At 65.4% G+C, this 56,462-nt stretch carries 53 protein-coding genes and 1 tRNA gene (2 of these 54 only partly in view); 32 read left to right on the top strand and 22 right to left on the bottom strand.

Going from position 1 to position 56,462, the window contains the following annotated elements; all coding sequences use genetic code 11:
• On the bottom strand, positions 1-622 hold the 5' portion of the coding sequence (locus IVB50_RS14530) for an SDR family oxidoreductase (protein WP_247296164.1). Its footprint begins 212 nt before the window's first position; the window shows 622 of its 834 coding nt (coding positions 1-622); the start codon lies at positions 620-622; the stop codon falls past the left edge of the window.
• Positions 623-752: 130 nt separating this feature from the next.
• Here IVB50_RS14530 and IVB50_RS14525 point away from each other — a divergent pair, with 130 nt between their 5' ends.
• The 4 genes from IVB50_RS14525 (at position 753) to IVB50_RS14510 (ending at position 4,234) form a co-directional block, all read left to right on the top strand.
• A complete protein-coding gene (locus IVB50_RS14525; RefSeq protein WP_018453620.1) occupies positions 753-1,127 on the top strand; it encodes a response regulator in 375 nt (124 codons plus the stop codon).
• Between the two features lie 56 nt (positions 1,128-1,183).
• Complete coding sequence (locus IVB50_RS14520) at positions 1,184-1,795, top strand: LysE family translocator (protein WP_247296161.1); 612 nt, start codon at positions 1,184-1,186, stop codon at positions 1,793-1,795.
• Positions 1,796-2,361: 566 nt separating this feature from the next.
• Positions 2,362-3,573, top strand: coding sequence for a GGDEF domain-containing protein (locus tag IVB50_RS14515; RefSeq protein ID WP_247296158.1), 1,212 nt, complete (start codon positions 2,362-2,364; stop codon positions 3,571-3,573).
• Between the two features lie 34 nt (positions 3,574-3,607).
• Positions 3,608-4,234, top strand: a complete 627-nt coding sequence (locus IVB50_RS14510) for a peptidoglycan recognition family protein (protein ID WP_247296157.1) — start codon at positions 3,608-3,610, stop codon at positions 4,232-4,234.
• Positions 4,235-4,238: 4 nt separating this feature from the next.
• On the opposite strand, the gene IVB50_RS14505 is transcribed toward IVB50_RS14510, so the two are convergent.
• The 3 genes from IVB50_RS14505 to IVB50_RS14495 all read right to left on the bottom strand — a co-directional run bounded on the left by IVB50_RS14505 (position 4,239) and on the right by IVB50_RS14495 (position 7,001).
• Positions 4,239-4,580, bottom strand: a complete 342-nt coding sequence (locus tag IVB50_RS14505) for a hypothetical protein (protein ID WP_027520274.1) — start codon at positions 4,578-4,580, stop codon at positions 4,239-4,241.
• Between the two features lie 296 nt (positions 4,581-4,876).
• Positions 4,877-5,776 (bottom strand): RNA polymerase sigma factor RpoH, encoded by a 900-nt coding sequence (gene rpoH, locus IVB50_RS14500; RefSeq protein ID WP_007596598.1) that lies wholly within the window; start codon positions 5,774-5,776, stop codon positions 4,877-4,879.
• A 217-nt stretch (positions 5,777-5,993) separates the two neighbouring features.
• The gene (locus IVB50_RS14495) at positions 5,994-7,001 is read right to left on the bottom strand and encodes an RluA family pseudouridine synthase (protein ID WP_247296155.1); all 1,008 of its coding nucleotides are present in this window, start codon (positions 6,999-7,001) and stop codon (positions 5,994-5,996) included.
• Here IVB50_RS14495 and IVB50_RS14490 point away from each other — a divergent pair.
• The 3 genes from IVB50_RS14490 to IVB50_RS14480 all read left to right on the top strand — a co-directional run bounded on the left by IVB50_RS14490 (position 7,000) and on the right by IVB50_RS14480 (position 8,202).
• Positions 7,000-7,344, top strand: a complete 345-nt coding sequence (locus tag IVB50_RS14490) for a hypothetical protein (protein WP_247296153.1) — start codon at positions 7,000-7,002, stop codon at positions 7,342-7,344. The genes IVB50_RS14495 and IVB50_RS14490 overlap by 2 nt on opposite strands.
• A 187-nt stretch (positions 7,345-7,531) precedes the next feature.
• A tRNA-Glu gene (locus tag IVB50_RS14485) sits at positions 7,532-7,606 on the top strand.
• A 62-nt stretch (positions 7,607-7,668) separates the two neighbouring features.
• Positions 7,669-8,202, top strand: a complete 534-nt coding sequence (locus IVB50_RS14480; protein ID WP_247296150.1) for a 2'-5' RNA ligase family protein — start codon at positions 7,669-7,671, stop codon at positions 8,200-8,202.
• Positions 8,203-8,264: 62 nt separating this feature from the next.
• Here the strand turns inward: IVB50_RS14480 and IVB50_RS14475 are convergent, their stop codons facing one another.
• A complete protein-coding gene (locus IVB50_RS14475; RefSeq protein ID WP_085384409.1) occupies positions 8,265-9,218 on the bottom strand; it encodes an alpha/beta hydrolase in 954 nt (317 codons plus the stop codon).
• A 1,009-nt stretch (positions 9,219-10,227) separates the two neighbouring features.
• Here IVB50_RS14475 and IVB50_RS14470 point away from each other — a divergent pair.
• Together IVB50_RS14470 and IVB50_RS14465 are read left to right on the top strand one after the other, a co-directional pair.
• Positions 10,228-11,718: an amidohydrolase family protein gene (locus tag IVB50_RS14470; protein ID WP_247296148.1), complete on the top strand. Its 1,491-nt coding sequence runs from the start codon at positions 10,228-10,230 to the stop codon at positions 11,716-11,718.
• Positions 11,719-11,721: 3 nt separating this feature from the next.
• Positions 11,722-12,687: a GTP-binding protein gene (locus IVB50_RS14465; protein ID WP_247296146.1), complete on the top strand. Its 966-nt coding sequence runs from the start codon at positions 11,722-11,724 to the stop codon at positions 12,685-12,687.
• 10 nt (positions 12,688-12,697) lie between these two features.
• On the opposite strand, the gene IVB50_RS14460 is transcribed toward IVB50_RS14465, so the two are convergent.
• Positions 12,698-13,075, bottom strand: a complete 378-nt coding sequence (locus IVB50_RS14460; RefSeq protein ID WP_247296144.1) for a tautomerase family protein — start codon at positions 13,073-13,075, stop codon at positions 12,698-12,700.
• A gap of 110 nt (positions 13,076-13,185) precedes the next feature.
• Between IVB50_RS14460 and IVB50_RS14455 the strand changes: the two genes are divergently transcribed.
• Positions 13,186-13,785, top strand: coding sequence for a TetR/AcrR family transcriptional regulator (locus IVB50_RS14455; RefSeq protein ID WP_247296142.1), 600 nt, complete (start codon positions 13,186-13,188; stop codon positions 13,783-13,785).
• A 3-nt stretch (positions 13,786-13,788) separates the two neighbouring features.
• On the opposite strand, the gene IVB50_RS14450 is transcribed toward IVB50_RS14455, so the two are convergent.
• Together IVB50_RS14450 and IVB50_RS14445 are read right to left on the bottom strand one after the other, a co-directional pair.
• Positions 13,789-14,262, bottom strand: a complete 474-nt coding sequence (locus IVB50_RS14450) for a hypothetical protein (protein ID WP_247296140.1) — start codon at positions 14,260-14,262, stop codon at positions 13,789-13,791.
• 12 nt (positions 14,263-14,274) lie between these two features.
• Positions 14,275-14,625: a hypothetical protein gene (locus IVB50_RS14445; RefSeq protein WP_247296138.1), complete on the bottom strand. Its 351-nt coding sequence runs from the start codon at positions 14,623-14,625 to the stop codon at positions 14,275-14,277.
• Between the two features lie 440 nt (positions 14,626-15,065).
• On the opposite strand from IVB50_RS14445, the gene IVB50_RS14440 reads away from it, so the two are divergent.
• From IVB50_RS14440 to IVB50_RS14425, 4 genes are all read left to right on the top strand, one after another.
• Positions 15,066-16,748 (top strand): cache domain-containing protein, encoded by a 1,683-nt coding sequence (locus IVB50_RS14440; protein WP_018453637.1) that lies wholly within the window; start codon positions 15,066-15,068, stop codon positions 16,746-16,748.
• A 12-nt stretch (positions 16,749-16,760) separates the two neighbouring features.
• Positions 16,761-17,426, top strand: coding sequence for an aspartate/glutamate racemase family protein (locus tag IVB50_RS14435; RefSeq protein WP_247296136.1), 666 nt, complete (start codon positions 16,761-16,763; stop codon positions 17,424-17,426).
• Between the two features lie 126 nt (positions 17,427-17,552).
• Positions 17,553-20,858, top strand: a complete 3,306-nt coding sequence (locus IVB50_RS14430; protein ID WP_247296135.1) for a carboxyl transferase domain-containing protein — start codon at positions 17,553-17,555, stop codon at positions 20,856-20,858.
• 109 nt (positions 20,859-20,967) lie between these two features.
• On the top strand, positions 20,968-22,845 hold the full coding sequence (locus IVB50_RS14425; protein WP_247296133.1) for a sigma-54-dependent Fis family transcriptional regulator: 1,878 nt from the start codon (positions 20,968-20,970) through the stop codon (positions 22,843-22,845).
• Positions 22,846-23,035: 190 nt separating this feature from the next.
• Here the strand turns inward: IVB50_RS14425 and IVB50_RS14420 are convergent, their stop codons facing one another.
• Together IVB50_RS14420 and IVB50_RS14415 are read right to left on the bottom strand one after the other, a co-directional pair.
• Positions 23,036-23,605, bottom strand: a complete 570-nt coding sequence (locus IVB50_RS14420; protein ID WP_204512308.1) for a flavin reductase family protein — start codon at positions 23,603-23,605, stop codon at positions 23,036-23,038.
• 57 nt (positions 23,606-23,662) lie between these two features.
• Complete coding sequence (locus IVB50_RS14415) at positions 23,663-24,760, bottom strand: LLM class flavin-dependent oxidoreductase (RefSeq protein ID WP_018453642.1); 1,098 nt, start codon at positions 24,758-24,760, stop codon at positions 23,663-23,665.
• 239 nt (positions 24,761-24,999) lie between these two features.
• Here IVB50_RS14415 and IVB50_RS14410 point away from each other — a divergent pair, with 239 nt between their 5' ends.
• From IVB50_RS14410 to poxB, 3 genes are all read left to right on the top strand, one after another.
• Positions 25,000-25,914 (top strand): 2-dehydro-3-deoxygalactonokinase, encoded by a 915-nt coding sequence (locus IVB50_RS14410; protein ID WP_018453643.1) that lies wholly within the window; start codon positions 25,000-25,002, stop codon positions 25,912-25,914.
• A gap of 13 nt (positions 25,915-25,927) precedes the next feature.
• Positions 25,928-26,560 (top strand): 2-dehydro-3-deoxy-6-phosphogalactonate aldolase, encoded by a 633-nt coding sequence (locus IVB50_RS14405; protein ID WP_204512306.1) that lies wholly within the window; start codon positions 25,928-25,930, stop codon positions 26,558-26,560.
• Positions 26,561-26,640: 80 nt separating this feature from the next.
• The gene (poxB, locus tag IVB50_RS14400; RefSeq protein ID WP_204512305.1) at positions 26,641-28,377 is read left to right on the top strand and encodes a ubiquinone-dependent pyruvate dehydrogenase; all 1,737 of its coding nucleotides are present in this window, start codon (positions 26,641-26,643) and stop codon (positions 28,375-28,377) included.
• Here the strand turns inward: poxB and IVB50_RS14395 are convergent.
• Positions 28,374-28,739, bottom strand: a complete 366-nt coding sequence (locus IVB50_RS14395) for a hypothetical protein (protein ID WP_166517536.1) — start codon at positions 28,737-28,739, stop codon at positions 28,374-28,376. The two genes, poxB and IVB50_RS14395, sit on opposite strands and share 4 nt — an antisense overlap.
• Before the next feature lie 69 nt (positions 28,740-28,808).
• Complete coding sequence (locus IVB50_RS14390) at positions 28,809-29,717, bottom strand: PaaI family thioesterase (protein ID WP_204512304.1); 909 nt, start codon at positions 29,715-29,717, stop codon at positions 28,809-28,811.
• Positions 29,718-29,865: 148 nt separating this feature from the next.
• Here IVB50_RS14390 and IVB50_RS14385 point away from each other — a divergent pair, with 148 nt between their 5' ends.
• Positions 29,866-30,186: a hypothetical protein gene (locus IVB50_RS14385; RefSeq protein WP_204512303.1), complete on the top strand. Its 321-nt coding sequence runs from the start codon at positions 29,866-29,868 to the stop codon at positions 30,184-30,186.
• 38 nt (positions 30,187-30,224) lie between these two features.
• Here the strand turns inward: IVB50_RS14385 and IVB50_RS14380 are convergent, their stop codons facing one another.
• A complete protein-coding gene (locus tag IVB50_RS14380; RefSeq protein WP_247296130.1) occupies positions 30,225-31,694 on the bottom strand; it encodes an amidase in 1,470 nt (489 codons plus the stop codon).
• Positions 31,695-31,818: 124 nt separating this feature from the next.
• Positions 31,819-32,931 (bottom strand): ring-opening amidohydrolase, encoded by a 1,113-nt coding sequence (locus tag IVB50_RS14375; protein ID WP_247296127.1) that lies wholly within the window; start codon positions 32,929-32,931, stop codon positions 31,819-31,821.
• Between the two features lie 298 nt (positions 32,932-33,229).
• Between IVB50_RS14375 and IVB50_RS14370 the strand changes: the two genes are divergently transcribed.
• The 4 genes from IVB50_RS14370 to IVB50_RS14355 all read left to right on the top strand — a co-directional run bounded on the left by IVB50_RS14370 (position 33,230) and on the right by IVB50_RS14355 (position 38,074).
• Entirely contained in the window at positions 33,230-35,566 is a 2,337-nt protein-coding gene (locus tag IVB50_RS14370) for a Tex family protein (protein WP_247296124.1), read from the top strand.
• 190 nt (positions 35,567-35,756) lie between these two features.
• Entirely contained in the window at positions 35,757-36,224 is a 468-nt protein-coding gene (locus IVB50_RS14365; RefSeq protein ID WP_085349581.1) for a hypothetical protein, read from the top strand.
• Positions 36,225-36,321: 97 nt separating this feature from the next.
• Positions 36,322-37,014 carry a response regulator transcription factor gene (locus IVB50_RS14360; protein WP_018453654.1) on the top strand — a complete coding sequence of 231 codons (693 nt, stop codon included), beginning with the start codon at positions 36,322-36,324 and terminating at the stop codon, positions 37,012-37,014.
• Complete coding sequence (locus tag IVB50_RS14355; RefSeq protein ID WP_018453655.1) at positions 37,001-38,074, top strand: HAMP domain-containing sensor histidine kinase; 1,074 nt, start codon at positions 37,001-37,003, stop codon at positions 38,072-38,074. The genes IVB50_RS14360 and IVB50_RS14355 overlap by 14 nt, the downstream gene beginning before the upstream one ends.
• Here IVB50_RS14355 and IVB50_RS14350 read toward each other — a convergent pair.
• Together IVB50_RS14350 and IVB50_RS14345 are read right to left on the bottom strand one after the other, a co-directional pair.
• Positions 38,071-38,442, bottom strand: coding sequence for a helix-turn-helix transcriptional regulator (locus IVB50_RS14350; protein WP_007614569.1), 372 nt, complete (start codon positions 38,440-38,442; stop codon positions 38,071-38,073). The two genes, IVB50_RS14355 and IVB50_RS14350, sit on opposite strands and share 4 nt — an antisense overlap.
• The gene (locus IVB50_RS14345) at positions 38,439-39,305 is read right to left on the bottom strand and encodes a S1C family serine protease (protein ID WP_018453657.1); all 867 of its coding nucleotides are present in this window, start codon (positions 39,303-39,305) and stop codon (positions 38,439-38,441) included. The genes IVB50_RS14350 and IVB50_RS14345 overlap by 4 nt, the downstream gene beginning before the upstream one ends.
• A gap of 201 nt (positions 39,306-39,506) precedes the next feature.
• On the opposite strand from IVB50_RS14345, the gene IVB50_RS14340 reads away from it, so the two are divergent.
• From IVB50_RS14340 to IVB50_RS14325, 4 genes are all read left to right on the top strand, one after another.
• The gene (locus IVB50_RS14340; RefSeq protein ID WP_085349580.1) at positions 39,507-40,472 is read left to right on the top strand and encodes a VOC family protein; all 966 of its coding nucleotides are present in this window, start codon (positions 39,507-39,509) and stop codon (positions 40,470-40,472) included.
• Between the two features lie 63 nt (positions 40,473-40,535).
• Positions 40,536-41,411 carry a dihydrodipicolinate synthase family protein gene (locus tag IVB50_RS14335; protein ID WP_018453659.1) on the top strand — a complete coding sequence of 292 codons (876 nt, stop codon included), beginning with the start codon at positions 40,536-40,538 and terminating at the stop codon, positions 41,409-41,411.
• A 168-nt stretch (positions 41,412-41,579) separates the two neighbouring features.
• Positions 41,580-42,665, top strand: a complete 1,086-nt coding sequence (locus tag IVB50_RS14330; protein ID WP_247296122.1) for a trypsin-like peptidase domain-containing protein — start codon at positions 41,580-41,582, stop codon at positions 42,663-42,665.
• Positions 42,666-42,789: 124 nt separating this feature from the next.
• Entirely contained in the window at positions 42,790-45,114 is a 2,325-nt protein-coding gene (locus IVB50_RS14325) for a xanthine dehydrogenase family protein molybdopterin-binding subunit (protein ID WP_085349579.1), read from the top strand.
• Between the two features lie 107 nt (positions 45,115-45,221).
• Here IVB50_RS14325 and IVB50_RS14320 read toward each other — a convergent pair whose 3' ends face one another.
• The 3 genes from IVB50_RS14320 to IVB50_RS14310 are packed head-to-tail and all read right to left on the bottom strand — an operon-like array spanning position 45,222 to position 48,441.
• On the bottom strand, positions 45,222-46,418 hold the full coding sequence (locus tag IVB50_RS14320) for an acyl-CoA dehydrogenase family protein (protein ID WP_247296119.1): 1,197 nt from the start codon (positions 46,416-46,418) through the stop codon (positions 45,222-45,224).
• A gap of 15 nt (positions 46,419-46,433) precedes the next feature.
• Complete coding sequence (locus tag IVB50_RS14315; protein ID WP_085360485.1) at positions 46,434-47,582, bottom strand: acyl-CoA dehydrogenase; 1,149 nt, start codon at positions 47,580-47,582, stop codon at positions 46,434-46,436.
• A 4-nt stretch (positions 47,583-47,586) separates the two neighbouring features.
• On the bottom strand, positions 47,587-48,441 hold the full coding sequence (locus tag IVB50_RS14310; RefSeq protein ID WP_204512297.1) for an enoyl-CoA hydratase: 855 nt from the start codon (positions 48,439-48,441) through the stop codon (positions 47,587-47,589).
• A gap of 184 nt (positions 48,442-48,625) precedes the next feature.
• On the opposite strand from IVB50_RS14310, the gene IVB50_RS14305 reads away from it, so the two are divergent.
• The 6 genes from IVB50_RS14305 (at position 48,626) to IVB50_RS14280 (ending at position 53,853) form a co-directional block, all read left to right on the top strand.
• Positions 48,626-49,234: a LemA family protein gene (locus tag IVB50_RS14305; protein WP_018453665.1), complete on the top strand. Its 609-nt coding sequence runs from the start codon at positions 48,626-48,628 to the stop codon at positions 49,232-49,234.
• Positions 49,235-49,366: 132 nt separating this feature from the next.
• Positions 49,367-50,275 (top strand): YgcG family protein, encoded by a 909-nt coding sequence (locus IVB50_RS14300; RefSeq protein ID WP_085349575.1) that lies wholly within the window; start codon positions 49,367-49,369, stop codon positions 50,273-50,275.
• Between the two features lie 3 nt (positions 50,276-50,278).
• A complete protein-coding gene (locus tag IVB50_RS14295) occupies positions 50,279-50,776 on the top strand; it encodes a TPM domain-containing protein (protein ID WP_018453667.1) in 498 nt (165 codons plus the stop codon).
• Between the two features lie 269 nt (positions 50,777-51,045).
• Complete coding sequence (locus tag IVB50_RS14290) at positions 51,046-52,020, top strand: hypothetical protein (protein ID WP_018453668.1); 975 nt, start codon at positions 51,046-51,048, stop codon at positions 52,018-52,020.
• Positions 52,021-52,113: 93 nt separating this feature from the next.
• Positions 52,114-53,661 (top strand): hypothetical protein, encoded by a 1,548-nt coding sequence (locus IVB50_RS14285; RefSeq protein WP_247296117.1) that lies wholly within the window; start codon positions 52,114-52,116, stop codon positions 53,659-53,661.
• 27 nt (positions 53,662-53,688) lie between these two features.
• The gene (locus IVB50_RS14280; RefSeq protein WP_007596528.1) at positions 53,689-53,853 is read left to right on the top strand and encodes a hypothetical protein; all 165 of its coding nucleotides are present in this window, start codon (positions 53,689-53,691) and stop codon (positions 53,851-53,853) included.
• A gap of 8 nt (positions 53,854-53,861) precedes the next feature.
• On the opposite strand, the gene IVB50_RS14275 is transcribed toward IVB50_RS14280, so the two are convergent.
• From IVB50_RS14275 to putA, 3 genes are all read right to left on the bottom strand, one after another.
• Positions 53,862-54,509, bottom strand: coding sequence for a glutathione S-transferase family protein (locus tag IVB50_RS14275; protein WP_018453670.1), 648 nt, complete (start codon positions 54,507-54,509; stop codon positions 53,862-53,864).
• Between the two features lie 192 nt (positions 54,510-54,701).
• Positions 54,702-55,907 (bottom strand): CoA transferase, encoded by a 1,206-nt coding sequence (locus IVB50_RS14270; RefSeq protein ID WP_018453671.1) that lies wholly within the window; start codon positions 55,905-55,907, stop codon positions 54,702-54,704.
• 113 nt (positions 55,908-56,020) lie between these two features.
• Positions 56,021-56,462: the final stretch of a bifunctional proline dehydrogenase/L-glutamate gamma-semialdehyde dehydrogenase PutA gene (gene putA / locus IVB50_RS14265; protein ID WP_018453672.1), read on the bottom strand. It continues 2,558 nt past the right edge of the window; only the last 442 of its 3,000 coding nucleotides appear in the window; its start codon lies beyond the right edge, outside the window; the stop codon is at positions 56,021-56,023.

Genomic DNA, 56,462 nt, shown 5'->3' with positions numbered 1-56,462 from the left:
GGCGTGCGTTGTCGGTGACGCCGACCCCGGTGCGCGAGTTGCGGGCGATGGCGGTGGCGACGCCGCCAGGATGCACGACCGACAGCCTGACAGGGCTGCCCGCCATGGCCAGCTCGTGCCGCACGCTCTCGGAAAAGCCGCGCACCGCGAATTTCGCCGCGGCATAGGCCGACTGTCCCGGCGGGGCGATGATGCCGAAGATCGAGGACAAATTGACGATGTGTGCCTCGCCCAGCGTCTTCAGATGCGGCAGGAAGGCGCGCGTGCCGTGCACCACGCCCCAGAAATTGATGTCGAACAGCCAGTCCATCTGCGCCTGGTCGATCTCCTCGAACGATCCCATCAGTGCAACGCCGGCATTGTTGACGACGATGCCAAGTGCGGGATGCGCGGTGGCCGCCTCACGCGCGAATTGCGCGATGTCGTCGGGCTTGCTGACATCGACGCGATGCAGGCTGAGCTTGCTTGCGGCGCCGATCTCGGCCGCGAGCGTCTTCAGCCCGGGCTCGTCGCGATCGGCGAGCGCGAGATCGCAGCCGCGCCGTGCAAGCTCGATCGCCAGTGCGCGGCCGATGCCGCTTGCCGCTCCGGTGAAGGCGGCGGCGCCGCGGATTGCAGTCATGATGATTCCCCCGTCGAGCCACTTGAGCGGAACTATGATTTACATTTTTTCATATTGGAACCGAACCGCATGGCGGTTCCCACCTTAACCTACGTTACTTGATGAAGACAGGCAGCATTGGGAGCCGCCGATGGGACAAGCAAAGCCGTTTCGAGCCACCGCACTGATCGTGGAAGACGACCTCATGCAGAGGGAGATGCTCAGTCTTCTTCTCGAAGAAAGCGGCTACGACGTCATTCAATGCGAGAGCGCCGAGGCGGCCGAGCTTGTGCTGGAGAAGAGCGCCGGCGCGCTCTGCCTGATGATGACCGACGTTCAGCTTGCCGGCCGCATGAACGGCGTCGAGCTCGCGCATGTCGCCAAGGACCGCAACCCGAAGCTCGACGTCGTCGTCACCTCCGGCCGGCCCTTGATGCAGGCCTTGCCGAACGGCGCGAAGTTCTGGGCCAAGCCATGGGCGCCGCTCGACGTGCTCCGCGAGGCCGAGATCGCGCAGCTGTCCTGAGGGTCGATCCGGCAGGCCGGCTTTCGTGGTCCGCGGCGCGGTGATAAGGTCGGTCCATGACCTTGTCCTTCCTGCTCACCTCGCTGATCGTCGTCGCCTCGCCCGGCACCGGCGTGCTCTACACGCTGGCGGCCGCGCTGACCCGCGGCTCGCGCGCGAGCATCGCCGCTGCCTTCGGCTGCACCCTCGGAATCGTGCCGCACATGACGGCCGCGATGCTGGGGCTCGCCGCCGTGCTCCACACCAGCGCGCTCGCCTTCGCCGCGCTGAAATGGTGCGGTGTCGCCTATCTGCTCTACATGTCCTGGCAGGCGCTGCGCGAGACCGGGGCGCTGGCAGTCGACGGCGAGATCCGCGAGCGTTCGGTCGGTCGGGTGATCGTGACCGGCTTCCTGATCAACATCCTCAATCCGAAGCTGTCGATCTTCTTCCTGGCTTTCCTGCCGCAGTTCATCGCCGCGGACGAAGCCCATGTGCTGGCGCGAATGCTGCAATTGAGCGGCGCCTTCATGGCGATGACGTTTGCGGTGTTCGTGGTCTACGGCCTCTGTGCGGCATCGGTGCGCGAGCGCGTCATCTCCCGCCCGCGTGTCATGGCCTGGCTGCGCCGGAGTTTTGCCGCCGGCTTCGCCGCGCTCGGCGCCAAGCTGGCGTTCGCGGAGCGATAGCTTCTCCAGCCAACAAAAAAGCGGGCCTTGCGCCCGCCATCTTCCAACTCAGAACTCCCACCCGACGCCCGGGCGGAGCGTGCTCCACCCGGGCAAAGAATAAGAAGCCTCGCTACTTCTTCTTCGCTGCCTTCTTGGCCTTCTTCTTCGTCGCCTTCTTCGCCTTCTTCGCTTTCTTAGCCATAGGATCCTCTTCAGGGTTAATGGTGAAACGCGACACGAGGGATGCTCGGCGGAGGGCCAGCCTCGCAACATCCTCGATGACAAGCTCAGCAGATTCGCGCGCTTCTGCCCCGCGCTGTCACATCCGTGTCATCGCGTTATCCACAGCTCAGATGCATTTTCGGGTGATTTTAGCTCACGAATCCGCATCGCCGGCATGCCTAACGATCCGACAATGCGCCAGCCGTTCATGAATCCAAAACCAAAGTCATGCTTTCGCGGATCGCAGTGAGACTCCGTTAAGCGCGGCGGCGGCATTGTCCCCCCAAAGAAAACGGGGACGGGATCATGGACGGTCAGCTGGCAGGGACGGAGGGCGCGACGCTGCGCGCGCCGCGTGCGCCATGCTGAACGTGCCGACACTCTGGACCGTGTTCGTCGTCAACTTCCTGGCGCTCGGCCTGATCTGGGCCTACGTGATGCGCACCTATCCGAAATTCGCGGCCGCGCGGTTCTGGATGGCATCGTCCTTTATCGGCGCGACCGGCGCGATGACGGCCCTGCTGCGCCTGTTCGTCGCGTCTCCGTTGCCGCTCCTGCTTGGCGCTGCCGGCGTCATCGCGGCGAGCTGCCTTGCCGCCATGGGCATTCAACGCTTCTATCACCGGCCCGTCTCATGGCGCGTCATGATCGCAACAGCAGGCTTAAGCCTCGCCGGCGTCGTGTTCTTCGTGGTCGGCTTCGACAACATGCAGCTGCGCATGCTCTGCTACACGCTCGGTCAGGCCGTGCCGCTGGTGCTGGCGCTGCGTCTGTTGCTGTCGCCGCCGGAAGGCCGCGTCAGTCCGGGCGCCCGGCTGTCCGGCATCGTCATCCTCGCCATTATCGCGATCCTCGTCGTCCGCACGGTGGGCAATCTGCTCGGCGGCGATTTCTCGGCAAGCGCCGGCGGCCAGGCTCATGGCGTCATGGTGCTGGGTCTCCTGTTCCTGTCCATGACGCTCAATTTCGGCTTCCTGCTGATGGCGATGGACAGCTTGCGCAACGAGGTCGCCGACCTCGCGCTACTCGACGATCTCACCGGCGTCGCCAACCGGCGGCATTTGTTGCAGCGGCTGAGCGAAGAATGCGCCCGCTCGGAGCGCAGCAGCGAGCCGTTCTCGCTGCTGGTCATCGATCTCGACGGCTTCAAGACCATCAACGACACCCATGGCCATGCCGCGGGCGATGCCTGCCTCCAGCACTTCACCCTGATGGCGCAGACGCGCTTGAGGCCCGGCGACATGCTCGCCCGCACCGGCGGCGACGAATTCTGCGTCGTGCTGCCCTCGTCGACCTTGCGCGAGGCGGCTGCGATCGCCCGCCGCGTGCTCGAGGTCTGCCGCCAGGATGCCGTCACCTGCACCGGCGTCGACATTCCGATCGCGATCTCGATCGGGGTAGCGCAGTGGGACCGCGGCGTCGGCCAGTTTCCGGACCGCCTGATCGCGCATGCCGACCACGCGCTCTATGCGGCCAAGAAGAACGGCAAGAACGACTTTGCCGTCCACGATCCGGCGCCGCCGCTCATGCCTGACCCGATCGGTCCAGGCGAGGCCTTGCGCAAATTCGCGTAAGGGCGTGCTAACGTCAGGTCCGCATTGGACCCGCATGATGATCTCTCGCCTGCTCGCGGCCGTTCTCGCCGCTCTCACTCTGATCGCACCTGCCGCTGCGACCGACGCCGAGCTCGCAAAGCTCGCGCGCGCCTCCGGCACGCCCGACATTCCCGGCCTGAAGATGGTGTGGCTGGCGCCATGGGGTGACGTCGGCAACGCAAAACCGTGGCGCAACATCATCGTGCACCAGACCGAGGGACCGGCCGGCTCGGCGCGGGGCGGTGCCGAGGTGCAAGCGAAGAACCCCACGCGTCGCGGCGTCACATTGTGGGTCGAGACCGACGGCACCGTCTATTGGGCGGTCGCGGAAAACCTGGTGCCGACCCACGGCGATGGTGCCAACCGCAACGACAACAAGTACATCGACAACAAGCCGACCTATCGCCAGGTGGTGCGCGACAATTCGATCGGCGTCGAGTTCGCCGGCAACTATCCCGACGTCACGACGGGCCCGACCGCGGCGCAGGTCGCGGCGTGGAAGATCCTCGTCCAGATCCTGCGCGCGCGCTACGGCATCCCGCTCGACCGCGTCTATGCGCACAACTGGATCGACTACAAGGACGCCCGCTATTGCGAAGGCTGCTGGCTCGCGACGCTGGCGCGGGTTTGGGGGGAGTGACGAGCTACACCGGTTGCGACATCCAGCCGAACAGCCGCCGGATCAAGCCCGGCCGCCGCGGCAGTTCCGGCGGGTCATCCGCCGCCAGCACGCGTTTGAAGAAGTAGTCCAGGAACACCATGTCGTTCGGCTCGGTGACGGTGAATGTCTCGTCGCCGAAGTAGACGCTGTAGTTGAAGAAGAACGGACCCATCAGCGGGATCGTCGCGGTCGAGGCGTAGTCCTTCGAGATCACGAACTCCGACGGCTCGAGCCCGTGGTCGCGCATCGCCTGCTCGACCAGCGGCAGCTTCCGCATGAACTGGGCGGAGAAACCGCCGACGGTGGATTGCAGGATGATCGACACGGTGCGTGTCCGTTCTCTTGATGCTGTCGGCCCGATGCTTTTGGTCGGTCGACCGGCAGCGCGGGTTCAAGGCAGAGCCACAACCCCGCTGTCATCGCCCGGTTTAGCCGGGCGATCCAGTATTCCGGAGGCCTGCATTGGAGACCTCGCTCTTGCAACAAGCGCCGCGGCGTACTGGATGCCCCGCCTTCGCGTGGCATGACGGCGAGAGTTGCGTCCAAACAAAAAAGCCGGCGTTGCCGCCGGCTTTCTGTCACTTGTCGATCCGCCAAACTCTGGCGCTAAAAACCTCGCGCTTAGAGCGCGGCTTCCAGCGCGGCCTGTTCGGCCTTTGCGATCGTGCCCTTGACCGCGGACTGCACCTTCTCGAAGGCGCGGACCTCGATCTGGCGGACGCGCTCGCGCGACACGCCGAACTCGGCAGCCAGGTCTTCCAGCGTCATCGGCTCATCGGCGAGGCGGCGCGCCTCGAAGATGCGGCGTTCGCGCGGGTTGAGCACGCCCATGGCGCCGTTCAGGGCGTCACGGCGGTGATCATACTCCTCGTGCTCCGCCAGCATGGCTTCCTGGTTGGGCGAATTGTCGACCAGCCAGTCCTGCCATTCGCCGGCTTCGCCGTCGTCGCGGATCGGAGCGTTGAGCGACGCGTCGCCACCGAGGCGGCGGTTCATGTCGACCACGTCCTGAGCCGTGACGCCGAGACGCTTGGCAATGATGGCCACCTGGTCGGGGCGGAGATCGCCTTCGTCCAGTGCGGAAATCTTGCTCTTCGCCTTGCGCAGGTTGAAGAACAGCTTCTTCTGGTTCGCGGTGGTGCCCATCTTCACGAGCGACCACGAACGCAGGATGTACTCTTGAATCGAGGCCTTGATCCACCACATCGCGTAGGTTGCGAGACGGAAGCCCTTCTCGGGCTCGAACCGCTTCACCGCCTGCATCAGGCCGACATTGCCTTCTGAGACGACCTCGGAGATCGGCAGGCCGTAGCCGCGATAGCCCATGGCGATCTTGGCCACGAGACGGAGATGGCTGGTGACGAGTTGGTGCGCGGCGTCGCGATCATCGTGCTCGCGCCAACGCTTGGCGAGCATGTATTCCTGCTGGGGTTCCAGCATCGGAAACTTGCGGATTTCGCCGAGGTAACGGGAAAGGCCGGATTCGCCATTAAGGACCGGCAGGGTAGCTGTACGGGCCATAGTGCGCCCTCCAAACAGGTTCAGGCCCCCGATAGCGGCGGGCCAGGCAGACGACCGCTTGGTTAAAGCCGATCGGTGCTGCGATGTTCCGCGTTGGTCTTCAACGCAAGCGCAATATACTCCATCGGAAGGCAAAAAGGGAAGGATTGCTGACGTCACGTCCCCGTGTGGCAGCTATAACTTTTTGTAATGTAAAGCATTTCTGAAGCGGCCTGCGTCATAGCGCCGCCTTGAGGGCCCCCTGAAGGAGAAGCAAATCCTCCGGCAGAGGCGTCTCCCAGTGAAGTAATTCTCCAGTCCTCGGGTGCTCCAATACCAGCAGGTAGGCGTGCAGCGCCTGCCGCCCCAGCGCGGCGAGGGCGGCCTGCGACTCGGGGCCCAGCTGGTTCGCCTTGGTCTTGAAATGCGGGCCGTAGACGGCGTCGCCCATCAGGGGGTGGCCGATATGGGCGAGGTGGACGCGGATCTGATGGGTGCGTCCGGTCTCGAGTTCGCAGGCGAGCAGCGTCGCGATCGGCTTGCCGTCGCGTCCGGCAAAACTCTCCAGAAGCTCCCAATGCGTCACGGCCTCGCGGCCGCCCTGGCGCACCGCCATTTTCTCGCGCGCATGCGGGTGACGGTCGATCGGCGCGTCCACGGTGCCGCGATGGCGGCCCGGCAGCCCCCAGGCGAAGGCCATGTAGCCGCGCCGCATCGGCCCGGTACGGCCGTGATCGGCGAATTGCGCGGTGAGCGAGGCATGCGCGAGGTCGTTCTTGGCGACCACCATCAACCCGGTGGTGTCCTTGTCCAGCCGGTGCACGATGCCGGGCCGGCGCACCCCGCCGATGCCGGAGAGCGAGCCGCCGCAATGGGCGATCAGCGCATTGACCAGCGTACCGGTCTCGTGGCCCGCCGCGGGATGCACCACCAGCCCCTTCGGCTTGTTGAGGACGACGATGTCGTCGTCCTCGAACACGATCTCGAGGGCGATATCCTCGCCTTTCGGCTCCGGCGCGGCCGCTTCCGGCACGTCGATTGTGATCGTATCGCCGGAGGCGACGTGATAAGCGGGGTCCCGGATCGCGGCGTCCCTGAGGCTCACCGCGCCCCCCAGAATCAGGGCTTTCAGCCTCGATCGCGATAGCTCGGCAAGGTGCAGCGCCAGCACGCGGTCGAGCCGGGTCGAGCCCTCGGAGCCTTCGACGACAACCTCCAACCTTTGCGCAGAGCCAGAATTTTCCATGACGACGTCTGATACCGTTGTTCCCGAACCGAGCCCCGAGCAGGCCGCGCTGTTCGCGCGGGTGCGGCGGATGATGCTGGTCGCGGGGTTGACCACGGCGCTGGCAATCTGCGCCGTGCTGATCGCGGTGGGCTACCGCCTTTTCAAGTCCGAGGGAAGGGCGCCCGAGCCGGCAGGCGACGTCACCGCGACTCTCCCGAAGGGCGCCAAAATCGTCTCGAGCGGCGTCGCCGGCGACCGGCTCGTGATCACGCTCGACATCGGCGGCGTCACCGAGATCCGCACCTTCGATGCCCACACGTTGAAGCCGGCTGGAAAGCTGAAATTCGCCAATGAGCCGTGAGTACGGCCTCGGAACTCGCCGCCATCGTCTTCCTGGCGAAGGCCAGGACCCATAACACCGGCTGGTGTGGTTGCGGGGACTGGTGGGTCCTGGCATTCGCCAGGACGACAGCGGAGAGCGAGCATCCGAAACCCCTCGATCCCCGCTTGCCGCCGGCAAAATTCGAGGCTATGTCCTCTCCCTCAACGCTCCCTTCGTCTAGCGGTTAGGACGCGGCCCTCTCAAGGCTGAAACAGGGGTTCGATTCCCCTAGGGAGCGCCATTGTCTTGAAGCCAGCCTTTCCCCTGATCTCGATTTGATTGTTCCGCCCCTTGGGTGCGCCTGTGGCATTGGCGATCAATATCCGGTCTGACAACGATTCAGCAGGCGAGATCGTGCGGCTGTGGCATCAGGTTGCCGTCTTCGAGGCCGAGCCCTCGATGCGTGCCCTTGGCTACCGGCCTCATTTTACGTTTGCCATCTACGATTCCCCGGCGGCTCACGAGAAGGCTGCGTGCGATGCAATGCTGGCAGCTAGTTCTGGCGAGAGGCAACTGCGGATCAGGTTCAAACGAATTCGCTGGTTCGAAGCTTCTCCGCTTGTCCTCTGGGCGGAGCCGGAGGCCAACGAATCCGTGGCTCGCATCCACGGCATCATCAGCGCGGCAATCGATCCAGCGCATTGTCGTCCTCACTACCGGCCCGGCGCTTGGACGCCCCATTGCACGCTCGGCACTGCTATTGCCGATGAACGCCGCGATGATGCGATGGACTTCGCGCACGCGTTTGACCGCAACATTGAAGTGTTGTTCGACGTGGTGGATTGCGTCGCCTTTCCGCCTGTGCGGATCATCGCCGAGCGAAAATTGCCATTGTAGTTGGTTGTCGCTTCGGTGTCATTGATCGCGACGCATCAAACTCATGCCGCGCAGGCGCTCTCCTAAGCGATCGTGCCGTCGATCGAGCGGCGGATCACCCGCTGCACTTCGGCATTCGACAGAAAAAGATCGTGGTTGATGATGCCCCAGCCTTCCGCTGACGCATCGACCACGCGTACGCCGAGGCGCGCGATGACGGCTTTTTCGGCGGCGCCGACCCTGGTCATTCCACCTGCGATCTGTCCCGACAACGCCAGTGCGCGATCGTTCGTCGCGGCGATCACGGTGATTTTGCCCGCAAGCGGACCGATGCGCTGGATCGCTGACGAGAACACGTCCATGTCGATATCGGGCGCGGCAAACACCACGGCGCCGATCTTGCTCGTCACTGTGTCGCCGTATCGCGCATAGAGCTGACGCAGGCTTTCGAGCGACAGCATGGTTCCCATGCTGTGCGCAACGATGTTCACGCGGCCGGTGCCTGGCGCCGACACGAGTGTGGAGAGCACGCGCTCGAACTCGTCGCGGGACCACATCGCACTGTCGCGGTCATAGGCATAGTCGAACAGTCCTGCCTTGGAGGGCCAGGAGAACACCATGGTCCGGCCGCGGAACTTGATCCCATCGGAGAGATGGGCGCCATCCAGCACCGCCGTCTCGAACGTCTGCTTGAAGCCGTGCACATAGATCAGCACGTCTCCTCCGCCGGCCTGCGCAACGAGATCGCCAACGTCGGCCGACACCGGTTCGACCCGGTCAAGGCGCCAATCGCCAAGTCCAACCGAGGCCAGAGAAAGGCGGCTCTCGTCCGGCGCCCCCAGCTTCGCCCGCGCGATTGTCATGGTCGTCGCGCGCTCCGGCCCGAACCAGGGCTTCGTGCGACCGCCGTTCACCGGCTTGCGCGTGGTGGTGACGAGCAATGTGGGGTCAAGGGATAACGATGACGCGTCGAAACGCGCCCCGGTCGCACCCAAGCCGGCGCATCCGCCAAGCGCGAGGGCGGTCCCCGCCGACATAAATCCGCCGAGGAGAGCGCGGCGCGAAATAGAATGACGAGGGTCGCGTTGCAGGAGACGTCGAGCGATCACACAAAACCTTTGGGAACTTTGCCCACCGTAGCGCCCCGCTACATCTCTGAATGATAATGGGGGCGAGAAGACGGCGGAGCTGCTCTGCGGTCCATTGCATGGTCGTGCAGTCCGTCGTCTCCGCCGGTTGGGCGAAACAGCCGCAAACGCAAGTCAATCCCTCTCCGCAAAAATATTCCAGTTTACCGAAATTCGGAAATATCGTATGTGTCGGCCATCCCAGCCCACAAAAGGGGCGGTCGTACGTCGTCACGAACGCGGGCTGGGAGTTGCGGTGGACGCGGGCGGCGTTAAAGGCGGGCTTGTTGCGTGCAGGGCGAGATGAACCTCGTGAGCACGGCACGAACCGCATCGACGGACGGCGCCCAGACCTCGCGAAGCCTCTGGCGAAGCAGGCATGTCCTGCGAAGCCTCTTGGCGAAGCAGGGTCAGCCTGCGTACGGCGAAACCGTGTGGTCCTGGCCGTCGTTGCTACGGTCAAGCCTTTGCGAAGGCGTCAGCGCGTCAACCGGCGCGGTGCCGTGCATTTCGCGGGGGTGACGGAGACAAAAAGGAACTCGTCTCCGGGGAGAGCGCGGCATAGGCCGTCAAACCATCGCGCAGGGAAGGCCTGGTCTCGGCTGCCCTGTGTCTCCCCTATGCATTGCGTGTGCAATCAGTTCGCATGGGGGTTTTTATGGGTGCCAGCCGGCGCCCGGTCTTCCCTGCGCCCTTTCTTTTCGAGGGGGTGAAGCGAGAAGCATAGCTCGGGCAAAACATGCCGCGAGGCTGCGAGCGCGTATCCGCAACCCGCATGCAAACTGACCTCCCTTTCGAGCCTCCCTTTCGAGCCTCCCTTTCGAGCCTTCCTTGCGAGCATGATGCGTCAGCATCGGTGGAGGTGGTCGTCCCTCCCGGAATCTGCCTTGATGCGAATTCAGCGCGGAGGAATTTTGATATGAGCGGCTTGGTGATCTCTGGCGGCCGGGTGGTGGATCCCGCCAGCGGAATGGACGCGGTTGGTGATGTGGCGGTCGTGGACGGCAGGATCGCCGCGATTGGCGCCTCGCTCGGAAGCGCCGAGCGGACGATCGACGCGACCGGGCTCGTGGTCGCCCCCGGCTTCATCGACCTTCATGCGCATGGCCAGTCGCTCCCCGCGGATCGGATGCAGGCGTTCGACGGCGTCACGACCACGCTCGATCTCGAAGCGGGCGTGCTGCCGGTCGGATCCTGGTATGAGCGCCAGGCGCGGAAGGGGCGCGTGCTGAACTACGGCGCGGCCACCAATTGGGCTTTCGCGCGTATCGGCGCGATGACGGGCTCCAATGCGGAGAGCTCGCTGGAGGCGTTCGGCAACGCCATGCGCGATCGCCGCTGGATGGACAATGTGGCCAGCGATGCGGAGGTTGCCGGCATTCTCGAGCGCCTTTCGCGCGGTCTGAACGAGGGCGGCATCGGCATCGGGATCTTGAACGCCTATGCGCCGGGCGCCGGCGTGCAGGAGCTGACCGCGGTCTGCCAGCTCGCGGCCGCGCAGGACGTGCCGACCTTCACCCATGTCGCCTACATGTCGCGCATCGATCCCGAGAGCGCGGCGGAAGCCTATATCCGCCTGATCGGCTATGCCGGAGCCACCGGCGCGCACATGCACATCTGCCATTTCAACTCGTCGAGCAAGACCGACGTCGAGCGCTGCCGCGTGCTGATCGCGAAAGCGCAGGCGCAGGGCCTGCCCATCACGGTCGAGGCCTATCCCTACGGCACCGGCTCGACCGTGCTGGCGGCCGCCTTCTTCAGCGACCCCGAATTCGTCGAGCGCAACGGCACCGGTTACGATTCCGTGCAGCGGGTCACCGACGGCCATCGCTTCAGCGATCGCGAGGAGCTCCTGAAGGCGCAGGCGGAAGAGCCGTCCTCGCTGGTGCTGTGGCACATCCTCGACACCGAGAACAATGCGCATCACCGCGACCTCCTCGACATGTCGGTGCTCTATCCCGGCGGCGCGATCGCCTCCGACGCGATGCCGTGGACGACGTCGGACGGCAAGACCTACACCGGCGATGCCTGGCCGCTGCCGAATGACGCCACCTCGCATCCGCGCTCGGCGGGCTGCTTCACGAAATTCATCCGCGAATGGGTGCGCGAGCGCAAGACCGTGTCGCTGCTCGAAGGCGTGCGCAAATGCGCGCTGATCCCGGCGGAGATCCTGTCGCAGAGCACGCCCGCGATGCGCGCAAAAGGTCGGCTCGCGAAGGATGCCGATGCCGACATCGTCGTGTTCGACTACGAGAAGCTCTCGGACCGCGCGACCTTCACGGCGATGAACCGTCCCTCCGAAGGCGTGCGGCATCTGATCGTCAGCGGCCAGCCGTTAATCACAGATGGTGTGCTGGACGTCGCGGTGCGGCCCGGCCGTCCCGTGCGCCGTCCCGTCGTCGGGAGCTGAGACATGCCGGTCCCCATTCTCCTGGTGACGGGCTTTCTGGGGGCCGGCAAGACCACTGTCGTGAACCATCTGCTGGCGCATGCGGAGGGGCGGCGGATCGCCGCTGTGGTCAACGATTTCGGTGCGATCAACATCGATGCCGAGCTGATCGCCGGCGCGAGCGACGGCGTGGTCAGCCTCGCCAATGGCTGCATCTGCTGCTCGCTCGAAGGCGACCTGCTGCGCACGCTTGCGACGCTGCTGCGGCGTGATCCGAAGCCGGAATACATCGTCATCGAGACCAGCGGCGTCGCCGATCCCGCCGAGATCGTCCGCAATTTGATGGATCCCGTGATCCTGCGCGAAGCGCCGTTGGAAACGGTGCTCTGCGTGATGGACACGGCGACACCGCCGGCCGCTCTCGACGACGCGCTGCACCGCTCGCAGCTGCGCGTCGCCGACATCGTGGCGCTGAGCAAGCTGGATCTGGCGGATGAGGGTGCGGGCGGGCGTATCCGCGAGGCCATCCGCGCACAGCGCGTTCCTGCCGTGGTGGTCGACGCGCAGCACGGCGAGATTCCGTCCGCGCTGCTGTTTCCCGCGACCGTCGATCGTGCGCCCGCGCCGCGCAAACCCGGACCGAAACGTCCGGCAGAGCAACGCTTCGAAACCCTGAGCTGGACCTCGGACCAGCCACTTTCGCTCGCCCGCTTGCAGCAGGCCATCGGCCGCCTCGCGCCAAAACTCGCGCGGGCAAAAGGCCTGTTGGAGACCGTCGAGCAGCCCGGGCGCCAGATGGTGTTTCAATTCGCGGCCGGCCGCGCCACGCTCGCCCCTGCAGATGCCGCGCTCGCCGTTAGCGATGCCGCGCTCGCCGTTGGCGATGCCCCGGCTCTGCCGTGCGCGCGGATTGTTTTCATCGTCGAGCTAGGCGTGCTCTCGAAGGCGGAGCTCGACGGGATCATGGAGACCTGCGTTGCGGATCGGTGAAGCTGCCGCTTCAGGCGAATTGCGCGATGCCATTTCCAACGGACCAGTTCTCCGCGGGCGCATCGAGGACGTTGACGAACACGTCCTCGGGGCGGAGGCCCGGGTTTTCGCCGAGCAGGTCCGCGATCCGCCGGTACAGGGCCTTCTTCTGCTCGGGGGTGCGCGAGGCGAACACGGTGATCTGGATCAGCACGGCATCGTCGCTGCGCGTGACGCTGTAGGCATTGCCGCAGCGGAAGTTCGCGGGCGAATGCTCGCTGATGGTCATGAACTCGTCGCCTTCAGGGACGTTCAGGGCCTCACGCATGGCGCGGTAGAGGCCGCCGAGGATTGCCTTCCGGTAAGCTTCCGGCTTTCCGGCGCGCATCGAGATGTGGAGGAGAGGCATCGCGAAATCCTCATTGACGAAAGGGCGCATCGGCCCCAGTTTGTTTTTGACGCGGCGTCAAGAAATCATGTTTTTGACATCGTGTCAAATATGCTTGATAGGGGCAAAGCTTGAGGCCGCGCGAGTTCGACCACGACGATGTCCTGCGTATCGCCTTCGACCAGTTCTGGCGCAAGGGCGTGCGCGGCACCTCGCTGTCGGACATCGCGCGCGACGCCGGTGTCCAGCGCGGCAGCCTCTACAACGCCTTCGGCACCAAGGAGGCGCTGTTCCTGCAGGCCTATGAGCGCTATGCGGCCGATTATCTCCTTGCGCTGCAAAAGGCGCTCGGCGCGGGCTCATTGCGAAAGCGCCTCACCGCGTTCTTCGACCTGACCATCAGCAACTTCCGCGCCGGCACGCCGCCGCGCGGATGCCCGACGACGCGCGGGCTGATGGAGCTCGGCGCGGCCGAAGGCGAGGGGCTGGACGAGGAGGCGCGGCAGGCCTTCGCGAACCTCATCTCGCGCATCACCGTTCTGGTTCAGGAGACGTTGTCGGCAGGTGCGGCGCGCGGTGAATTCAACGGCAATTCCGCGGCCGCGGCGCTGCACATCATCACGGTGACGCGCGGCCTCGCCGTGCTCGAACGTGCCTTCGGCGACGAGGCGCAGCTGCGCAAGATCGCGTCCCACACCATCGATCTCGTGCTCGGCAGGAAGGGCGGCTAGGTGTCAGCAGACCGCGAGCGCGTTGACCGCCCGCGTCGTCACGGTCTCGTTCTCGTTGCCGACGAACTGGCAGACGACAGTTTGGAGCTCGCCCGGCTGCTTGCCGCGTGCCACCGCCAGCAGTCGCATCAATTCCGCCTCGTCCTTCGACAGGCGTCGGCACGACGGCGGCATGAAGCACAATTGGCAGGGCCGGCCGCTGCGCAGGATTCTGACGAGCGCGGCAACGCGTGCGACCAGCAGCGGGCTGTCGGTGATGCCAGGCGCCTCGTCGGCAAAGCGATAGGCCGCCTCCCAGCAATCGGACGCGCCGGTCGTATAGGCGGCAGCGATGAACCGGAACAGCGAGAGCGTGACGCGGCCAAAATCATCGTAGCTCTCGACGTCAGGCCGCGTCGCAAGCGCGGCCTGAAGCGGACAGAGCCGCGCCTCGCCGGCTTCCGTGGCAGGCACAGAGCCGCAACTATCCTGCATCATGCGCGATCCCGGTCAGTGCAACGTGGGGCTTCCGACCAGCCAGCTCTTCATCGCCATCGTCTGGTCATGGTCCAAAGACGGAACGTGCCGGTCGGGCAGGATGAGACCCGCCATGCGGAAGATCGTTGCAAGCCCCCGCACGGGTGCGAGAGCCCAATCGGCGCCGACTGGCGGCAGCCAGCATTCGAACTGCTCGCGCGCGATATCGTCGCGCTCTTTCTGCGCGGCCGCGATCGCCCGTAACATGCTGTGCTCGCTGTCGGACATGCGGCGGCAGGTCGGGCAGTGCACCGCGATGGCCGTATGCGCCGTGCAGGCAAAGATCTCGATGATGGATTCCAGCGAAGGCACGGCGTCGCCCACGCCAAAATGGTCGTCACTTGCTGGATGTCGGCCGCGGTCGGAACGGCGCTTCCGCTGCGCGCCTTGGCCCGAAATCCCCAAATGAAGAGCCGCTCCGCTGCGCTCAGCGCCGGAAGGTCGAGAGACCCTGTCGATGTCGATTGGTGCATTGAGCCTCTGGCCTCCGGCTGCGCCCATGCCCCGGCTGGCGCCGATGATCTGCGCCGATCGTTCCGTCAGAGCCCCCTGCAAGTCAACGCTCGGAGGGGCGATGTCGAGGTCTTCTAGTTTTGAAGAGTTCGCATCTCGGATGCAGCCAGCCTCGCGAGCCTGCGAGCCGTCTGCGGCATGCCGGTAGGATGCATGGAGTTTTGCGGGGTGGGGGAACCCGAATGCTTAAAGCTTTGCTAAGGGGCGCGGGATAAACTGGCATATCAGCCTTCCAAATCTTGCGAGCACCAATGTTTTTCTCCCGCATCAGTTTCAAGCTGGTCCTGATTGTCGGCATCAGCCTCCTTGGCATGATCGCGCTGGCGCCGATCGCGCTTTCGACCTTGCGCGCGCAGATGATCGCCGATCGTCAGGCCAAGACGCAGCACTTGGTCGACGTCGGCTACGGCATCCTGGCGCACTACCAGAAGCTCGAGAGCGAAGGAAAACTCCCGCGCGAGCAGGCCCAGGCCGGCGCGATCGCGGAGATCAAGAGCCTGCGCTACGACAAGGTCGAGTATTTCTGGCTGAACGACATGACCCCCAAGATGGTCATGCATCCGATCAAGCCCGAACTCGACGGCAAGGATCTCTCCGGGATGAAGGATCCGTCCGGCAACGCGCTGTTCGTCGGCTTCGTCGACGTCGTCAAAAAGCAGGGCGCGGGCTTCTACAGCTACCTCTGGCCGAAGCCCGGCTTCGACCAGCCGGTCGGGAAAATCTCCTATGTGAAGGGCTTTGCGCCCTGGGGCTGGATCATCGGCACCGGGATCTATCTCGACGACGTCGACGCCGTTTTCCGCCAGAATGCGATGACCTTCGCCCTGGTGTGCCTGGTCGTGTTCGTGCTCGTGCTCGGCGCCTCCTTCGTGATCGGCCGCAGCGTGACCCGGCCGCTGGCGAAGATCACGGCACTGACCGACCGCCTCGCCGCCGGCGACAGCGCGTTCGACGTGCCCCATACCGATCGTCGCGACGAGATCGGCGGGCTCGCCAAGGCGCTCGCCGTGTTCAAGGACAATGCGTCGGCGGTCGGCCGCATGCACGCCGAACAGCAGGAGACGAAGCAGAAGGCCGACGAGGAGAAGCGCAAGACGATGACCGACCTCGCCGGCAAGTTCGAAGCGAACGTTCAAGCCGTCGTCCGCGACGTGTTCAAGGAGGCGCGCGCGATGCAGCAGGCCGCGCAGGGCATGTCCGAGACCGCCGACAAGGCGACCGACCGTGCGAGCCTCGTCGCCACCGCCTGCCAGCAGGCCTCGAGCAACGTGCAGACGGTGGCCTCCGCCGCCGGGCAGCTGTCGTCCTCGATCGCCGAGATCAGCCAGCGCGTCGCGCAGGCTGCAAGCGTGGCCGACAAGGCCGCCGCCGACGGTCAACGCACCAACGACACCGTGCAGGGACTTGCTGCAGCCGCGCACAAGATCGGCGAGGTCATCGACCTCATCAACCAGATCGCCTCGCAGACCAATCTGCTCGCGCTCAACGCCACCATCGAGGCGGCGCGCGCCGGCGAGGCCGGCAAGGGTTTTGCAGTGGTGGCAAGCGAAGTGAAGTCGCTGGCGAGCCAGACCGCGAAGGCGACCGACGAGATCGGCGCGCAGATATCGGCGATCCAGGCCGAGACCAACCAGGTGGTCGGCAACATCGACAGCATTCGCAAGACCATCATGGAGGTCAACGAAATTTCCTCGTCGATCGCCGCAGCCGTCGAGGAGCAGGGCGCCGCGACGGCGGCGATCGCGCACAGCGTACGGGAGGCCGCCTCCGGCACCGACCAGGTTTCGCAGAACATCTCGGGTGTGACCGACGCGACGGCGGAGACCGGCCAGGCCGCCGGCCTCGTGCTGCAATCGAGCGGCCGGCTGTCGCAGAAGCTGCAATCGCTGGAAGACGAGGTCAGTGCTTTCGTTGCGGGGGTACGGGCGGCCTAGTATAGCAGGAGAATGAGCGCGCGCATTCTCCTGATCAATCCGAACAGTTCTGTGGCGACCACTGAGATGATGGTCGCCATCGCGAGGTCGGCCGCCGTGGACGGCTTCGACATCGACGGCGCGACCGCAACGCGCGCGCCGCAAATGATCGTGACGCCGGATGCGCTGGATGCAGCTTCCATCGAAGTTCTGGAGATCGCGCAGTCGAACCGGCATGCATGCGACGGCATCATCGTCGCGGCGTTCGGCGATCCCGGGTTGGCCGGGATCAAAGCCGCGGTTAAACGGCCCGCGGTCGGTATCGGTCAGTCCTCCATGCTGGCAGCCGCCGAGAACGGCCGTCGCTTCGGCGTGGCGACCACGACGCCGCTGCTGGAATCGAAGATCGACGCCGTGCCGGACGCGCTGGGGTTGCGATCGCGTTATACCGGCGCCCGCTTCGCCAAAGGCGATCCGCAAGACCTGATGGGCGATCCGGCGCGATTGCGTGCGGCGCTTGCCGGCGCGGTCGAGGCCTGCATCGCACAGGATGGCGCGGAGGCGGTCATCATCGGTGGCGGCCCGCTGGGCGAAGCTGCGTGCGAGCTTCAGCCGATGTTCACCGTGCCGATCATCGCGCCGATCCCGTCTGCCGTGGCGCGGATTATTCGCCTCATCACGGCGCGCGCGACCGATTGAAATTCCGGCCCGCGGGAACGGTCGTCGGGACCGCGTTCTTGCCCTTGACGGCCTCGGTTAAAGTGACGAAGCAGAACCATGGGACCTGCCGACCCGCGCTTGGGCACGCGGGCATGGAGACGCTGCATGTCGTTCAAGAAGCTCCTGATCGCCAATCGCGGCGAGATCGCCATCCGCATCGCGCGCGCCGCAGCCGATTCCGGCATCGCGACGGTCGCGATCCATCCCGCGGACGATGCGATGTCGCTGCATGTGCGGGTTGCCGACGAGGCCGTCGAAATCCCCGGTCGCGGCGCGCGGGCCTATCTCGACATCGAGGCCGTGGTCAAGGCGGCGAAGAGCGCAGGCTGCGACGCCGTGCATCCCGGCTACGGCTTCCTCAGCGAGAACGCTGCGTTCGCGAAGGCCTGCGCCGATGCAGGCATCGCCTTCGTCGGGCCCCGGGCCGCGGCGCTCGAGTTGTTCGGCGACAAGGTGGCGGCACGGCAACTGGCAAAGCGCTGCGGCGTCCCGATCATCGCCGGCACCAGCGGGCCGTCCTCGCTGGAGGACATCGCGGCGTTCTTCACCTCGCTCGGCAGCAACGCGGCAATCGTGATCAAGGCAATGGCCGGCGGCGGCGGGCGCGGCATGCGCGTGGTCGAGCGCGCTGCCGATCTCGCGGAGGCCTATGCGCGCTGCCAGTCCGAGGCCAAGGCCGCGTTCGGCTTCGACGGCGTCTATGCCGAGCGGTTGATCCGGCAGGCGCGCCATATCGAGGTGCAGATCATCGGCGATCGCGACGGCGCGATCTCCCACCTCTGGGAGCGCGAATGCACCATTCAGCGCCGACACCAGAAGCTGATCGAGGTGGCGCCGAGCCCGTCGCTCAGCGACGGCTTGCGTGGCCGTATCATCGCGGCGGCGAAGCAACTCGCCGTGGCCGCGTCGTACGACAATCTCGGCACGTTCGAGTTCCTGGTCGACGGTGCCGCCGAAGACAGTTTTGCCTTCATCGAGGCCAACCCGCGGCTTCAGGTCGAGCACACCGTGACGGAAGAGGTGCTCGGCCTCGATCTCGTCCGCGCCCAGCTCGCGGTCGCCGCCGGTGCCTCGCTTGCCTCGCTCGGCCTGGCGCAAGGCTCGATCCCGAAACCGCGCGGCTATGCCATGCAGCTCCGCGTCAACATGGAGACACTGGACGAGCTAGGCGCGACGCACCCGACCGGCGGCGTGCTCGCCGTGTTCGAACCGCCGTCGGGCCCCGGCGTCCGCGTCGATAGTTTCGGTTATGCCGGCTACAAGACCAGCGCCGCCTTCGACTCGCTGCTGGCAAAGGTCATCGTGCATACGCCCGGTGAAGCCTGGCACGACGTGGTCGCCAAGGCTTCGCGCGCCTTGCGCGAGTTTCGGATCGACGGCGTCATCACCAACATCGCCTTCCTCCAGGCGGTGCTGGCGCATCCCGACTTCAGGTCCAACCGCATCGCGACCGACTTCATCGATTGCAACATGGGCAAGCTCGTCGAAGCCGCGGATGGCGCGGCCAAACCACTTTATTTTGCAGCGACGGAGCGAAACGGCGGTCCCGGCACCGAGGCGCATACGGCACAGACCGTGCCCGAAGGCACAGTGATGGTCGCGGCACCCTTGCAGGGGACCATTGTCACTATTCAGGTGAAGGAAGGCGAGGTCGTGCGCCCGGGCCAGCAGCTCGCCGTGATCGAATCCATGAAAATGGAACATCTGGTCATGGCCGAGCAGGGCGGCCGCGTCACGAAGCTACTCGCCGGCGACGGTATCACGCTGATGCATGGCGAGCCGATCATGTATCTGGAGCCGCTCGACGTTGCGGCGGACGCGTCGGCAACGGAAACCGATGTCGATCTCGACCACATCCGTCCTGATCTCGCCGAACTGATCGCCCGCCAGGCCAACACGCTCGACGAAAATCGCCCTGCCTCCGTCGAGCGCCGCCGCAACACCAATCAGCGCACCGCGCGCGAGAATGTCGCGCAGCTCGTCGACGACGACTCGTTCATGGAGTACGGCAGCCTTGCGATTGCGGCGCAGCGGCGCCGGCGCAAGCTCGACGATCTCGTCAAGAACACGCCGGCCGACGGCCTCGTCATGGGCGTCGCGACCGTGAACGCCGAGAAGTTCGGTCCCGAAGGCGGGCGCTGCATCGTCGTGGCCTACGACTACACCGTGCTCGCGGGCACGCAAGGCCACATGAACCACAAGAAGATCGACCGCATGCTGACGCTCGCGGAAGACTGGCGCGTGCCGCTGGTGTTCTATGCCGAGGGCGGCGGCGGCCGCCCCGGCGATACCGACCGGCTCGGCATGACCGGGCTTGATGGTCCGTCCTTCGTGCAGTTCGCAAGGCTCTCGGGTCTGGTGCCGGTTATCGGCATCGTCTCCGGCTATTGCTTCGCCGGTAATGCCGCGATGCTCGGCTGCTGCGATGTCATCATCGCAACCAAAAACGCCTCGATCGGCATGGGGGGCCCCGCGATGATCGAAGGCGGCGGGCTCGGTGTCTATCACCCGGCCGAGGTCGGTCCTGTTACGTTCCAGTCGCCGAACGGCGTGATCGACATCCTCGTCGAGGACGAAGAAGAGGCAACATCCGTTGCGCAAAAATACCTATCCTATTTCCAGGGTGCGGTGACGGACTGGCAGGCCGCCGACCAGCGCCTGCTGCGCCGCGCGATCCCCGAGAACCGCCTGCGCGTCTACGACATCCGCAGCGTGATCGACCTCGTCGCGGATAAGGAGTCCGTGCTGGAGCTGCGCCGCGACTACGGTGTCGGCATGATCACGGCGTTGATCCGTGTCGAGGGCAAGCCGTTCGGCCTGATCGCCAACAATCCGCGGCATCTCGGCGGTGCGATCGACGCCGATGCCGGCGACAAGGCCGCGCGCTTCCTCCAGCTCTGCGACGCCTTCGATCTGCCGATCGTCTCGCTGTGCGACACGCCCGGCTTCATGGTCGGTCCGGAAGCCGAGAAGACGGCAATCGTGCGCCACGTCTCGCGCATGTTCGTGACAGGCGCGAGCCTGACTGTGCCGTTGTTCGGCATCGTGCTGCGCAAGGGCTATGGGCTGGGTGCACAGTCGATGATTGGCGGTGGCTTCCACGCCTCATTCTTCACCGCGGCCTGGCCGACCGGCGAGTTCGGCGGCATGGGCCTGGAGGGTTACGTCCGCCTCGGCTTCCGCAAGGAGATGGAGGCGATCGCCGACCCCGTCGAGCGCGAGACTTACTATCGCAACAAGGTCGCCGAGCTCTATGCCAACGGCAAGGCGGTCTCGATCGCCTCCGTGTTCGAGATCGACAACGTCATCGACCCCGCCGAGACCAGGCGCTGGATCATGGCGGGCCTGCGCTCGGTGCCGAAGCCGCCGGCGCGGACTGGGAAGAAGCGGCCCTGTATTGATACGTGGTGAGGGCGGTGCAGCAATTCTGATTGCGCTTCGCCGCGTTCCCGGTTCCCGATTGACATCCCCGCCTGCGGTGCCAGACTTTGCACAATAATGCAGGGTGGAGACGTCCGCGATGGCCAGCCTTTCGGCCTCGAACCATGTCGCCCGTGTCTTGTCCGTCGCCAATCAGGTTATAGACCGCTTGGCCGACGTCGATGCCTCTTCGCGCATTGCCAATTCCTGGCGGCGCTGCCTGGTCAGCCACAAGCTCGATCCCGGCCGTCAGGGGCCGCCGCAGACGCTCACCGAAGCCGAGATCCGTCACGTCGCCGAACCCATGGAGGAGACGATCCGGCTTGCAACACCGGAGCTCGACGACCTCGCCCGGGTACTGCGCGGTGCCGGTTATTGCGTCAACCTGGCAGACGTGAACGCAACCATGCTGTTCAGCCGCCTGCCCGGCGAGGCCGACGCACGACTATTCATGGACTGGAAGATCTACACAGGCTCGAATTTTTCCGAGGCCTCCGAAGGCACCAATGGGCTCGGCACCGCGCTCGCCGAGCAGAAGCCGATCCTGGTGCATCGCGACGAGCATTTTCGCGCGCAGTGGCACATGTTTTCCTGCGCCGTGACGCCGCTGTTTGACCAGGCGGGACGGCTCGCAGGCGCCGTGAACATCACCTCCTGCCGCGAGGACCTCGAACGCACCGCGCATCAGCTTGCGCTCGCGGTGACGATGGAGGCAACGCGGCGCATGGAGGGCGCGATCTTCCGCAGTCATTTCCGCAACGCCTGGATCGCGACCGTGCCGGGCGACGGCGGCGGCGGCCTGCTCGCCTATGACGACGATCGCCGCATCGTCGGCGCCTGCCGTTCGGCGCGCGCACTGCTGGGTCTCACCGACGGCTTGATCGCAGCCGGCATCGATCTGTCGCGCTATGTCAAATTCGACCATCCCGCCGCGCGCGACGCAGACGATCTCGTCGAACTGCGCCGGGCCGATGGCAGTTCACTAGGGCACGGCCATGTCGCGCCGCCGCTGCGGGCGAGGGCCTCGACCCGTCCGCTCGCGCCGCGCCGCGATGCACCGGTCGATCGCTTCGATGCGCTGCAGCGGCTCGCCGGACGCGATCCCAGCCTGATCAGGAGCGTGAAGCGACTTAGAAGCATCGGCGATCGCAATCTGCCGGTGCTGCTGCATGGCGAGACCGGCGTCGGCAAGGATGTGTTCGCCCGTGCCATTCACGCAGCCGGCAATCGCGCGCGCCACAACTATGTCGCGCTGAACTGCGCGGCGATGCCGGAAAGCCTGATCGATGCCGAGCTGTTCGGCTACGAGGCCGGCGCCTTCACCGGCGCACGCCGCGACGGCTCGAAGGGCCTGATCGTGCAGGCAGACGGCGGCACGCTGTTCCTCGACGAGATCGGCGACATGCCGATCGCGCTGCAGACGCGGCTGCTACGGGTGCTGGAGAACCGCGAAGTCTGGCCGCTCGGCGCGCTGAAGCCCGTGCCGGTCGACATTCGCCTGATCAGCGCCACCCATCGCGATCTCGGCCGCATGGCCGAGGAGGGCGCCTTCCGCACCGACCTATATTTCCGTCTGCGCGGCATGGAGGTGCGGCTGCCGGCCTTGCGCGAGCGCGCCGACCGCGACGACGTCATCCGCCAGATCGCTCACGAGGAGGCGCCGAATTGCTCGCTCTCGGACGAGGCCTGGGCGCGGCTCGCGGCCTATCCCTATCCCGGCAACATGCGCCAGCTTCGGCATGTGCTGCGGCTCGCCGGCTGCACGGCGGAGGACGACGTCATCACCGATGCCGACCTCGATCTGCCGCCGTTTGGTGGAAGGGCGGAGCCGGATCTCGCAGCGGCGGAGCGCGCGGCGATCGTCGAAGCCTTGCGCAAACACGGCGGCCGCGTGACGGAAACAGCGCGCGCGCTGAAGCTGAGCCGCGCCACGCTGTATCGCAAGATCAAGCAGTTGAAGATCGAGACGACGCAGTAGCGATCTTTCTTCCCTCTCCCCTTGCGGGAGAGGGCGGCTCGCCGCGAACGCGGCGAGACGGGCGAGGGGTATCTCTCCGCACTTGACTCTCTTGCTTCTGAGTCCGCGGAGAGATACCCCTCATCCGGCGCTTCGCGCCACCTTCTCCCGCAAGGGGAGACGGGAGCGGCAGCGAGCCTGCCGCCGCTCTCTACGAAAAATCGCTCCAGCTCAGATGTCGCGAGTCGAGGTCGCCGACTGTCACGGTGCCGCGGATTTCGCGCGGGGCGTGGAAGCTGCTGCGCAGATACACGAGCGGCGCCGCCCCGTCGGAATGCGATGCGCCGCGCACCTCGCCGACGAAGATCGAATGCGTCTTGGTCTCGAATTCCTGCGCCAGCACGCAGTCGAATGCGGCGACCGCATCGCTCAGCACCGGCGCGCCGGTCACCCCACGCGTCCACTCCCCGAACGCAAAACGGTCGTCGCCATTGACGCCCTTCTGGCCACTGAAGGTAAGCGCCAGGAGGGCGTGGTCCTCGTGCAGGAAGTTGATCGCGAACGCGCCTTCCTCGCGGATGCGCGCGTGCGCACTGGCGTTGCGGTTGACGCACACGATCAGGGATGGTGGCGAGTCCGACAGTGAGCAGGCCGAGGTCACCGTCAGCCCCGTGCGCTTGCCGTGCTCGGCGCCGACCGTCACCAGCGCGACCGCGCCGGCGCACTGGCGCATCGCCTGCTTGAAATTCTTAGCGTCGAAAGCACTGGCGTCCACCGTCACGCGGAAATCTCCGAAATGGATGTGGGTGCGGCACGATCGCGCCGCACCCGCGTCGGGTCAAGCCGCCTTCTTCGCGGAGCCGAGATGCTTCAGGCGCGGCATCACCTCGTTCTTCAGCAGCGACAGCGAGTGATGCCAGGCTTCAGCCTTGTGCTTGTAGTCGAAGCCGAACACCAGCAGCACGCCGAAGCCGCCGACCTCCTCGTAGATCTTCTCGATTTTCTCGGCGACGGTCGCTGGCGAGCCGACGATCCAGTTCCGCTTGGCGCAATATTCGACGGTGACGTCGCTATCGGGCACGTCGGGCGCGTGCTTCAGATAGTCCTTGAAGCCGAAATGGCCGAGCAGCGGCAGGAAGTACTCGCCCATCATCCGGCCCATCATGTCGCCGGTCGAGAGCCGCCACGCTTCCTCGTCGGTATCGGCGACGAACACCTCGCGCACCAGCCGCCAATCGGCCCGGTCCGGCTTGCGCCCGGTCTTGGCGGCACCGGCTACAACCGAATCCCAATGACTGCCGACATAGGCCGGGTTCAGGTTGAGGCTCATTGGAATGAAGCCGCGCTCGCCGGCGAGCTTCAGCGTGTCCGAGTTCTTCGAGAGCCCAGCGACGCCGATCGGCGGGTGCGGCGTCTGCAACGGCTTGATGTGGGGTTTCAAGAAGTCGAACATCGTGTCCGGCTTGGTCACCGTCCAGAATTTGCCCTTGTAGGTCCAGGGCGCGGGATCGCTCCACATCTTCAGAATGATCTCCAGCGCCTCGCGCGTCATGTCGCGGTTCTGTCCGCTCATGCCGTCGACATTGAACATGGCCCAGTCGCTCGGCAGGCCGCTCGCCGCGACGCCGAAATTGAGCCGACCTCCCGAGAGGTGATCGAGCATGGCGACGCGGTTGGCGAGCTCGGCCGGGTGGTGATAGGGCAGCAGGAAGCCGCCCGGCCCGATACGGATATTCTTGGTCTGCATCAGCGCCTGCGCGATCAGCAGATCGGGCGTGGGATTGGGTTCCCAGGGCGCGGTATGGTGCTCGCCGACCCAGGCCTCCTGATAGCCGAGCTCGTCGAGCCAGCGCATGACCTGCAGGTCCCAGTCGTTCCCTTCCTTCAGGCCGCACTCCGGCGGGTGCGAAGGCATCGTGAAATAGCCGATCTCCATGGGTTTCCTCATCTGATGTTGACGCGTCTTATTGCGCGGTTCACGGACGTGAGCAGGGTTGCTTGAGCAAGCGGTGTGCCACCGCTCCGCAAGCGGTGTGCCAGCGCTACAGCGGCTCAGTCCCGCGAGAAAACGCTGGTTTGCGGCGGCAATAGCCGATATCCCGTGGCGAATTTGCGGGCCGTCGTCTCATTGTCGCGAGACGGCGTCTTGCCGGTGAGACGAGGACGAGAACCGAGATGACCGAACCCGCTTACGTCGCGGTGGACTGGGGCACCAGCAGCTTCCGGCTCTGGTTGATCGATCGTACCGGCGTAGTGCTGGCCGAACGCCGCAGCGGCGAGGGCATGCTGGCGGCGGCAAAGACCGGCTTCGCGGCCGTGCTGCAATCCCATCTTGCCGCCGTCGAAGCACCAGCTCATCTGCCGGTTCTGGTCTGCGGCATGGCCGGCGCCAAGACGGGCTGGGTCGAAGCCGGATATGTCGATACACCCGCGCCGCTCGCGGCCGTCCTGGAGCAGGCCGCGCACGTGCCGGGCGAAGCACGCGATATCCGCATCCTGCCGGGTATCGCGCAGCGCGATACAAGAGCGCCGGACGTGATGCGCGGCGAGGAGACACAGCTGCTCGGCGCGCTTGGTCTCGATGCCGCAGGTGAGGCGCTGGTCTGCATGCCCGGCACGCATTCGAAATGGGTACGCCTGAAGGACGATACGATCGCGCATTTCTCCACCTTCATGACCGGCGAGCTCTTCAGCGTTGTGTCGCGCGAGACGATCTTGTCGCTTGCGGTCGCAGGCGCCGAAGACGCCGAGGACGTCGCGAGCTTCAAGGCGGCGGTGAGAGCTGCGTATGAGGCGCCGTCGTTCGCGGCCAATTTTCTGTTCGGCGCGCGCTCGCGTCAGCTTCTGTTCGGGAGCACACCGGCCGCGGCGCGCGAAACGCTGTCGGGCACTTTGATCGGCATCGAGCTGGCCGCCGGGCTCTCCGGCGCCGTGCCGAAAGCAGGCATTACGTTGATTGCCTCGGGGCGGCTCGCGATGCTGTACACGTTGGCTTTCGATGCGTTGTCGGTCACCGTGAACCCCGTCGATGCCGATGAAGCGGTCCGCCGCGGTCTGTCGATGGCGGCTGCCGCGATCTGGACGAAATGAGAGGACTGTTGAAATGAGCGTTCCCTTTCCGGCGATGAAGCGGCCACTGCTTGCGATCCTGCGCGGCGTGAAGCCCGAGGAAACGCAGGCCATCGTCGGCGTGCTGATCGAGGCCGGCATGACCGCGATCGAGATCCCGCTAAACTCGCCCGATCCGTTCCGCTCCATCGCCACCGCCGTCAAGCTCGCGCCGGCCGGCGTGCTGATCGGCGCCGGCACGGTGCTGACCACAGCGGATGTCGATCGGCTCAACGATGTCGGCGGCAAGCTGATGGTCTCGCCGAATGTCGATACGCAGGTGCTCACGCGTGCGCACCAATACGCCATGGTCACGTTGCCGGGCGTGTTTTCGCCGACCGAGGCGCTGCTGGCCGCGCGCTCCGGCGCCTCTGGCCTGAAGTTCTTTCCGGCAAGCGTGCTCGGCGCGTCCGGCATCGCCGCGATCCGCGCCGTGCTGCCGGCCGGCGTGATGATCGCCGCCGTCGGCGGCGTCTCCGACCAGAATTTCGCGGAGTACATCGAGGGTGGCGTGACGGCGTTCGGGCTGGGCTCCAACCTCTACAAGCCCGGCATGACGGTAACGGACGTTGCCGCTCGCGCAAAATTGACGATCGCGGCCTACGATCGGGCGATTGCGAAAGACTGAAGCGGCAATAAACAAGCCGTGATGTCGTCACGGTCGCACGTTATCCTATCTTGCTGCACCAGCGAGATCAGGAGACCGACATGGCGATCAACAATGTAGCCGATCTGTTCGTGGCAACGCTCGAACAGGCTGGCGTCAAGCGCATCTACGGCATCGTCGGCGACAGTCTGAATGCGCTGACCGAAGCGCTGCGGCGGCGCGGCACGATCGAATGGATCCATGTCCGGCACGAGGAGGTCGCGGCCTTCGCCGCCGCCGGGGAAGCGGAAATGACGGGCAGCCTTGCGGTGTGCGCGGGCTCGTGTGGTCCCGGCAATCTGCATCTGATCAACGGCCTGTTCGACGCCCATCGCAGCCGCGTTCCCGTGCTGGCGATCGCCGCGCAAATTCCGACCGCCGAGATCGGCAGCGGCTATTTCCAGGAGACGCATCCGCAAAACCTGTTCCGCGAGTGCAGCCATTATTGCGAGCTGGTCTCCGATCCGAGTCAGCTTCCCTACGTGCTGGAAAACGCGATCCGCGCGGCGGTCGGCATGCGCGGCGTCGCCGTTGTCGCCATGCCGGGCGACGTCGCCTTCCGCAGCCCACCCAAGCGCGCGCTGTCGACGGCGCGTGGCCTTGCGCTGTCGGCGCCGAAGGTTGTGCCGCAGGCGGATGAGTTGAAGGCGCTTGCGGATCTCCTGAACGGCGCCGAACGCATCACCCTGTTCTGCGGTCGCGGCTGCGCCGGCGCGCATGCGCCGCTGATGCAGCTTGCGGAAGCCTTGAAGAGCCCGATCGTGCATGCGCTGGGCGGAAAGGAGCATGTCGAATACGACAATCCCTACGATGTCGGCATGACCGGCTTCATCGGCTTCTCCTCCGGCTATGCCGCCATGCACGCCTGCGACGCGCTGGTGATGCTCGGGACCGATTTTCCCTACAAGCAGTTCTTCCCGACCGATGCCAAGATCGCGCAGATCGACATCCGTCCGGAAAATCTCGGGCGCCGCTGCAAGATCGACCTCGGCCTGGTCGGCGACGTCAAGCTCACCCTCGAGGCGCTGCTGCCGCTTCTGAAATCCAAGACGCAGCGCAAGCACCTCGACGATGCGATCGCGCATTACAAGAAGGCGCGCGAAGGCCTCGACTCGCTCGCCAAGGGCACGCCGGGCAGCAAACCAATCCATCCGCAATACCTGGCAAAGGTCATCAGCGACCATGCGAGCGATGATGCGGTGTTCACCGCCGATGTCGGCACGCCGACGGTGTGGGCCGCGCGCTATCTCGAGATGAACGGACGCCGCCGGCTGATCGGCTCGTTCGTGCACGGCTCGATGGCCAACGCCATGCCGCAGGCGATCGGCGCGCAGGCCGCGCAGCCCGGCCGGCAGGTGATCTCGCTCTCCGGCGACGGGGGCTTCACCATGCTGATGGGCGATCTGATCACGCTGACGCAGATGAAGCTGCCGGTGAAGGTGGTCATCTTCAACAACGGCGTGCTCGGCTTCGTCGCACTGGAGATGAAGGCGGCCGGTTTCGTCGACACCAATGTCGATCTGGAGAATCCGGACTTCGCGGCGATGGCGCGCGCGATGGGTATCTTCGCAAGGCGGGTCGAGGATCCCGGCGAGCTTCCAGGTGCGATGAAGGAGATGCTGGCCCACCACGGACCGGCGCTGCTCGATGTGGTCACCGCCAAGCAGGAGCTGTCGATGCCGCCGACCATCACGCCCGAACAGATCAAGGGCTTCAGCCTCTGGGTCTTGCGCGCCGTGATGAACGGCCGCGGCGACGAGGTCGTCGATCTCGCCAAGACCAATTTGCTGCCGCGCTAGCCGCGCTTGACCGATGGCACGGGCAGCCGCTCATGGCGGCGCTGGAAGCGTTGCCAGTGCAGCACGATCCCGATCAGCAGCGCCGGCACGAAGCCGAGCGCGATCAGAAAGTGGGGCAGCTGCGTTGGCGAGATGAACGCGATGCCGATGTCGGAGATCAGCCAAAGCGCGGCGAACATCACCGCGAAATCGGTGCGCGGGCAGCGCAGATAGTAGAACACGGCGGTGATGACGACGGCGGGTCCGATGGCGATGCCGATCATCACCGTCGTCAGCTCCTTCGGCGTCAGCGCGTCGAGCACCATCGCTGCCAGCAGCCAGAGCGCGGCGAACATGGCGATGATGTCGAGCGGATGCCGCAAGCCAATACCTCTCGTGAGGGGACGCGCTATCGTTGTGGCCCAGACCTTGGCCGTCAAGGGAAAATGCGCCTATTCCTCGTCGTTTCCGGGCGTCGGCCGCAGCATGAAATGGCCGAAGGCTGTGGCGATCGGCTTGTTCGCATCGTCCTGCCAGGCCCGTGCCTCGAAGGCGACGATGCGCCGGCCCTGTTTCACGATCGAGACGTTGGCGAACGTGTCGAGCGCGCGGCCGGAGCGCAGATAGTTGACGGTCAGTCCGATCGGCTTGGGCAGTGCGGTGGCGCCGAGTTCACGGGCCACTCCGAAGATCGCGGTGGTTTCGAGGAAGGCGCCGGTCATGCCGCCATGGATCGCAGGCAGAATCGGATTGCCGATGATCTTTGGCGAGAACGGCATCGTCAGTGTGCCGTCGTCGTTGACGCGAATGCCGAGGCAGCGTGCGAACGGGCTGTTGGCGAACGGGCCTTCCGGATCGTCCGGCGCCTCCAGCCTCGGGATGCCGGGCGAATCCATCCTGCGATCCGCGAGCATGTTGGTGCGGTTGGCGCCGATCATGAAACAGGCGGTCGCGGTCGCGACCGGATCGTCCTCGGACTCCTGATAGGCGGTGGAGCGCACGAAGGCAATCGAACGCGTGGTGCGGTAGCAGACCGAATGCGCCTTGATGTCGAGGCCCGGCGTTGCCGGCTTCTGATAGTCGATGCGCAGATCGAGCGTCGCGATCGCGCTTGTGCCGTCCAGCGCGAGTTGCACCGCCATGCCGCAACTCTCGTCCAGCATCGCGGTGACGACCCCGCCATGCAGGACGCCGGTCTCGGTGTCACCGACAAAGACCGGCCGGTAGGGCAGGCTGGACCAGGCTTCGCGCGGTGCGAAGCGGTCGAGCTGGAGCCCGCTGATCTGGCCGTAATCGGAGCGGCGACCCTTGATCGCCTCGGCGAGGTCCTCGAACGAAAGTGTGGTCGGTGAGCTGGACATGAGGACGTTCTAGACCAGTGGCGGGCGCGGCGCAAAACCCCGAATGCGCGTCCCACGGTGGGTGCCGGGGGCGGTTTGGCCTCGACAGGGCGGGCCGAAGCAACGATGGTGGGCGCCTCGTTCGTTCGACCAGCCGTAAGGAGTGCCCATGGCCGATCCCGAAACGCCCGTCACCAGCCAGGGGCCCGTCATCATTTCGACATCGAGCTCGGAGCGGGCGCCGATCATCTATTTCGACGGTGCATCCTGCTTCGGCCACCACAACGGCGCGATTCAAATCGAGCTTGCGGCGAACCTTCTGATGCCGGTCGGCGCCGCCGTCAGGGTTGATGTGGTCCAGACCGCGCATCTGCGTTGCAGCGTGGCCGCGGCGCTGGCTCTGCGCGAAGCGCTCGAAAAGGCGCTGGCAATGTACCAGCAGGGCCAGCAGCAGCCCCGGCCGGAGGAAATTCCCTCGGTGAAGAACTGAGGCCGTTCGCGGATCGCAAGTTAATGCGATCAACTCGCTCAGCTCACATGCACCTTCGGCTTCCTGCCGTCGTTCCACTTGCCGTCGAGCGCGCGCTCGATCTGGGCGGCGAGTTGCAGCAGGAGGCCGTCATTGGCCTGCTTCGCAATCGCCTGGATGCCCAGCGGCAGGCCGTGGTCCTGCGTGGCCATCGGCATCGAGATCGCCGGCATGCCGCAGAGATTGGCGAGCGGCGTGAAGGCGAAGAAGCGCCAAAGATTGCCGAACCAGTCGAGCACGTCGGGGTTGTCGGAGATGGTGAGATATTCCCGGGTGCCGACCTTCGGCGTCGGCAGCGCCGTGATCGGGGTCAAGATCACGTCCCACTGCTCGAAGAAGGCGCCGAAGGCGCGCGAGGTCGTGTTGAACACGCCTTGCATCTTCGCCCGCTCGGCGAAGCTCGTATGCCGGCCGGCTTCCCAGATCCGGATATTCATGGGTTCGATGAGATCTTCCGGCGGCCGTTCCAGTCCGCGCGCGGCGAGCATGTTGGAGATCACCACGGCAAAATTCGAGATGTAGCAGGTGGTCTGCGCCTCGAACGCGGCGCGGAACTCGAGTTCGGGCAGGGCGTAGTCGACGTGATGGCCGAGGCCTTCGAGGAAGCGGCCGGCCTTCGCCAGCTCGGCCGCGATCTCGGGCGTCGCGGTGTAGTCGCCCCAGCTGTGCGACAGCGCGATACGAAGCTTTGACGGGTCGCGCTTGATCATCTCGGAATAAGGCTGCGCCGTGGTCCAGAACGGCATGAATTCGCCGGGCGCCGCTCCCCTTGCATGGTCGACGAAGGCGGCGGTGTCGCGCACCGAGCGCGACTGGCAGCCCTGGATCGAGACGAGGCCGGTGAGATCGGACATGTGCGGTGCGAGCGAGAACACGCCGCGCGAGACTTTCAAGCCGATATTGCCGTTGACGCCGGCGGGAATGCGGATCGAGCCGCCGCCGTCAGTCGCGTGTGCGATCGGCACCACGCCGGCCGCGACCATTGCGGCGCTCCCGGCCGACGAGCCGCAGGTGGTGTAGTCGGTGTCCCAGGGATTGCGCGTGACATAGACGGCCGGATTGTCGGCCGAGCTGCAGACGCCGAACTCCGGTGTCGTGGTGCGTCCGATCAGGTTCAGTCCGGCCTGGCGGAATTTGCCGGTCAGGAACGTGTCGGCGCTGGCGCGATTGCCGCGCATTAACAGCGAGCCCATCTCCTGGAGCCGCCCCTTCATGGTCGGGCCGAGGTCCTTCATCAGGAAGGGCAGGCCTGCGAACGGGCCGGCGAGATTGGCGCCGTCCTTGGCCGGATCGGCGATCACGTCATCGAACAGCTCGACCACGCCCGACAGTGCCGGATTGACCTTGGCGACGCCCGCGGCGGCCTGGCGCGCCAACTCCTTTGCCGTGAGCTCGCCCTTGCGGACGCGCGCGGCCAGCCCCACGCCATCGTGCTGCGCCCATTCGTTCCAGCTCATCGGGAAAGTCATGCGATCCAAACCTCTTCGTGCGGCGCCACCTTAGTTTCGCACAGGAACACTTTAATCAACTGAGCGGCGCGAAGGGCAGGGTTGCGCCGGATGGAGAGGTAATCCCGAATTGCATGCGCGCGCATCAATTGGAGAACTTTGCGATCACCGCGACCGGGCCGCCGCCGGCTGGGCCCTGATGCTCGGCGCCGCCGGAGACGTAGACCGCACCAGTGCCGGCGAGGCCGGCAATCAACCCGCCAACGGCAGCCCGGGCGTGGCGTGTCGAGCTGATATCGGTATCTTCGAGCATGGTGTGGCGGAAGCCGCGCACGCAGCCATCAGGGGAGGCCTCGGCCTTAGCGAAGATGTTGACAAGCTTGCTGCCGGTCGTCGTCTGTTGCCCGGCACGGAGCCCAACGCTCTCCAACGCCGCAAGCACCGCCGCGGTGTCGATCGCATCGCTCATCACGGCATGCCCGATCTCGAATTCGCTCGTCGAGGACATCGAATTGCCGAGCACGATGACGACGTTATGCATGAGCTCGATCCCGGACGAGGTCGAGGCGACGTTCGAGAACAGATCGTAGCGTCGCAGCACGTCCTCATCACGAACGCCGGTTGCGATCTCGCCGAGCGCGACCGCAACGCCGAGTGCGGAAGCGCCGCGCGAATAGGCCATCGAACTGTAGGCGCTGGTCGTCGCTGTCTTGTGACCGCGCGCATTCGCCGCTTCGACGCGCTCGCTGGTGAGCAGCGGGCATTTGATCTGCACGAAATGGACGTCGGCGGGATCGGCGATCCCGGCATCCGCCATCGCGGCCTTCACGGCCTTGGCTGTCTCCGTGATCTGAGCGGAGCGGCCGAGCTCTTCAGGGAGAAAATCCCGCGTGTGCGCCATGCCGATGCTCAGGCGCTTGCCGGAGAGGCCTGCCGGGCGCTGTAGAATGTCCTGGCGCGTGAACACCGTGATGTGCGGGCTGAGCACGCCCTCGGTGCCGCCCGACATCACGAAGGCGATGCGTTGCTCGACCTCCTGCGGCGACAGCCCGAGCTGCGGCGCCAGCGCCGTGCACAGCGCGGCAACGGCATATTCCCGGGTAAAGTCGTTGACGCCGCCGTTGCCTTCGGTCTTGCCGAGGATCGCCAGGATGGATGCCGGATCGATCGCGCCGGAGCCGATCATGCTCATCAATCCGGAGACGTCGCCGGGGCCTCTGGTGGCGACCTTGAAGACGCCGACCGATGTCGTCCGCATTATAATCCTCACATGAAGTTCAGGAGTCCGGCAGACAAAACAGCCGCTGAACCGGGGCGCCTGTCAAGGTGTCGAGGCAATCCCCGTCGTCGTCCTGGCGAAAGCCAGGACGACAGCAGGACGTGCGCCGTCTGCGTAGCACCCACGATTGTGGCGAGATCGCATCGCTTCGACAAAAAATCCCTTGTCGACGGTCGTCCGCCGCACCTTGATGAATCAACCCCGATTGGTCCATAAGCGGCGTCCCGCAGCCGGTGGTTCGCCTCCGCGATGCGTGCTTGGATAGAGGGGTTCTCGCGTGGTAAATATCAACCAGAAAATTGCGCAGGAGCTTGGGGTTCGGGCGGAGCAGGTCGAGGCGACAGTGGCGCTGCTCGACGGCGGCGCCACGGTTCCCTTCATCGCCCGCTACCGCAAGGAAGCGACCGGTGCGCTCGACGACGCACAATTGCGCACGCTGGAGGAGCGCCTGGGTTACCTGCGCGAGCTCGAGGACCGCCGCAAGGCCATCCTCGAATCGGTCCGCGAGCAGGGCAAGCTCGATGCCGCGCTGGAGGCCTCCATTCTCGCTGCCGACAGCAAGGCGCGCCTCGAAGACATCTATCTGCCGTTTAAGCCGAAGCGCCGCACCAAGGCCGAGATCGCCAAGGAAGCCGGGCTCGAGCCGCTCGCCTTTCAGCTCATGGCCGAGCCCAACAACGATCCGAAGGTGGTCGCTGAAGCCTTCGTCAATCCCGAGAAGGGCGTTGCCGATGCCGCTGCGGCACTCGATGGCGCCCGCGCCATCCTGGTCGAGCGCTTCGACGAAGACGCCGACCTGATCGGCGCGCTTCGCGAGGAGGTGTGGACTAATGCGCGCATGACCTCCAAGGTGCGCGACGGCAAGAAAACCGAGGGCGAAAAGTTTGCCGACTATTTCGAGTTCTCCGAGCCGCTGACCAAGCTGCCCTCGCACCGAATCCTCGCAATGTTCCGCGGCGAGAAAGAAGAAATCCTCGATCTCCAGATCCAGGCCGAGGCCGAACCATCGCCGCCCGGCGTGCCGAGCGTCTATGAACTGAAGATCATGAAGCGGTTCGGCATCGCCGACCTTAAGCGCGCCGGCGACCGCTGGATGATCGATACCGTGCGCTGGGCCTGGCGCACCAAGATCCAGGTGCATCTCAACATCGACCTGCGCATGCGGCTGTGGAATGCGGCCGAGACAGAGGCCGTGCGCGTGTTCGCCTCGAATCTGCGCGACTTGCTGCTCGCGGCGCCCGCCGGCACCCGCGTCACCATGGGTCTCGATCCCGGCTTCCGCACCGGGGTCAAGGTCGCCGTCACCGACGCGACCGGCAAGGTGGTGGATACCGCCGTGATCTATCCGCACGAGCCGCAGCGGCAGTGGAACGAGGCGCTTGCGATCCTCGGCAAGCTCGCGCTGAAACATCGTGTCGAGCTGATCGCGATCGGCAACGGCACCGCCTCGCGCGAGACCGACAAGCTCGCGGCCGACCTCGTCAAGGGCCTGCCCGACTTGAAGATGACCAAGATCGTGGTGTCGGAAGCCGGCGCGTCGGTTTATTCGGCCTCGGCGTTCGCCTCGGAGGAGTTGCCGGGCCTCGACGTCACCCTGCGCGGCGCGGTGTCAATCGCGCGGCGGCTCCAGGATCCTCTCGCCGAGCTCGTCAAGATCGAACCCAAGGCGATCGGCGTCGGCCAGTACCAGCACGACCTAGGCCAGGCCAAGCTCGCCAAATCCCTCGACGCCGTGGTCGAAGACTGCGTGAACGCCGTCGGCGTCGACGTCAACACCGCGTCCGCTCCGCTGCTCGCGCGCGTGTCGGGCGTCGGCTCCGGCCTCGCCTCGAGCATCGTGGCACACCGCGACGCCAACGGGCCGTTCAAGTCGCGCAAGGCGTTGAAGGACGTGCCGCGGCTCGGCCCCAAGGCGTTCGAGCAGTGCGCGGGCTTCCTGCGCATCCTCGGCGGCGAGGACCCGCTCGACGCCTCCGGTGTGCATCCGGAAGCCTATCCGGTGGTGCGCCGGATTCTCAGCGCCACCAAGAGCGACATCAAGGCGCTGATCGGCAGCAGCGACATCGTTCGCACGCTGAAGCCGAAAGACTTCGTGGACGAGACGTTTGGTCTGCCGACCGTCACCGACATCCTGCGCGAGCTCGAGAAGCCCGGTCGCGACCCGCGTCCGGCCTTCAAGGCAGCTGTGTTCATGGACGGCGTCGAGGAGATCAAGCACCTCAAGAAGGGCATGATCCTCGAGGGCACCGTAACCAACGTCGCGGCGTTCGGCGCCTTCGTCGATATCGGCGTGCACCAGGACGGCCTCGTGCACATCTCGGCGATGTCCAAGACCTACATCAAGGATCCGCGTGAAGTGGTGAAGCCCGGCGACATCGTCAAAGTGAAGGTGCTAGACTTCGAGGTCGCGCGCAAGCGTATCTCGTTGACACTACGGCTCGACGACGAGGTCGGCGCCAAGAAGGACGCGCCCGGCATGCAGCGGGATAACAGCTCACGTAACCCGTCCCGCATGACGTCGTCGGCCCCGCGCCAGCAGGAGTCTTCCGGCGGCGGTGCGCTCGCCGAAGCGCTGCGCCGCGCGGCCGAGAAAAACGGCGGCAAGCGGGCGTAGCTTCTAACCTCTCCCCGCTCTCACCCCACCCTCTCCCCGCAAGAACGGGGCGAGCGAGTGAGAGAGCAGCGTCTCCCTAACTTCCGCGTCAGAATCTGGCGCGTTTGTAAGTTGAAGGCGCCTGTCCCTTCCTCTCATCTGATCCTCCTCGCGCGGCAGAATATTGTCGCGCAGCACGGAGGATGCTTCGATGGACAACAGGATTCTCAAAGGCCTCACCGCGGTGACGATCGCAGCGGTGATGGCGCTCGCTTCACCGGTGCTTGCCAGAGGCGGTGGCGGTGGCGGTGGCGGTCATGGCGGATTCGGCGGTGGTGGGCATTTCGGTGGCGGCGGCATGCACACGGGAGGCTTCGGCGGCGGCATGCACACCGGTGGCTTCGGTGGTATGCGCGTCGGCGGCATGGGCGGCGCCCGTTTCGGCGGCCCGGGCTTTGGCGGTGCACGTTTCGCGCATGCGGCGATCGGGCCGCGCTTCGCTGGCTCCGGCTGGCACGGCAGGCCCTTCATCGGCCGCCATGCCTTCTTCCGGCAACACCATCGCTTCTTCTTCGGAGCACCTTTCATCTATGCCGGCTACTATGACGGCTGCTGGCGCAGGAGCTTGACGCCCTATGGGTGGCAATGGGTCAATGTGTGCGGAGACTCTTGGTACTAGCATCGCCGTACCGCACCATTGTCGCGATCGTCATCGGACGGTTCCGCTCAGCCCCGGAACGGGATAGTCTGGTGGCGATCGTCGCGCGGAGTTTGTCATGACCGGAGCTCACCGCCGCATTCTGGTCGTCGAGGACGACGCGGAAACCGCAGGCCAGCTCGTCGAGGAGCTGACGACTTCCGGCTACGACGTCGATCTCGCCGCCACCGGGCGCGAAGCGCTCAGCCATGGCGCCGCGCGCGACTATGCCGTGATCACCATCGACCGCATGCTGCCCGATATCGACGGCATCAGCGTGATGCGCCAGTTGCGCGACGACGGCATCGCCGCGCCGTTCCTAATCATTTCCGCACTTGGCGAGGTCGACGACCGCGTGCGCGGCTTGCGGGCCGGCGGCGACGATTATCTCGTCAAGCCGTTCTCCTTCACCGAATTGCTGGCGCGGCTGGAGGCACTCGGCCGGCGCAGCGACACCGTCGCCAAGGAGACGATCCTGCGGGTCGGCGATCTCGCCATCGACCTGATCGCACGCAGCGCGAGCCGCCGCGGCCGGAAGATTCCGCTGTTGCCGCGGGAATTCCAATTACTCGAATATCTGGTCCGCAACGAGGGCCGCGTCGTCTCGCGTGCGATGCTGCTCCAGCATGTCTGGGATCTGCATTTCGATCCCTCCACCAACATCATCGACGTCTATGTCGGACGCGTCCGTCGCAAGGTCGATGATGCCCAGGCCTATCCGCTGATCCACACCATCCGCGGCATCGGATATTGTCTCCGTGCTCCTGGCTAAAACGCTCCGCTCCTCGACCTTCCGCCTTGCGCTGATCGCGATCGCGGCGTTCGGGCTGATCGTCGCGGCGATCATGGCCTATGTCTATTTCGGCACGATCGCCTATGTGCAGAGCCGTGTCGGCGATGCCGGCGACCACAGCGGCTTCACCGCGATGATCGAGCTCGCAATGGCCGCTGTCGCCGTGCTGATGCTGGTGCTCGCCGGGCTCGCCGCGGTGCTGGTGACGCGCCGCACGGTCGGGCGGATCGAGGAGATCAACGCCACCAGCCGCGCCATCATGATGTCGGGCCTCGACCAGCGCATTCCCTTGCGCGGCAGTCACGACGAATGGGACCGGGTCGCCGAAAACCTCAACCAGATGCTCGACCGCATCGAGACTTTGATGGGAGAGGTCAAGCAGGTCAGCGACAACGTCGCCCATGATTTGCGTACGCCGCTGACGCGCATGCGGGGTCGGCTGGAAAAGGCTTATCACGCCTCGCGCAATGGCGAGGCCGACGCGGCGCTGATCGGTGACACCATCGCCGATCTCGACGCCGTGCTCGGCATGTTCGCCTCCATCACGCGCATCTCGGAGATCGAGACCCGCGCCCGCCGTAGTGCGTTTCGCACCCTCAATCTCGCCGAAATCGCCGGCGAGGTCGTCGAGCTCTACGATGCCGCCGCCGAACAGGTTGCGACGCGGCTCAGCCTCGGCGGCGATCGCGAGGTGGCGATTATTGGCGATCGCGACCTGCTGTTCGACGCTATCGCCAATCTCGTCGACAACGCGATCAAGCACGGCTGCAAAGGCGGGCAGGTGACCGTCACCTGCAGCAGCACCGACGGCGGTGCGACGATCGCGATCGCCGACGACGGCCCGGGCATTCCGGCGGATCAGCGCGATCACGTGTTCAAACGCTTCTACCGGCTCGAGCAGAGCCGCTACACCCCGGGTAACGGCCTTGGCTTAAGCCTGGTCGCCGCGGTCGCTCGCCTCCATGGTGCCGAGATTGCCCTGCACGACAACGCGCCGGGCCTGACGGTCCAGCTCAGCTTCCCGCCGCACCCGACCTAGAGCTCGATCACGCCGCGGCGGGCCGCATGTGCCACCGCATCGGTGCGGCCGGTAGCGTCGAGCTTGTCGAGCAGCGAGCCGACATGGAATTTCACCGTGTGGACGGAAATGCCGAGCTGACGCGCGATCATCTTGTTGGAGCCGCCTTCCGCCATCAACGCCAGCACGTCGAGCTCACGTTGCGTCAGCGCAATGTCCTCAGGCATGATGCGCGGATCGCGAGTGACAATCGTCGCGGCGGCTTTCTCGCCGGGTTCGGCGAGGCGAAGCCCGGCGATATTGCCGAGCAGAGCAGCCAGGCGATCGGCGAGGGCGGGATCGTCGATCTCCAAAGCCAACACGATCTCGGGCGCGATGTCCTCGCTCACGCCGCCGGCCTCTCGCCGATCGTGACCTTGAAGCTGACCGGCTCGCCGCCGCGGCGCGCCGCGATATCGACCACCGCGCCCACGCTCGCCGGACCCAGCGTCCGCGACAGCGCGCGCACGCCGGACAGCTTCTGGTCGTTGACCGCGACGATGACGTCGCCCTGGCGGATGCCGGCCGCCGCCGAAGGGCCGGCCTTGTCGACATTCATCACCATCGCGCCGACGCCGTCGTCGAGCCGGACCGGCTGCAGCCCGAGGCCGAGATATCCGCGTGCGATGCGGCCGCGCGCCTCTAACTGGGCCGCGACCCGCTCGATCGTCGCTGTCGGGATCACCAGCACACGCCTCGGGCCGAGCACGGCCATGCCGAAGGCTTCGCCCGATGCGTCGAGCGCGAGGCCGCCCTGCTGGCTGGAGCGCAAGCGGACGTCGAGCTCGATCCGCGCGTCGATGTCGCCGCCGCGCAGGGAGCGCCAGCTCTTGCCGGACTGCGACACCATCGCGAGCGCGGCGCTCGGCGTATCGCGGTTGGTGGCGACGACGACCGACAACGCGCCAAGGGGCGGCACAATTGTGGCCAGCTTGACCGGGGCAATCGCCGTATCGGCGCGCAGCAGTGCGATATCCGTCGTATGGTCGCGGCCGGCGATCGTGGCGGCCGCGGTGCTGCCGTCGGGGAGGCCGATCTCGACGTCGCCCTCGTCGGCCAGCGCCTCGTCGGCGGTGACGATCAGGCCGGGTTTCCAGACGAAGCCGGTGGCGCGGGAACGATGCGAATGGACGGCGACGACGGACGGCGCGGTGCGGGACACCATATCCGCGAGCGCGGACGACAGCGAAGTCAGGGGAGTTGAGTCGGTCATGGCAGGCTCCTGTAAAGCTGTCCTCAATCTGGGATGTCGCGGGCGATCGCGTAACTGGCCGCATGGCCAGGAAATAAGCAGGGAAGCTGGTCCGTAAGAGCACGGCCGACGAACATGTGATTGGAGCCGCTCACGGGAACGTGTAGCAATCGGCTCGACCTTGTGCCGTACGGCCTCAAGCCTTTTTGCGAGCCCTGATTGATGACCATCGACCTTACCCGCCGCACCCTGCTTCAACTCGCCGGCGCCAGCTCGCTCGCAATGGCGGCTGCGGGCGCGGCGCGCGCCGAGGGCACACCGCAGGGCGGCGGTCCGACCTATGCCAGCCGCACGCCGATGCGCGTCGGCATGGTGACGCTCCGGGTGAAGAATCTCGACAAGGTTGCGAACTACTACCGCGACGTGATCGGGCTCACCGTGATGGAACGCTCGGCGAGCGCCGCCAAGCTCGGCACGGCCGGCATCGCGCTGCTGGTGCTGGAGGCCCGTCCTGATGCCGAGATCGAGCCGCGCAACGCCGCCGGCCTCTATCACACCGCCTTCCTGATGCCGACCCGCAAGGACTTGGCCCGCTGGCTGGTAGCAGCCGCTTCGCATCGCGTGCCGCTGTCGGGCTTTGCCGATCATCTCGTCAGCGAATCCGTCTATCTCGACGATCCCGAAGGTAACGGCATCGAGGTCTATGCCGACCGCGATCCCTCGCAATGGCAGTGGAGCGAAGGCAGCGTGAAGATGGCGGCCGACGAGCTCGACATTCCCGACCTGCTGTCGCTGACCAATACGCGCGTGCCTGATTATGCCAAGGCACCGGACGGAATGCGCATCGGCCACATGCATCTGCGCGTCGGCGACCTCGCGCAGGCGCAGAATTTCTACCACGGCACGATCGGACTCGACCCGACCCGCAGCCGCAACGGCGCCGCGTTCCTGTCGTCGGGACGCTACCATCATCATCTCGGCATAAACGTGTGGCAGAGCGAGGGCGCCGGCCAACGCGACGATCAGACAACGGGGCTCGCCTGGTTCTCGCTGGTGACAGCTAAGCAGGATCTGCTCGCCGCACAGGAAGAGCGCCTGCGCAAGGGCGGCGCGAAAGTCACGGCGCTAGCGGACGGCGTTGAGGCGATCGATCCCTGGGGCACGCGGGTGCGGCTGATCAGGATTTGATCGCCGGCACGAGCGTTGGTAAGACCGTCAGGCGCTAGCCAGTTTCCGGGATTCACACCTGACATGTCCGATTTTCGCGGCGTCTTCCCTTATCTCGTCTCTCCCGTCGCTGCCGATGGCGCGGTGCGGACGAACGTCCTCGCAAAGCTCTGCGACGATCTGATCGGCGCGGGCGTCCACGGTCTGACCCCGCTCGGCTCGACCGGCGAGTTCGCCTATCTCAACGCCGCCCAACGCACCGCGGTCGTGCAGACCACGATCGAGGCGGCAAGGGGACGTGTGCCTGTTGTCGCGGGCGTCGCCTCCACCTCGACGGCAGATGCGGTGGCGCAGGCGAAGGCGTATCAGAAGCTCGGCGCCGACGGCATTCTGGCGATCCTGGAAGCGTATTTCCCGCTCGCCGACGCCCAGATCGAATCCTATTTCCGCGCCATCGCGGATGCCGTGGACATCCCCGTCGTCATCTATACCAATCCGCAATTCCAGCGCTCCGATCTCACCCTCGAAATCATCGCGCGCCTCGCCGAACATCCGCGCATCGGCTACATCAAGGACGCCTCGACCAACACCGGCCGGCTGCTCTCGATCATGAACCGCTGCGGCGATGCCTTGCGGGTGTTCTCCGCCTCCGCCCATATCCCGGCCGCGGTGATGCTGATCGGCGGCCTCGGCTGGATGGCGGGCCCCGCCTGCATCATTCCGCGCCAGAGCGTCGCGCTCTACGACCTCTGCAAGGCCGGCCGCTGGGACGAGGCGATGGCGCTCCAGCGCAGGCTGTGGCGCATCAACGAAGCTTTTGCCCGCTTCAACCTGGCGGCCTGCATCAAGGCCGGCTTGGCCATCCAGGGGTACGACGTCGGCGATCCTGTCCCGCCGCAGGCCGCTCTCACCGCCGATGCGCGCAAGGTCGTAGAAGCGGCATTGCGGGAGCTGGCGTAGCGGTTTGTCACGCGGCAATGGGCCCCGGCACGGGCAGCGGAACCGTCCTTAGCTGCCCGATTCGAGAAACTTCCATTCATTTTCGACGTTGCTGCGTGAGCTGGCTCTGTCACCTCCCGGCATGTGCATTCGAGAGATCGTCTTCAGCATACGACACGGTGATCACTGATGAATCGTCGCTACGCAATCATTGCGGCGGCTTTTGCCGCCCTGCTGCTCGTGGTAACTGCCGTGAAGGTCCAGCATGCGCCATGGACAACCCCCTCCGCGCGCGCCGTCGAGCAACGTGGTCCGCTGTCCGAGGCCGAAAGGGCCACCATCGACATCTTCGAACGAGTGTCGCCCTCGGTTGTCCAGGTTGCGGTGAGATCGGCCGCTACTCCTGTCATGGGAGAGGAGGGGCAGGGCGGCGCTTCCGGCACGGGATTTGTCTGGGACCGCGACGGGCATCTCGTCACGAACAACCATGTCGTGGCCAATGGCGGCGAGCTCGCGGTGCGCTTTGCGTCGGGAGAGGTGGCTCGGGTTGATCTGATCGGCACCGCCCCCAATTACGATCTTGCGGTCCTGCGGATCCGCAGCGTGCGCGAGCTTCCACCGCAGGTGGCTCTCGGCAGCTCGACCGACCTGAAAGTCGGGCAATCCGCGTTTGCGATCGGCAATCCTTTCGGGCTAGATCAGTCGATGACGAGCGGCATCATCAGTGCCCTCAAGCGGAGGCTTCCGACCCATGGCGGCCGGGAGATTGCCAATGTCATCCAGACGGATGCCGCAATCAACCCGGGCAATTCAGGCGGGCCGCTGCTGGACTCCGCCGGCCGGCTGATCGGCGTCACGACTGCGATCATATCGCCGTCCGGCTCGAATGCAGGCATCGGTTTCGCGGTGCCGGTGGACGTCGTGAACCGGATTGTCCCCGAGCTCATTCGCAATGGCCGCGTGCCGACGCCCGGCATCGGCATCGTCGCCGCCAGCGAGGATGTGTCGACGCGGCTTGGCGTCCAAGGGGTGATCGTGGTCCGGACAGCCCCCGGCAGCCCTGCGGAACAGGCGGGGATTCGCGGTGTCAACTTGTCGACTGGAACGGTCGGAGACATCATCACCGCGGTGGAAGGCAAGCCGGTGCGGCGGCTCTCCGACCTGACTGATGCGCTCGAGCAGGCCGGTGCCGGTAAGACCGTTCGCCTCACGGTAAAGCGGGATTCGGACACCCGTGATATCAATGTGGGCATCATCGACATAGAGCGCTCCTGACCCGGCAATCTGCGGCCAAAGCGGGCGTGACACGCAATGCAGATGTGCCGCGGCTCGGTTGTATCGACCGCAAAATCGGCTAAAACCCCCGCGGTCGTTTTCTGGGTTTCAAGGACATGGTGGAATGAACATTCTTCCCGGCAATTTGCGTTTCGGAGCGGGGCAGCCCGTCAAGCGTTTGGAAGACCAGCGACTGCTCACCGGGAAGGGGCAGTTCATCGACGACAAGCCGGAAGATGGCGCGCTGTGGTTGTACCTGCTGCGCTCGCCGCATGCCCATGCGAAGATCGTCTCGATCGACACCAGCGCCGCCACGGCGATGCCCGGCGTGACCGCGGTCTATACCGGCGCCGACCTCGTCAAGGACGACATCGGCGTCATCCCGACCTTGAGCATCTTCAAGCGCCCCGACGGCAAGCCGATGACGGTGCCGCCACGCCGCCTGCTGGCGCACGAAGTCGTGCGCTATGCCGGCGAGGCCGTGGCCGCCGTGGTGGCCTCCTCGCGTGCCGACGCGCAGGGCGCGGCCGAAGCGATCGTGGTCGAATATGACGTGCAGCCGGCGGTGGTCGATCCGGTCGAGGCGGTCAGGCCCGGCGCGCCCGTGGTGTGGCCGGAGGCCCCCGACAACATCGTCGGCGCGATGGCTTACGGCGATGCCGCCAAGGTGGACGAGGCTTTTGCCAGGGCGGCGCATACCGTCGAGCTCGATCTCGTCAGCCAGCGCCTGGTGCCGTCGGCGATGGAGCCGCGCTCGACCATTGCCGAGATCGACAAGACGTCCGGCCGCCTCCTGCTGCATGTGCAGTCGCAGACGCCTGCCTCGACCCGCGACGTGCTGGCCGAGGCCGTGCTGAAGCGTCCGAAGGACAGCGTTCGCGTGCTGGTCGGCGATATCGGCGGCGGCTTTGGCCAGAAGACCAACCTCTATCCCGAGGACGGCATCGTCGCCTATGCCGCAACCAAGCTGAACAGGAAGATCCGCTGGCGCGGCGACCGCACCGACGAATTCGTCGGTGGCACCCACGGCCGCGATCTTACCTCGACAGCTTCCTTCGCGCTCGACGAGAAGGGCAAGGTGCTGGCCTACCGCGTCAGCTCGATCGGCTGCACCGGCGCATATTCCTCAGGCGCGGCCAACATCATCCCGCTGGTGCTGGGGCCGTTCGTGCAGACCGGCGTCTACGATTTGCCGCTGGTACATTTCGAGGTGAAGTCGGTGATGACCCACACCGCGCCGGTCGGCGCTTATCGCGGTGCGGGCCGCCCGGAGGCCGTGTTCATCGTCGAGCGCCTGTTCGACGCGGCCGCGCGAAAAATCGGCATGGACCCGCGCGCGATCCGGAAAGCCAACTACATCAAGCCGGCGCAACTGCCCTACACCAACGCTGCAGGGCAGGTTTACGATTCCGGCGCCTTCGCGCACATGCTCGATCGTGCCGTGAAGCTTGCGGATTGGGACGGCTTTGCCGCGCGCAAGAAGGCGGCGAAGAAGAAGGGCCTGCTCTACGGCCGCGGGCTCACCTCCTATATCGAATGGACCGGCGGCCGCGCCCACACCGAGAAGGTCAGCCTGCATGCGACCGCGCAGGGCCGCGTCGTCCTGCATTCCGGCACCATGGCGATGGGGCAGGGGTTGCAGACCACCTACACCCAGATGATCTCCGACACGCTCGGCATCCCCATGGACAAGATCGACGTGGTCCAGGGCGACACCGATCTGGCGACGGGCTTCGGCAGCGTCGGCTCGCGTTCGCTGTTCGTCGGCGGCACGGCGGTCGCGGTCTCATCCAACGATCTGATCCAGAAGGCGCGCGAGAAGGCGGCGAACGTGCTGGAGACCTCGATCGAGGACATTGAATATCAGGGCGGCATGCTCACCGTGGTCGGCACCGACCGCCGCATCAGCCTGTTCGACATTGCCGAGAAAGAAGGCGGCGCAAAGCTCAGCGTCGATTCCGAAGGCGAGGTGGACGGTCCGAGCTGGCCGAACGGCACCCATATCTGCGAGGTCGAAATCGATCCCGAGACCGGCGTCTCCAAGGTCGTGCGCTACACCACGGTCGACGACGTCGGTGTCGCGGTGAACCCGATGCTGGTGACGGGACAGATCCATGGCGGTGTGGCGCAGGGTATCGGCCAGGCGCTGTATGAGGGGGTGTCCTATGATGCCGACGGCCAGCTGCTCACCGCGAGCTACCAGGACTATTGCATCCCGCGCGCCGACGACGTTCCGCCGATCGTGGTGACGCTCGACGATTCCGCGCCCTGTCGCACCAATCCGCTCGGCGCCAAGGGCTGCGGCGAATCCGGCGCCATCGGTGGCCCCCCTTGCGTCACCAACGGCGTGATGGATGCGCTCGCCGAGCTCGGCATCACCCAGCTCAACACGCCCCTGACGCCGCAGAAGATCTGGCAGGCGATCCGGGATGCGAAGGTGGGCGGTTAGCGGCCATTGTCGTGCTGGCTGTCGCCACAAATCCAACTCGTCGTCCCGGCCTTCGCCGGGACGACAGTGAGACCGGGACGACAGTGAGAATGTAGCGCCAGTGCCCCTCAGATCCCCAACATCATCTTCGCAATAATATCGCGCTGGATCTCCGAGGTGCCGCCGAAGATCGTATAGGCGCGGCCGTTGAGATATTCCGGCATCACCGTCAGCATCTCCTCCGGCATCGCCGGCTCGTGGTTGAGCTTGTAGAGCGGGCGCATCGGCTCGACCGCGAGGGCGTCATGGCCGATCACGTCGGCGCCGAGCCGGGTCACGGCCTGGCGGATCTCGCTGTTGCGCAGCTTCAGGATCGACGACACCGCACCGGGATTCTGTCCGGTCTGCAGCGCCGACAGCACGCGCAGCTCGGTCATCTCCAGCGCGTCGATGTCGACCTCGACTTCGGAGATGCGCGTCGCGATGTCGGGACTGTCGATCGCGCGGCCCGTCAGATCGGACTCGGCAAGCTCCGCGATCGCCTTCAGCCCCTCGCGCAGCTTCGCCGAGGCGATGCCGGAGCCGCGCTCGAACTCGAGCAGATACTTGCCGTAGGTCCAGCCCTTGCCTTCCTCGCCGACGCGGTTCGCCACGGGAACGCGCACGTCGTCTAAGAATACCTGGTTAACCTCGTGGTCGCCGCCGATGGTGAGGATAGGACGCGTCGTGATGCCCGGTGTCTTCATGTCGATCAGGATGAAGCTGATGCCGTCCTGCTGCCGTGGCCCGTCGCTGGTGCGCACCAGCGCGAACATGCGATTGGCGTGGTGGGCATGCGTGGTCCAGATCTTGGTGCCGTTGATGACGTAGTCGTCGCCATCGCGCACCGCGCGCGTCTTCAGCGAGGAGAGATCGGAGCCGGAGCCCGGCTCGGAATAGCCTTGGCACCAATAATCCTCACCGGACAGAATGCGCGGCAGGTAGAAGTTCTTCTGCTCCGCCGAGCCGAAGCCGATGATGACGGGCCCGACCATCTTCACGCCCATCACATTGACATTGGGCACGCCGGCCCGCGCGCTTTCAGTCTCGAAGATCCAGCGCTGCGCCGGGGTCCAATCCGGCCCGCCATGCTCGACCGGCCAGCCCGGCGCGCCCCAGCCTTGCTTGTGCAGCGTGCGCTGCCAGGCCATGCCGATATCGGGATCGGAGAACACCGACGGCGTCAGCGCCGTCGCGCGCTTCATCTCCTCGGTGAGGTTTCTGGCAATGAAGCCGCGCACCTCGTCCTGGAAGGCGCGCTCCTCGGCATTGAACGACAGGTCCATGATGCGCTCCTTGTATCAGGCCGGCACGCTGGCGCGGCCAAGCCGGGCGTGGCGGCCATAATGGTGGGCGCTGCCGCCGAACAGCGTGTCGAACGCGACCAGCCGCTTGAAATAGGCGCCGACCTCGAGCTCCTCGGTGACGCCCATGCCGCCGTGAAGCTGGATCGACTGCTCGCCGACGAAGCGCGCAGATCTGCCGATCTTCGCCTTCGCGCCCGACGCGGCCCGCGCGCGCTCGACCGGATCGGCGTCGAGCTTCAGCGCGGCGCGCAACGCCATCGAGCGCGCTTCGTCGACCTGCACCGCCATGTCGGCAAGGCGGTGGCGGATCACCTGGTTGGCGGCGAGCGGCCGGCCGAATTGCTTCCGGATTTTTGTGTACTCCAGCGTAGTATCCAGCAGTACCTGCATGATGCCGACGGCCTCGGCGCCAAGCGCAGCCATGGCGCGATCAACAGCCCATTCGATTGCCGGCAGCGCGTCATGCCCGTTGCCGAGCAAGGCATCCTCCGGCAGTTGCACGTCCGACAGCTCGATGTTGCAGGCCCGCCCGCCGCCGAGGCGCTCGTAGTCGGAGATCGCAACACTCGGAGTTGTCGCCTGCACCAGGAACAGGCCGATGCGGCCGGAGGAGCCCTGATGATCATGGATATGCGCGGAGACGATGATCTCGTCGGCGGCGTGGCCATCGAGCACGGCAATCTTGCGACCGGCCAGGCGCCAGCCTTGCGCCGTGCTGTGGGCGGTGGTTGCGACCTTGGCAAGATCGAACCGCGCCGCGCGCTCGGAATGCGCGAGCGCGAGCTTCAACGATCCGTCCGCGATCTTCGGCAGGATGGCCTGCTTCTGCGCCATGCTGCCGCATCGCTCGATCAACGCGGCGCCAAGCACGACCGACGCGATATACGGCTCCGACACAAGCCCGCGGCCGAAGGCTTCCATCAAAATGCCGATCTCGACCGCGCTGCCGCCGAGCCCGCCACACTCCTCCGCGATCGGCAGCGCCAGCCAGCCCAGTTCTGCGAATTGTTTCCACACCGCCGGACTGAAGCCGAGCGGATCGTTCGCCATCTTGCGGCGGTGATCGGCATCGTAGCTTTCGGCCACGAAGCGCTCCGCGCTTTCGCGCAGCAGGCGTTGCTCGTCGCTGAGATTGAGATCCATCCGTCTACTCCGCGGCGGCCGGCGGCTTGCGGACGGAGGGGTGTAGGCCCGATGGATCGACGATCATGCCGAATTCCTGAAGATTATGCGCGTGACAGAGCTGATGCAGCGCAAAGGCCTGGTCGATTGCAGCCGGTTGGCCCATCACGTCAACCGAACGATTCACGGCTTCCTTGGTCAGCTTCAGCGCAAAGGACGGTTTTGACGCGATTTTGCGCGCCAGCGCCAGCACGGCGGATGACAGCTCTGCGCGCGGCACGACCCGGTTGACCATCCCGAGTTGATGCGCCTCCTGCGCGCTCCATGCGTCGGCCGTGAACAGAAATTCCTTGGCCTTGCGCGGGCCGAGCTCCCAGGGATGCACGAACCATTCGACGCCGCAGACACCCATGGTGACCACGGGATCGCAGAACTGCGCATCGCCACTCGCGATGATGAGATCGCAGGCCCAGGCCAGCATCAGGCCGCCGGCGATGCACTTGCCGTGAACCTCTGCAATGGTCGGCTTGGCGAGGTTGCGCCAGCGCCGGGTGATCTGGAGATAGATCTCCTGCTCGCGCGCGAAGCGGCCATGGGCGTTTGCTTCGGCGAAGCCGCCCCAATTTCCGATCGGCGGAAAATCCACGCCCGCTTCATTCTTGCTGCCGGGTCGCAGGTCATGGCCTGAGGAGAAGTGCGGACCATTGCCGGCGAGAATGATCACCTTGACCGCGTCGTCCTGCACCGCCTCGTCGAAGGCGGCGTTGAGATCGTAGGTCATTTGCAGGTTCTGCGCGTTGCGCGCGTCGGGCCGGTTCATCACGACCCGGGCAATCGCCGGCTCCGGCCTCTCCACGAGGATGGTCTCGAACGAGCTCATCGCGTTCCCCTGGCGTTCCCGACCTGGCATTATTGTTCCCTCAAGTTGACTATTACAGCCAGGATTAAGCAAGAGGCTTGCGTACATCGGCTGCTTTTCACAGGCCACGGCCGGGACGCAAGATGTCTGGCATCTCGCGCGCGCAATCTGGTAGCTTGCGCCCGATTCCACCGGGAGAAATTTGATGCGCAAGATCCTGACCGTGCTGGCGGCGCTGGCCTCGTTGAGCCTCACCAATTGCGGCTATAACGCGATCCAGAGCGAGGACGAGCAGATCAAGGCCAATTGGTCCGAGGTCGTGAACCAGTATCAGCGTCGCGCCGATCTCGTGCCCAACCTCGTCAACTCGGTGAAGGGTTTTGCGCAGCAGGAGAAGGACGTGCTGCTCGGCGTCACCAATGCCCGCGCCAAGGTCGGCAGCATCCAGGCGACGCCCGAGGTGCTGAACGATCCCGCCGCATTCCAGAAATTCCAGGCCGCCCAGGGCGAACTCTCCGGCGCGCTGTCGCGGCTGCTCGTGGTCACCGAGAACTACCCCCAGCTCAAGTCGGATGCGCTGTTCAAGGATTTGATGTCGCAGCTCGAAGGCACCGAGAACCGCATCACGGTGGCGCGCAACCGCTACATCAAGGCGGTGCAGGACTATAACGTCACCATCCGTTCGTTCCCGAGCAACGTCACGGCGATGATGTTCGGCTACAAGGAAAAGCCGAACTTCACGGTCGCGAACGAGAAGGAAATCTCGACCGCGCCGAAGGTCGATTTCAATCCGGCGCCCGCGCCGTCGAAGTAAGTGCCTTCGACCCCGATGCATGCCCCACCCACCACCGTCATTCCCCGCGAAAGCGGGGAATCCAGTACGCCGCGGCTTCACGGTTCAATCACTGCTGCCTCTGGAATACTGGATCGCCCGCCTTCGCGGGCGATGACAACGATGTTGTGGCGTGCCGTTTTGGGCTTCTCAGCATTCGTCCTCGTCTTCGCGCTCCTGTTCACCTTTGCGCTCCCCGCCTCAGCCGATGTCGCCGTGCCGCAACTGACCGGCCGCGTGGTCGATCAGACCGGCACGCTCTCCAGCGGCGACATCGCCGCGCTGTCGCAAAAGCTGCAGGACTTCGAGATGCGCAAGGGCAGCCAGATCGCCGTCCTGATCGTGCCGACGACGGACCCGGAGACCATCGAGCAATTCGCGATCCGCGTCGCGGAGGCCTGGAAGATCGGACGCAAGAAGGTCGACGACGGCGCCATCCTCGTTGTGGCCAAGAACGACCGGCATTTGCGCATCGAGGTCGGTTACGGCCTCGAGGGCGCGCTCACCGACGTCACGTCGCGGCGCATCATCGATGAAGCCATCACGCCGAAATTCAGGAGCGGCGATTTCGCCGGCGGCATCACGGCGGGCGTCGACCGCATGATCCGCGTCATCGACGGCGAGCCGCTGCCGACGCCCTCGCGCAGCGTGAATTTCGGCGATTGGAACGACGTCGAGCCGCTTTTCTACTTCCTGCTGTTCGGCCCGCTGGTCATCGGAGGCATCCTGCGCTCCATGTTCGGGCGGCTGTTCGGTTCGGGAATAACGGGAGCGATCGTTGGTGTCCTCGCCTGGTTCGTGATCGGCTCAGCGGTCATCGGACTGGGCGTCGGTGTGCTCGGCGCTGTCCTGACGTTTATCGCCGATCTGTTTGGGGCGGGATCGGGCACGGGGTCCTCGCGTCGTGGCTCGTGGTCGAGCGGCTCGTCATCCGGCGGCTGGAGCAGCGGGTCGTCGTCGAGCGGCGGCTTCAGCGGTGGTGGCGGCAGTTTTGGCGGCGGCGGCGCCTCGGGGAGCTGGTAGGTCATGAGCATCAGGCGCATCACCCGGCATCTGCTCCAGCACCATTGGCGTGCCAAGCAGGTGTTCCCGAAGGGCGTGCTCGGCCGCATCGAGCAGGCGATCAAGCGCGGCGAAGCCAGCCATTCCGGCCAGCTCCGCTTCGTGGTGGAAGGCGCGCTCGACGGCGGCCCGCTGTTTCGCAACCAGCCGGCGCGCGAGCGCGCGCTTGACGTGTTCTCGCAACTGCGCATCTGGGACACCGCGCACAACAATGGTGTCCTGATCTATCTCCTGCTCGCCGACCGCGATGTCGAGATCATCGCCGACCGCGGTATCGATGCGAAGGTTGGTGGCGAGCGTTGGGAGAGCATCTGCCGCGCCATGGAAGTCGAGTTCAGGTCGGGGCAGTTCGAGCGCGGCGTGATCGGCGGCATCGAGGCGGTGTCCCGGGAGCTGACAAAGCACTTTCCGTCAAGCGGCCCGCACCCCAACGAGCTGCCGGATGCACCGGTGCTGATGTGACGGACAGTGATGTGGACAGAGCGGGCGTCATCCACGCCCGTCGTTGACCACGTGGGGGCGGCAGACCCTGTCCGTTGCGCGGCCGTTCATCTTCGCCCGGTTACAAATTGCTTCATACCCGCCACACCGGTTCCACGTTCCCGGCCCAATTCGGCCCCGGATGACTCCCTAAAATTTCGGTAAGCGGGTCCCGAAGTAAGGATTTCGCAAGCAATGAAAGTTACCAAAAGGTCAATCCAGAGTGGAGTATTTGAGCTGTGAGCGAACCAATGGCTGAGCAGGCTGCCCAAACGACCGGTGAGCAGACGAGCGTCGTCGAAGCCGCCGCGACCGCGCCGCAGGCCGTCGAGTCTGCGGGAATCGAGGCCCCTTCGATTGCCCCTGACCACGAGGCGCCGCCCAAGCCTGATCCGATCGAGATTGAGCCGCCGCGGATCGAGGTGCCGAAGTTCGAGGCCCAGGTTGAGCCCAAAGCCGAGACCAAGTCCGAGCCAAAGCCCGGCAAGCTCATCGTCATGGCACCCGCAGAGCGGTCCTGGGACCGTGAGGAGTTTGCGCCGCATGTGAAGGCGGACGAGCCGCGCGAGAGCGGCGGCGCGCGCCGCCTGTCGGCGATGGCCGCGGTAGTGGCGATTGCAGCCAGTGTCGGCGCCATCAGCGGCGCGCTCGCGACCGCAGGGATGATGCACTTCGCAAGCTCCGCGCCGGCACAGGTTGCCGACACCAGCGCGCTGGAATCCTCGGTCGCCCGGATTGATGCCGATGTCGTCGCGCTCAAAGCCAACGTCGAGCATACCTCCAAGACCGGCCTCGGCCAGTTCAACCGGACCAACGACCGCCTCGACAAGCTCGAGAAGGCGCAGGCCGAGCCAATGGCCAAGATCGCAAAGCTGTCCGAGACGGTCGACAAGCTCCGCGCCACCCCGCCCGCGGCGCCCGTCCAGGCCGCAGCCGCCGTGCCCGCCAAGGAGACCACTGGTTCGATCGCACCGACCCAGGTTGCAACCGCCGCAGCTGCGCCGGCTCCCGTCGCACCCAAGACCGAGGTCGGCCGGTTGCCGACGGTCGAAGGCTGGGTGCTGCGCGACGTCTCCAACGGCGGCGCACTGGTCGAGGGCCGCGGTGGCCTCTACGAGGTGTATGCCGGTGACCCCATCCCAGGGGTTGGCCGTGTCGATGCGATCCGCCGTCAGGACGGCCGCTGGGTCGTCGTCACCAGCAAGGGGCTGATCGTCGCGCGCTGAGCGGCCCATATCCGATTTCCGAAAAGGCGCTTCACCACGATGTGAAGCGCCTTTTTGCTTGAATAGCCGTCCCTGCGCGGTGTTACCTGAGGCATGAGCCGCGCCTTGCGAATTCTCGTTGCCGCCGCCGTATTTTTCGGCGGCATCGTGTCGTTGTTGGCCGCGGAGAACGCGCAACTGGCACGCGGCACGGCGATCACCGATCCCGATCTCCTGCGCGAGCTCGACCAGCACGATGCGCTCACGATCTCGCGCCTGTTGTGGCCGGAGCGGAACGCGAACTTTCCGCTGACGACCGATCTGATGTTTTCGTGGTTGTCGCAGCTCAAGGAGATTCCTCCCGCGATCGAGGCGGAGATCGATCGCTACGTCGCCCAGCAGAAGGCGGCATATCCGACCGAGACCATCGGCGTCGGCGAGGGCTTCGACGTACAATTGTTCGATCGCGCCAATCTGAAATCCCGCGACACCCGTTTCGTGCTGGCCGGCATCGTCAACCGCATGGACCGGGCCTATGTCTCGGAAGACTCCTGCGGCGAGATCAGGCTGATCTATCGTCTTGTGCGTTTCGAGACCAAACCGGATGGCGGCAGGACAGCCACGCGGCTGCCGATGACGCTCAATCTGGTGATGAAGGCGCGCGACGTGCGCCAGATGGACGGGAACGGCAAGCCGATCACCTGCGCCGAGGTCGCGCGACGCTGGCTCGGCAATGGCGACTGGCAGGGGCTGATCGGCAGCGACTTCTTCCCTTACGATGCGATGCTCGATCGCATCGAGACCAACATTCAGATCTCAGTTGCGGCGAAATCGGCGCTGCACGATTTCCGCTCCGACTATCTGCTCAAGGTGTTCAAGTACGACGCCGCCTCGAAGACGTTCGAGGAATCGACGCTGGAGAACCAGATCGACCGCGACCGCATTCTCGCTGACAATGATCTCCGGCGCGACTTCAGGGATTGGCTGCTCGCGCCCGATCATCTTCGCGACTTCGATCGCGGTACGGTGCTGATCCCCGAGAAATTCCTGGCCAAGGCTGCAATCGTGCCGACGCCAGCCGGCCTCGATGCTTCTCCGTTGCAGCCGGAGTTCGGGATGGTGCAAGGGGAGCGCAACGGAGAGGGACAGGGCGAGCCGGTCTTCTCCGACAACGATGTGGTTGGTGCGTTGAAGCAAGCTGCTGCGCGCGGGGACATCCAGAACGTCCGCTCGGTCGCGGGCTTCCAGCGCCGCCTCAATGACGTCACCTGCGCCGGCTGCCACCAGACCCGCGGCATCGGCGGCTTTCACTTCCCGGGCGTTGATTGGCTTGCGGACAAGCCGTCCAACTTGACCATCGTGCCGGCCTCGCCGCATTTTCTTGGCGACCAGGTCCGCCGCCGTGACATCCTGACCGCGATGGCCGCAGGCAAACGTCCTGATTTCTCACGTGGATTTGCCAGCCGGCCGCAGACCCGCGGCAGCACTGAGCTGGCGGGGACCGAATATCAGGACGGCTGGGGCGCGCATTGTTCCCTGGAAAATGCGGGATCGCGATCGACCGACAGGAGTTTTACGTCATGGAGCTGTGCTAAAGGATTGACCTGTCAGGCTGCCGCGGCTTCGCGCCGCATCGGCATGTGCTTCATCAAGACGCGTTAGGCTGTCTCGAACCGGTTTGGATGACCCATGACGGACTCCAGCGAAGCCAACAAGGAGCGCAATCGCGAGATCGCGCAGAATGAAGAGGCCAAGCAGGTTACCGGCAGCATCCGCGTCAGCACCTGGGCGGTCGCGGTCGTCGTCATCATCGGCGGAATCCTGTTCACGCTCGGCTGGCTGGCGCTGAAGTAGCCGCGCCCTCACTTCGCGTAATTCGTCATCCGCTTGCCGGGCAGCAGCTCGTAGGCCGGCTGCCAGCCGGGCAGTGTGGCCATGCGGCCAAGCCAGGCGTGAATGGCGGGATAGCTTTCCGCGAAGTCGAAGCCGTGCTCGTCGCTCGGATAATGCAGATAGGCCATCATCGAGATATCGGCGACGGTCGGCCTGGTTCCGATCGCGAATTCGTTGTGCTGGAGATGACCGTCGAGAATGCCGAGAAAGTCTTCGAGCCGCCTGCGAAAATGTTTCAGCACCTGCGGATCGTTGCTTTGCGTGAAGGCGCGCATGAAGCGGTAGGTCGCCATGTAGCCGGTGAGCTTGTGGTTGTCCCAGAACAGCCAGCGCAGCAGCTCGAACTTTTCCTCCTCGGTCTCGGCGCCGAAACGCCCGTGCTGCTCGGCAAGCTTGAGCAGGAGAGGCGCGGTCTGCGTCATCTTCACACCGTCGACTTCGAGCACGGGAATCTCACCCATCTCGTTCACGCTCTTGCGCCATTCCGGCGTGCGCGTGACGCCGCCGCCAAAATCGGTCCAGACCGGCTCGAACCTCTCGCCGCAAAGCGTCAGCATCAGCCCCAGCTTGTAGCTGTTGCCGGATTCGGGGAAGTAGTGCAGGCGGTAGCTGGGCATGGGACCTCGCGATGACTGTGATTGTTGAAGCGATCTACGTCGTCGTCCCGGCGAAGGCCGGGACCCATAACCACCGAACGCAGTTTGGCGAAGATTTGGAGTTATCAGCTTCGTTCGACCTCTTCCTCTCTGGGATATGGGTCCCGGCCTTCGCCGGGACGACAGCGTGGATGTATGACCGCTGTCGGCTCCTTACCCCACAGCCCCCTGCGACCGCAGCTGCTTGATCGCGGCGTCATCGTATCCCGCGCCGCGCAAAATTTCGTCACTGTGCTCGCCGACGTCGGGCGGCTTGCGCGGCTGCACTTTCTTGGCGCCGTCGATCCAGATCGGGCTGGAGATGGTGAGCATGGTGTCGTTTTCGAATGGCACTAGAACTTCGTTGTCAAGCATCTGCTTGTCGTTCGGGATGTCGTCCAGGATGCCGACGATGCCGAACACGAGACCGTTGCCGTCGAGGATCTTGCGCCATTCGGCGAGATCCTTGGTCGCAAAGGTCTCGTCAAAGATCTTGATCAGCTCGACGGAGCGGGCGTGGCGGTCGGGCTTGGTGGCAAAGCGCGGGTCGGTGATGAGATCTTCGCGGCCGAGACACCTGGCCAGCGTCGGAAACTGTTTCTCTTCGCTCAGCAGTGACAGGATCAGCCAGCGGCCGTCCTTGCACTGGTAGTGGTTGGCGACCGCGTTCAACGCGCGTTCGCGCGGCCGCCGCTCGGCGAACTTGGCGCCGCAGAGCTTTGCCTGCGCCAGCACGCTCGCAGCCCACACGCCGTTCGCCATCAGATTGGAGGCGACGTGCGAGCCCTTGCCGGTCTTCTCGCGCTGGTACAGCGCGGTGACGATCGCGCCGTAGAATGCCATGGCGCAGGGATGGTCGCCCATGCCGGCGACCGAGCGGGCTGGCGTCGTGTCGGTGTCGGCGCGGACGAGGTCCATCAGGCCGGAGCGCGCCCAATAGGCGTTGCTGTCGAAGCCGGGCTTGTTGGCCTCTTCGCCTTTCTCGCCATAACCGGTGAACGAGGCGTAGATCAGGCGATCATTGAGATGGGCGAGATGGTCATAGGTGATGCCGAGCTTGGTGCGCACCGGCGGCGGCATGTTGGTGATGAAGACGTCGGCCTCTTCGACCAGCTTGTAGAGCACGGCCTGCGCCTCGGGCTTTGCGAGGTCGAGCGCGATGCTCTTCTTGTTGCGGGCCTCCAGCAGCCAGGCGAAATTGTGCTCGCTGGTCGGATAGCCCGGAATGTTGGGCAGATTGCGGTAGGGATCGCCGGCGCCGGGCGGCTCGATCTTGACGACTTCGGCGCCGAAATCCGACAGCACGGTCGCGGCCGCTGGTGCTGCGATGAAACTCGCGCAATCCAGCACCTTGAGCCCTGCAAAAATGCCCTTTTCCATTGCGGCGTTGCTCCCTCACTCGTGTTGTATCCCGCGCGCTGGAATTGGCGAGGGCCACGTCACGGCAGCATTAGACCGATGTTTCGGCGGGATGCAACGCTCCTCGCCGCGCCTCACTCATCCCCTGCGAGCAGGGCAGCATTGCCGCCGGCTGCTGCGGTGTTGATCGTCACGGTCTGCTCGGTCGCAAAGCGCGCGAGGTAGTGCGGGCCGCCGGCTTTCGGGCCGGTTCCGGACAGGCCGTTGCCGCCGAACGGCTGCACGCCAACCACGGCACCGATCATGTTGCGGTTGACGTAGATGTTGCCGATCTGGACGCGGTCGACGATCGCCTCGATCGTATCGTCAATGCGGGAGTGGATGCCGAGCGTCAGCCCGTAGCCGGTGCGCTCGATCGCTTGCAGGACGCGTTCGAGATTTTCCGCACGATAGCGCACGACGTGGAGGATCGGGCCGAACACCTCCTCGGTGAGCTGGCCGGCATCCCCAAGCTCGAAGATGTGCGGCGCCACGAAGCAGCCCTCCGGCGCGGTGCCGGCAAAGTGCAGCCGCGCC

This window comes from Bradyrhizobium sp. 87, from assembly GCF_023073015.1.
GTDB lineage: Bacteria > Pseudomonadota > Alphaproteobacteria > Rhizobiales > Xanthobacteraceae > Bradyrhizobium > Bradyrhizobium canariense_D.
Note: the sequence above shows the minus strand (reverse complement) of the source record. Positions and strands in the feature narration are given on the sequence as shown.

Excerpts from the sequence above, each read along its gene's own strand:
- IVB50_RS14280 (WP_007596528.1), top strand. The coding sequence starts at position 53,689 with ATGACGGACTCCAGCGAAGCCAACAAGGAGCGCAATCGCGAGATCGCG.
- IVB50_RS14270 (WP_018453671.1), bottom strand. The coding sequence starts at position 55,907 with ATGGAAAAGGGCATTTTTGCAGGGCTCAAGGTGCTGGATTGCGCGAGT.
- IVB50_RS14475 (WP_085384409.1), bottom strand. The coding sequence starts at position 9,218 with ATGTCGGCGGGGACCGCCCTCGCGCTTGGCGGATGCGCCGGCTTGGGT.
- IVB50_RS14310 (WP_204512297.1), bottom strand. The coding sequence starts at position 48,441 with ATGAGCTCGTTCGAGACCATCCTCGTGGAGAGGCCGGAGCCGGCGATT.
- IVB50_RS14285 (WP_247296117.1), top strand. The coding sequence starts at position 52,114 with ATGAGCCGCGCCTTGCGAATTCTCGTTGCCGCCGCCGTATTTTTCGGC.
- IVB50_RS14365 (WP_085349581.1), top strand. The coding sequence starts at position 35,757 with ATGGACAACAGGATTCTCAAAGGCCTCACCGCGGTGACGATCGCAGCG.
- IVB50_RS14315 (WP_085360485.1), bottom strand. The coding sequence starts at position 47,582 with ATGGATCTCAATCTCAGCGACGAGCAACGCCTGCTGCGCGAAAGCGCG.
- IVB50_RS14405 (WP_204512306.1), top strand. The coding sequence starts at position 25,928 with ATGAGCGTTCCCTTTCCGGCGATGAAGCGGCCACTGCTTGCGATCCTG.
- IVB50_RS14510 (WP_247296157.1), top strand. The coding sequence starts at position 3,608 with ATGATGATCTCTCGCCTGCTCGCGGCCGTTCTCGCCGCTCTCACTCTG.
- IVB50_RS14465 (WP_247296146.1), top strand. The coding sequence starts at position 11,722 with ATGCCGGTCCCCATTCTCCTGGTGACGGGCTTTCTGGGGGCCGGCAAG.
- IVB50_RS14450 (WP_247296140.1), bottom strand. The coding sequence starts at position 14,262 with ATGATGCAGGATAGTTGCGGCTCTGTGCCTGCCACGGAAGCCGGCGAG.
- IVB50_RS14415 (WP_018453642.1), bottom strand. The coding sequence starts at position 24,760 with ATGGAGATCGGCTATTTCACGATGCCTTCGCACCCGCCGGAGTGCGGC.
- IVB50_RS14360 (WP_018453654.1), top strand. The coding sequence starts at position 36,322 with ATGACCGGAGCTCACCGCCGCATTCTGGTCGTCGAGGACGACGCGGAA.
- rpoH (WP_007596598.1), bottom strand. The coding sequence starts at position 5,776 with ATGGCCCGTACAGCTACCCTGCCGGTCCTTAATGGCGAATCCGGCCTT.
- IVB50_RS14425 (WP_247296133.1), top strand. The coding sequence starts at position 20,968 with ATGGCCAGCCTTTCGGCCTCGAACCATGTCGCCCGTGTCTTGTCCGTC.
- IVB50_RS14320 (WP_247296119.1), bottom strand. The coding sequence starts at position 46,418 with ATGGACCTGTCGTTCAATGCCGAGGAGCGCGCCTTCCAGGACGAGGTG.
- IVB50_RS14345 (WP_018453657.1), bottom strand. The coding sequence starts at position 39,305 with ATGACCGACTCAACTCCCCTGACTTCGCTGTCGTCCGCGCTCGCGGAT.
- IVB50_RS14380 (WP_247296130.1), bottom strand. The coding sequence starts at position 31,694 with ATGACTTTCCCGATGAGCTGGAACGAATGGGCGCAGCACGATGGCGTG.
- IVB50_RS14275 (WP_018453670.1), bottom strand. The coding sequence starts at position 54,509 with ATGCCCAGCTACCGCCTGCACTACTTCCCCGAATCCGGCAACAGCTAC.
- IVB50_RS14375 (WP_247296127.1), bottom strand. The coding sequence starts at position 32,931 with ATGCGGACGACATCGGTCGGCGTCTTCAAGGTCGCCACCAGAGGCCCC.
- IVB50_RS14515 (WP_247296158.1), top strand. The coding sequence starts at position 2,362 with ATGCTGAACGTGCCGACACTCTGGACCGTGTTCGTCGTCAACTTCCTG.
- IVB50_RS14470 (WP_247296148.1), top strand. The coding sequence starts at position 10,228 with ATGAGCGGCTTGGTGATCTCTGGCGGCCGGGTGGTGGATCCCGCCAGC.
- IVB50_RS14460 (WP_247296144.1), bottom strand. The coding sequence starts at position 13,075 with ATGCCTCTCCTCCACATCTCGATGCGCGCCGGAAAGCCGGAAGCTTAC.
- IVB50_RS14490 (WP_247296153.1), top strand. The coding sequence starts at position 7,000 with ATGACGACGTCTGATACCGTTGTTCCCGAACCGAGCCCCGAGCAGGCC.
- IVB50_RS14410 (WP_018453643.1), top strand. The coding sequence starts at position 25,000 with ATGACCGAACCCGCTTACGTCGCGGTGGACTGGGGCACCAGCAGCTTC.
- IVB50_RS14340 (WP_085349580.1), top strand. The coding sequence starts at position 39,507 with ATGACCATCGACCTTACCCGCCGCACCCTGCTTCAACTCGCCGGCGCC.
- IVB50_RS14305 (WP_018453665.1), top strand. The coding sequence starts at position 48,626 with ATGCGCAAGATCCTGACCGTGCTGGCGGCGCTGGCCTCGTTGAGCCTC.
- IVB50_RS14325 (WP_085349579.1), top strand. The coding sequence starts at position 42,790 with ATGAACATTCTTCCCGGCAATTTGCGTTTCGGAGCGGGGCAGCCCGTC.
- IVB50_RS14330 (WP_247296122.1), top strand. The coding sequence starts at position 41,580 with ATGAATCGTCGCTACGCAATCATTGCGGCGGCTTTTGCCGCCCTGCTG.
- IVB50_RS14525 (WP_018453620.1), top strand. The coding sequence starts at position 753 with ATGGGACAAGCAAAGCCGTTTCGAGCCACCGCACTGATCGTGGAAGAC.
- IVB50_RS14290 (WP_018453668.1), top strand. The coding sequence starts at position 51,046 with ATGGCTGAGCAGGCTGCCCAAACGACCGGTGAGCAGACGAGCGTCGTC.
- IVB50_RS14520 (WP_247296161.1), top strand. The coding sequence starts at position 1,184 with ATGACCTTGTCCTTCCTGCTCACCTCGCTGATCGTCGTCGCCTCGCCC.
- IVB50_RS14435 (WP_247296136.1), top strand. The coding sequence starts at position 16,761 with ATGAGCGCGCGCATTCTCCTGATCAATCCGAACAGTTCTGTGGCGACC.
- IVB50_RS14385 (WP_204512303.1), top strand. The coding sequence starts at position 29,866 with ATGGCCGATCCCGAAACGCCCGTCACCAGCCAGGGGCCCGTCATCATT.
- IVB50_RS14495 (WP_247296155.1), bottom strand. The coding sequence starts at position 7,001 with ATGGAAAATTCTGGCTCTGCGCAAAGGTTGGAGGTTGTCGTCGAAGGC.
- IVB50_RS14335 (WP_018453659.1), top strand. The coding sequence starts at position 40,536 with ATGTCCGATTTTCGCGGCGTCTTCCCTTATCTCGTCTCTCCCGTCGCT.
- poxB (WP_204512305.1), top strand. The coding sequence starts at position 26,641 with ATGGCGATCAACAATGTAGCCGATCTGTTCGTGGCAACGCTCGAACAG.
- IVB50_RS14430 (WP_247296135.1), top strand. The coding sequence starts at position 17,553 with ATGTCGTTCAAGAAGCTCCTGATCGCCAATCGCGGCGAGATCGCCATC.
- IVB50_RS14295 (WP_018453667.1), top strand. The coding sequence starts at position 50,279 with ATGAGCATCAGGCGCATCACCCGGCATCTGCTCCAGCACCATTGGCGT.
- IVB50_RS14300 (WP_085349575.1), top strand. The coding sequence starts at position 49,367 with ATGACAACGATGTTGTGGCGTGCCGTTTTGGGCTTCTCAGCATTCGTC.
- IVB50_RS14390 (WP_204512304.1), bottom strand. The coding sequence starts at position 29,717 with ATGTCCAGCTCACCGACCACACTTTCGTTCGAGGACCTCGCCGAGGCG.
- IVB50_RS14440 (WP_018453637.1), top strand. The coding sequence starts at position 15,066 with ATGTTTTTCTCCCGCATCAGTTTCAAGCTGGTCCTGATTGTCGGCATC.